The sequence below is a fragment of the Photobacterium kasasachensis genome, from assembly GCF_050336885.1.
Classification (GTDB): domain Bacteria; phylum Pseudomonadota; class Gammaproteobacteria; order Enterobacterales; family Vibrionaceae; genus Photobacterium; species Photobacterium kasasachensis.
The window spans coordinates 1-57,671 of record NZ_JAKJSH010000023.1; the positions used below are offsets into that span (position 1 = coordinate 1).

At 49.0% G+C, this 57,671-nt stretch carries 50 protein-coding genes and 1 tRNA gene (1 of these 51 running past the window's edge); 26 read left to right on the plus strand and 25 right to left on the minus strand.

Features of this window, described 5'->3' with window-relative positions:
• Positions 1-139 precede the first annotated feature (139 nt).
• Positions 140-802: a DUF2982 domain-containing protein gene (locus L4D19_RS24865; RefSeq protein WP_428454679.1), complete on the minus strand. Its 663-nt coding sequence runs from the start codon at positions 800-802 to the stop codon at positions 140-142.
• A 387-nt stretch (positions 803-1,189) separates the two neighbouring features.
• Here L4D19_RS24865 and L4D19_RS24870 point away from each other — a divergent pair, with 387 nt between their 5' ends.
• Complete coding sequence (locus L4D19_RS24870; protein WP_075766451.1) at positions 1,190-1,600, plus strand: MarR family transcriptional regulator; 411 nt, start codon at positions 1,190-1,192, stop codon at positions 1,598-1,600.
• A gap of 273 nt (positions 1,601-1,873) precedes the next feature.
• Complete coding sequence (locus L4D19_RS24875; protein ID WP_075766450.1) at positions 1,874-2,179, plus strand: hypothetical protein; 306 nt, start codon at positions 1,874-1,876, stop codon at positions 2,177-2,179.
• Between the two features lie 207 nt (positions 2,180-2,386).
• Here L4D19_RS24875 and L4D19_RS24880 read toward each other — a convergent pair whose 3' ends face one another.
• Complete coding sequence (locus tag L4D19_RS24880; protein ID WP_160648244.1) at positions 2,387-3,577, minus strand: amino acid aminotransferase; 1,191 nt, start codon at positions 3,575-3,577, stop codon at positions 2,387-2,389.
• Positions 3,578-4,125: 548 nt separating this feature from the next.
• On the opposite strand from L4D19_RS24880, the gene L4D19_RS24885 reads away from it, so the two are divergent.
• Positions 4,126-5,469 carry an MFS transporter gene (locus L4D19_RS24885; RefSeq protein ID WP_428454680.1) on the plus strand — a complete coding sequence of 448 codons (1,344 nt, stop codon included), beginning with the start codon at positions 4,126-4,128 and terminating at the stop codon, positions 5,467-5,469.
• Positions 5,470-5,582: 113 nt separating this feature from the next.
• Here L4D19_RS24885 and L4D19_RS24890 read toward each other — a convergent pair whose 3' ends face one another.
• Positions 5,583-5,801 (minus strand): VF530 family protein, encoded by a 219-nt coding sequence (locus L4D19_RS24890; protein WP_428454681.1) that lies wholly within the window; start codon positions 5,799-5,801, stop codon positions 5,583-5,585.
• A gap of 150 nt (positions 5,802-5,951) precedes the next feature.
• Between L4D19_RS24890 and L4D19_RS24895 the strand changes: the two genes are divergently transcribed.
• Positions 5,952-6,422, plus strand: a complete 471-nt coding sequence (locus L4D19_RS24895) for a YehS family protein (RefSeq protein WP_428454682.1) — start codon at positions 5,952-5,954, stop codon at positions 6,420-6,422.
• Positions 6,423-6,505: 83 nt separating this feature from the next.
• Here L4D19_RS24895 and L4D19_RS24900 read toward each other — a convergent pair whose 3' ends face one another.
• The 5 genes from L4D19_RS24900 to queE form a co-directional block, all read right to left on the minus strand.
• Positions 6,506-7,084, minus strand: a complete 579-nt coding sequence (locus L4D19_RS24900; RefSeq protein WP_428454683.1) for a hypothetical protein — start codon at positions 7,082-7,084, stop codon at positions 6,506-6,508.
• A 271-nt stretch (positions 7,085-7,355) separates the two neighbouring features.
• Positions 7,356-8,756, minus strand: coding sequence for an asparagine--tRNA ligase (asnS, locus tag L4D19_RS24905; RefSeq protein ID WP_160648248.1), 1,401 nt, complete (start codon positions 8,754-8,756; stop codon positions 7,356-7,358).
• 89 nt (positions 8,757-8,845) lie between these two features.
• Positions 8,846-10,465 carry a methyl-accepting chemotaxis protein gene (locus tag L4D19_RS24910; RefSeq protein ID WP_428454684.1) on the minus strand — a complete coding sequence of 540 codons (1,620 nt, stop codon included), beginning with the start codon at positions 10,463-10,465 and terminating at the stop codon, positions 8,846-8,848.
• 374 nt (positions 10,466-10,839) lie between these two features.
• Positions 10,840-13,650, minus strand: coding sequence for a hydrogenase expression protein HypA (locus L4D19_RS24915; RefSeq protein ID WP_428454685.1), 2,811 nt, complete (start codon positions 13,648-13,650; stop codon positions 10,840-10,842).
• Positions 13,651-13,914: 264 nt separating this feature from the next.
• Entirely contained in the window at positions 13,915-14,583 is a 669-nt protein-coding gene (gene queE / locus L4D19_RS24920; RefSeq protein WP_428454686.1) for a 7-carboxy-7-deazaguanine synthase QueE, read from the minus strand.
• 395 nt (positions 14,584-14,978) lie between these two features.
• On the opposite strand from queE, the gene mlc reads away from it, so the two are divergent.
• Positions 14,979-16,193, plus strand: coding sequence for a sugar metabolism global transcriptional regulator Mlc (gene mlc / locus L4D19_RS24925; protein ID WP_160648252.1), 1,215 nt, complete (start codon positions 14,979-14,981; stop codon positions 16,191-16,193).
• A gap of 73 nt (positions 16,194-16,266) precedes the next feature.
• Here the strand turns inward: mlc and L4D19_RS24930 are convergent, their stop codons facing one another.
• Entirely contained in the window at positions 16,267-18,270 is a 2,004-nt protein-coding gene (locus L4D19_RS24930) for a methyl-accepting chemotaxis protein (RefSeq protein ID WP_428454687.1), read from the minus strand.
• 587 nt (positions 18,271-18,857) lie between these two features.
• Here L4D19_RS24930 and L4D19_RS24935 point away from each other — a divergent pair.
• The 3 genes from L4D19_RS24935 to L4D19_RS24945 all read left to right on the plus strand — a co-directional run bounded on the left by L4D19_RS24935 (position 18,858) and on the right by L4D19_RS24945 (position 23,239).
• Entirely contained in the window at positions 18,858-19,145 is a 288-nt protein-coding gene (locus tag L4D19_RS24935) for a hypothetical protein (RefSeq protein ID WP_428454688.1), read from the plus strand.
• Positions 19,146-19,336: 191 nt separating this feature from the next.
• Positions 19,337-20,791, plus strand: coding sequence for an AGE family epimerase/isomerase (locus L4D19_RS24940; RefSeq protein WP_428454746.1), 1,455 nt, complete (start codon positions 19,337-19,339; stop codon positions 20,789-20,791).
• Positions 20,792-21,325: 534 nt separating this feature from the next.
• Complete coding sequence (locus tag L4D19_RS24945; protein ID WP_428454689.1) at positions 21,326-23,239, plus strand: pyridoxal phosphate-dependent decarboxylase family protein; 1,914 nt, start codon at positions 21,326-21,328, stop codon at positions 23,237-23,239.
• Positions 23,240-23,361: 122 nt separating this feature from the next.
• On the opposite strand, the gene L4D19_RS24950 is transcribed toward L4D19_RS24945, so the two are convergent.
• From L4D19_RS24950 to L4D19_RS24970, 5 genes are all read right to left on the minus strand, one after another.
• Entirely contained in the window at positions 23,362-24,264 is a 903-nt protein-coding gene (locus L4D19_RS24950; RefSeq protein WP_428454690.1) for a LysR family transcriptional regulator, read from the minus strand.
• Positions 24,265-24,628: 364 nt separating this feature from the next.
• Positions 24,629-25,411: a LutC/YkgG family protein gene (locus L4D19_RS24955; RefSeq protein WP_428454691.1), complete on the minus strand. Its 783-nt coding sequence runs from the start codon at positions 25,409-25,411 to the stop codon at positions 24,629-24,631.
• 11 nt (positions 25,412-25,422) lie between these two features.
• Positions 25,423-26,835 carry a LutB/LldF family L-lactate oxidation iron-sulfur protein gene (locus L4D19_RS24960; protein ID WP_428454692.1) on the minus strand — a complete coding sequence of 471 codons (1,413 nt, stop codon included), beginning with the start codon at positions 26,833-26,835 and terminating at the stop codon, positions 25,423-25,425.
• 12 nt (positions 26,836-26,847) lie between these two features.
• The gene (locus tag L4D19_RS24965) at positions 26,848-27,567 is read right to left on the minus strand and encodes a (Fe-S)-binding protein (protein WP_428454693.1); all 720 of its coding nucleotides are present in this window, start codon (positions 27,565-27,567) and stop codon (positions 26,848-26,850) included.
• 107 nt (positions 27,568-27,674) lie between these two features.
• Complete coding sequence (locus L4D19_RS24970) at positions 27,675-29,255, minus strand: L-lactate permease (RefSeq protein WP_428454694.1); 1,581 nt, start codon at positions 29,253-29,255, stop codon at positions 27,675-27,677.
• A 496-nt stretch (positions 29,256-29,751) separates the two neighbouring features.
• On the opposite strand from L4D19_RS24970, the gene L4D19_RS24975 reads away from it, so the two are divergent.
• Positions 29,752-30,117, plus strand: coding sequence for a DCC1-like thiol-disulfide oxidoreductase family protein (locus L4D19_RS24975; protein ID WP_428454695.1), 366 nt, complete (start codon positions 29,752-29,754; stop codon positions 30,115-30,117).
• A gap of 149 nt (positions 30,118-30,266) precedes the next feature.
• Here the strand turns inward: L4D19_RS24975 and L4D19_RS24980 are convergent, their stop codons facing one another.
• Both L4D19_RS24980 and bioA read right to left on the minus strand, forming a co-directional pair.
• Positions 30,267-30,830 carry an LON peptidase substrate-binding domain-containing protein gene (locus tag L4D19_RS24980; RefSeq protein ID WP_428454696.1) on the minus strand — a complete coding sequence of 188 codons (564 nt, stop codon included), beginning with the start codon at positions 30,828-30,830 and terminating at the stop codon, positions 30,267-30,269.
• Between the two features lie 90 nt (positions 30,831-30,920).
• On the minus strand, positions 30,921-32,180 hold the full coding sequence (bioA, locus tag L4D19_RS24985; RefSeq protein WP_428454747.1) for an adenosylmethionine--8-amino-7-oxononanoate transaminase: 1,260 nt from the start codon (positions 32,178-32,180) through the stop codon (positions 30,921-30,923).
• Positions 32,181-32,396: 216 nt separating this feature from the next.
• Here bioA and bioB point away from each other — a divergent pair, with 216 nt between their 5' ends.
• The 4 genes from bioB to bioD are packed head-to-tail and all read left to right on the plus strand — an operon-like array spanning position 32,397 to position 36,089.
• Complete coding sequence (gene bioB, locus L4D19_RS24990; protein ID WP_160648263.1) at positions 32,397-33,449, plus strand: biotin synthase BioB; 1,053 nt, start codon at positions 32,397-32,399, stop codon at positions 33,447-33,449.
• Positions 33,436-34,599, plus strand: a complete 1,164-nt coding sequence (gene bioF, locus L4D19_RS24995; RefSeq protein WP_428454697.1) for an 8-amino-7-oxononanoate synthase — start codon at positions 33,436-33,438, stop codon at positions 34,597-34,599. The genes bioB and bioF overlap by 14 nt, the downstream gene beginning before the upstream one ends.
• Positions 34,592-35,416, plus strand: coding sequence for a malonyl-ACP O-methyltransferase BioC (bioC, locus tag L4D19_RS25000; RefSeq protein WP_428454698.1), 825 nt, complete (start codon positions 34,592-34,594; stop codon positions 35,414-35,416). Before bioF ends, bioC begins: the two co-directional genes overlap by 8 nt.
• The gene (gene bioD, locus L4D19_RS25005) at positions 35,409-36,089 is read left to right on the plus strand and encodes a dethiobiotin synthase (protein WP_428454699.1); all 681 of its coding nucleotides are present in this window, start codon (positions 35,409-35,411) and stop codon (positions 36,087-36,089) included. The genes bioC and bioD overlap by 8 nt, the downstream gene beginning before the upstream one ends.
• A 106-nt stretch (positions 36,090-36,195) precedes the next feature.
• On the opposite strand, the gene L4D19_RS25010 is transcribed toward bioD, so the two are convergent.
• Together L4D19_RS25010 and L4D19_RS25015 are read right to left on the minus strand one after the other, a co-directional pair.
• Positions 36,196-36,852, minus strand: coding sequence for a hypothetical protein (locus L4D19_RS25010; RefSeq protein WP_428454700.1), 657 nt, complete (start codon positions 36,850-36,852; stop codon positions 36,196-36,198).
• Positions 36,853-37,063: 211 nt separating this feature from the next.
• On the minus strand, positions 37,064-37,225 hold the full coding sequence (locus L4D19_RS25015; protein WP_428454701.1) for a hypothetical protein: 162 nt from the start codon (positions 37,223-37,225) through the stop codon (positions 37,064-37,066).
• Between the two features lie 401 nt (positions 37,226-37,626).
• Here L4D19_RS25015 and htpX point away from each other — a divergent pair, with 401 nt between their 5' ends.
• The gene (htpX, locus tag L4D19_RS25020) at positions 37,627-38,511 is read left to right on the plus strand and encodes a protease HtpX (protein WP_428454702.1); all 885 of its coding nucleotides are present in this window, start codon (positions 37,627-37,629) and stop codon (positions 38,509-38,511) included.
• 138 nt (positions 38,512-38,649) lie between these two features.
• On the opposite strand, the gene L4D19_RS25025 is transcribed toward htpX, so the two are convergent.
• The 3 genes from L4D19_RS25025 to L4D19_RS25035 form a co-directional block, all read right to left on the minus strand.
• Positions 38,650-39,291 carry an N-acyl amino acid synthase FeeM domain-containing protein gene (locus L4D19_RS25025; protein ID WP_428454703.1) on the minus strand — a complete coding sequence of 214 codons (642 nt, stop codon included), beginning with the start codon at positions 39,289-39,291 and terminating at the stop codon, positions 38,650-38,652.
• A gap of 232 nt (positions 39,292-39,523) precedes the next feature.
• Positions 39,524-40,672 (minus strand): PQQ-dependent sugar dehydrogenase, encoded by a 1,149-nt coding sequence (locus L4D19_RS25030; protein ID WP_428454704.1) that lies wholly within the window; start codon positions 40,670-40,672, stop codon positions 39,524-39,526.
• Positions 40,673-40,756: 84 nt separating this feature from the next.
• Positions 40,757-42,169, minus strand: coding sequence for an aminotransferase-like domain-containing protein (locus tag L4D19_RS25035; RefSeq protein WP_428454705.1), 1,413 nt, complete (start codon positions 42,167-42,169; stop codon positions 40,757-40,759).
• A gap of 116 nt (positions 42,170-42,285) precedes the next feature.
• Between L4D19_RS25035 and L4D19_RS25040 the strand changes: the two genes are divergently transcribed.
• On the plus strand, positions 42,286-43,191 hold the full coding sequence (locus L4D19_RS25040) for a DMT family transporter (protein ID WP_428454706.1): 906 nt from the start codon (positions 42,286-42,288) through the stop codon (positions 43,189-43,191).
• Positions 43,192-43,219: 28 nt separating this feature from the next.
• Here the strand turns inward: L4D19_RS25040 and L4D19_RS25045 are convergent, their stop codons facing one another.
• Positions 43,220-43,534 (minus strand): hypothetical protein, encoded by a 315-nt coding sequence (locus L4D19_RS25045; protein WP_428454707.1) that lies wholly within the window; start codon positions 43,532-43,534, stop codon positions 43,220-43,222.
• A 184-nt stretch (positions 43,535-43,718) separates the two neighbouring features.
• Between L4D19_RS25045 and L4D19_RS25050 the strand changes: the two genes are divergently transcribed.
• The 5 genes from L4D19_RS25050 to L4D19_RS25070 all read left to right on the plus strand — a co-directional run bounded on the left by L4D19_RS25050 (position 43,719) and on the right by L4D19_RS25070 (position 48,342).
• Positions 43,719-43,809 (plus strand) — tRNA-Ser (locus L4D19_RS25050).
• A gap of 522 nt (positions 43,810-44,331) precedes the next feature.
• A complete protein-coding gene (locus L4D19_RS25055; protein WP_160648281.1) occupies positions 44,332-45,228 on the plus strand; it encodes a sugar ABC transporter substrate-binding protein in 897 nt (298 codons plus the stop codon).
• Positions 45,228-45,983: an ATP-binding cassette domain-containing protein gene (locus tag L4D19_RS25060; RefSeq protein ID WP_428454708.1), complete on the plus strand. Its 756-nt coding sequence runs from the start codon at positions 45,228-45,230 to the stop codon at positions 45,981-45,983. Before L4D19_RS25055 ends, L4D19_RS25060 begins: the two co-directional genes overlap by 1 nt.
• Complete coding sequence (locus L4D19_RS25065) at positions 45,980-46,972, plus strand: ABC transporter permease (RefSeq protein ID WP_428454709.1); 993 nt, start codon at positions 45,980-45,982, stop codon at positions 46,970-46,972. Before L4D19_RS25060 ends, L4D19_RS25065 begins: the two co-directional genes overlap by 4 nt.
• Positions 46,973-46,974: 2 nt before the next feature.
• Entirely contained in the window at positions 46,975-48,342 is a 1,368-nt protein-coding gene (locus L4D19_RS25070) for an alpha-glucosidase/alpha-galactosidase (protein WP_428454710.1), read from the plus strand.
• Between the two features lie 138 nt (positions 48,343-48,480).
• Here L4D19_RS25070 and L4D19_RS25075 read toward each other — a convergent pair whose 3' ends face one another.
• Positions 48,481-49,191, minus strand: a complete 711-nt coding sequence (locus L4D19_RS25075) for an HAD family hydrolase (protein ID WP_428454711.1) — start codon at positions 49,189-49,191, stop codon at positions 48,481-48,483.
• A gap of 503 nt (positions 49,192-49,694) precedes the next feature.
• Between L4D19_RS25075 and L4D19_RS25080 the strand changes: the two genes are divergently transcribed.
• From L4D19_RS25080 to L4D19_RS25100, 5 genes are read left to right on the plus strand one after another with little or no spacing between them, the layout of a single operon-like run.
• Positions 49,695-51,452 (plus strand): ABC transporter substrate-binding protein, encoded by a 1,758-nt coding sequence (locus L4D19_RS25080; RefSeq protein WP_428454712.1) that lies wholly within the window; start codon positions 49,695-49,697, stop codon positions 51,450-51,452.
• 16 nt (positions 51,453-51,468) lie between these two features.
• Positions 51,469-52,422, plus strand: a complete 954-nt coding sequence (locus tag L4D19_RS25085; RefSeq protein ID WP_083651949.1) for an ABC transporter permease — start codon at positions 51,469-51,471, stop codon at positions 52,420-52,422.
• A gap of 12 nt (positions 52,423-52,434) precedes the next feature.
• The gene (locus L4D19_RS25090) at positions 52,435-53,328 is read left to right on the plus strand and encodes an ABC transporter permease (protein ID WP_428454713.1); all 894 of its coding nucleotides are present in this window, start codon (positions 52,435-52,437) and stop codon (positions 53,326-53,328) included.
• A 1-nt stretch (position 53,329) separates the two neighbouring features.
• Positions 53,330-54,316, plus strand: a complete 987-nt coding sequence (locus L4D19_RS25095) for an ABC transporter ATP-binding protein (RefSeq protein ID WP_160648290.1) — start codon at positions 53,330-53,332, stop codon at positions 54,314-54,316.
• Complete coding sequence (locus tag L4D19_RS25100) at positions 54,313-55,287, plus strand: ABC transporter ATP-binding protein (RefSeq protein ID WP_428454714.1); 975 nt, start codon at positions 54,313-54,315, stop codon at positions 55,285-55,287. The genes L4D19_RS25095 and L4D19_RS25100 overlap by 4 nt, the downstream gene beginning before the upstream one ends.
• Positions 55,288-55,382: 95 nt before the next feature.
• On the opposite strand, the gene L4D19_RS25105 is transcribed toward L4D19_RS25100, so the two are convergent.
• Positions 55,383-56,318: a histone deacetylase family protein gene (locus L4D19_RS25105; RefSeq protein WP_428454715.1), complete on the minus strand. Its 936-nt coding sequence runs from the start codon at positions 56,316-56,318 to the stop codon at positions 55,383-55,385.
• Between the two features lie 266 nt (positions 56,319-56,584).
• Here L4D19_RS25105 and L4D19_RS25110 point away from each other — a divergent pair, with 266 nt between their 5' ends.
• Positions 56,585-56,926 carry a histidine triad nucleotide-binding protein gene (locus tag L4D19_RS25110; RefSeq protein ID WP_428454716.1) on the plus strand — a complete coding sequence of 114 codons (342 nt, stop codon included), beginning with the start codon at positions 56,585-56,587 and terminating at the stop codon, positions 56,924-56,926.
• Positions 56,927-56,956: 30 nt separating this feature from the next.
• On the opposite strand, the gene L4D19_RS25115 is transcribed toward L4D19_RS25110, so the two are convergent.
• On the minus strand, positions 56,957-57,671 hold the 3' portion of the coding sequence (locus L4D19_RS25115) for a DMT family transporter (RefSeq protein ID WP_428454717.1). It continues 209 nt past the right edge of the window; the window shows 715 of its 924 coding nt (coding positions 210-924); its start codon lies beyond the right edge, outside the window; it ends in the stop codon at positions 56,957-56,959.

Sequence of the window (57,671 nt, forward strand, 5' to 3'; positions counted from 1 at the left end):
GTATTACCACTGGTCGGGCTTTTTTGTATTACCACTGGTCGGGCTTTTTTACTGTTATCTCGGCGGCAGCGGCTGTGGTGGGTTTGCTATTGTTGCCATTCTTAAAAGCGCAGGAAACCGAGGAAAAGGAAACAGCCAGTTATGAGGCCGCCAGATAACGGCGGGTAAGGCCGACAAAATCCTCTGTTGAGCGGTCGAGCAGATCTTCCGAGATGAAGAAGTCATAGCCGAGCAGCTCGCGGTTGTAATGCATTCGGTTGGCCAGCATAGCCAGCAACCCTTTGAAGGTCTTTCCGCTTTTGCCTATGTAGTGCGTATCGTCAAACAGCATGTCTTCTATTTCGTGGGGCGGATTATCCATCCGCTTGTAGGCAAGAAACAGCAGCGCCCGTTGCTCGAGCAGGATCTTGCTGGCAATACGGGGACAGATGGCGTCAAGGAACTCTTCGTAATCTTTCAGCCGGATCCCGACCCAGGGTATCGGCTGGTGCCAGCCTTGGTTGGCAATCGTGGCAGGGCCGATCTCGGCAATATTCTTCCATCGCGCCAGCCAGCCGCCACTCGGGCTATGAAACTGAATATGCATAAAGGTAAGAGTAAAGGACAGCTCGGGCTCTTGCGCCTGTTTTATCGCGATGATCAGTAAGGTGACAATCGCCAGCAATAAGATGGCGACAGCGGCAGATTTAATCGCCGGAACGAGGAACACCGTCAGGCCAAGGGCAATAAATGCTGCCAGGCTGATAATCAGCAGAAGTCCCCGGGGCTTCGATATCGGTGGCTTTATATAGCGTGTCTCCAAGCTGTTCTCCTTACTGATCGCTTCTCTTAATTATGGTTGATCCCGTGGCATAATATTTTTGTGCCCACTAATGCATATTAGTCAATGAGATTTTAATGAAGTAGCCATAATTGGACCTATTTGCTGAAAATACCCGCTTAGTTATAGGTTATCGTTTGATATTAGATACATTTTTAGGCAGCTATTAATTGTTGGAAATGAGAACCCAGCGCTTATTTTTGAGTAAAATCATGTTTTGTTGCGGGTTAAATGACCGTTTGCTGGCATTTCTCTAACATACTTGGTATAACACGCGCTTACTTTTTCCCGCTGGAAATACCAAGCTCATTCATTCCTTGACTGGTATATGGTGGTGACTGAAAGTAGTGCAACGGAGTAGGAAATTTAATGAGAATCTCTCACAAACGTAAAGTTCAGCTTAAGCTGCAAAAACGCGTAAAAGCAACGGTAGCAGCAGTAGCCAAACCGGCAGCCGTGAAAGCTGCTGTAAAAAAAGCACCAACTGCAGAAACAGTAAAAGCTGCTCCAGCGGCAAAACCTGTTGAAGAGCAAAAGCCAGTTGAAGCGGTAGCTCCGGCTGCGGCTCAAGTGTCTTTAACTCCAAAACAGCAGGCAGTGCTGGATATTGTGGTTAAGAACATTGAAGGTATCAATCCTAAGGGTATTGGTCTTCAAGCTGGCCAGGAAGATGCGAAAGCAGCTTCATGGGCAACAGGTGCGCTTAAGAAACTGGCCGAAGAAGGTCTGGTTGAGCGTATCCAATTGGCAGGTAACAAAGTACTTTATAAAGCACTTTAATCCTTGCCGAGCCCGCTCCTGCCAAAGCAGGAGCGGGTGTCCTTCTTAATTCTTATCCAAGCTGTTCTTTTTCTGATACATCTCTGCCTACCTTTCTTTAAGATATTCATCCTGCAATCCACGACATTGAATCGATCAAATCAGTCATTTCTATTGGCACTTGATTTTATTGACAAATTTACTTTGCCGCTGTCGATATTCCGCAGCTCTGCTATAACTTAACTATAACGGAGTGAACTTTTCAGGGAAATTGATACTCGGAGGCTATATTTTATGACAATGATAAGTGCTAGAGAGTTTTCTGACTGGCTCCGCAATCGCTTTGCTGATGAAGATCAAGGGGTATGTTTGACGCGCGAAGATATCAATCAGCTAACGGGCAGGCAGAGTTTTTCTCTGGGATTTGTCCATGATATTCACTACGAGCTGATGCAGCATGGAATGGCCTTTGTTACTGATACTTCAAGAGAAACCTTTTATTTGGTCCCAGTTTCTAACAAGCCCTGGCGAGAGCAGTTAGAACACCAATATGAGAGGGAGCTTTTTTGCAATGTCTTGCCCCTCGATAAATCTGGCTGAAGAAGCAGAGCGGCTCAGGAAGAAAGATAAAGGTAAAGGTGATTCAGACTCAAAGTAACAGATTTTCTTTGCATCGTTAAATTTGAGACAGATGAGTTTGAAAGGCTATACAGGTAAAGAAAAGGGCGCGAAGAGCGCCCTTTTTGTTGTTTCAATGCTTTAACGTGGAAGCCCTATATTACAGAGCTTCGGCTTGAAAAGCCCAAGTTAAAGTACAGCTGCGATACCCTTGCACAGTGGCGGCATGTTGGATTTTGTCATGCCCGCGACGCTGATCCGGCCCGAGCCAACAATGTAGATACCGAACTCTTCTTTCAGGCGGTTAACCTGGTCTTTGTTCAGGCCTGAGAAAGAGAACATACCGTTCTGGCGTTCGATGAAGCTGAAGTCTGCCTCGACGCCCAGATCTTTCAGAGTTTGCACAAACAGCGTACGCATTTCCTGAATACGGTCACGCATGTCGGCAACCTCTTGTTCCCACTCGGCGCGCAAGGCTGCATCGTTTAGGATTTCGGTAACAATTGCAGCACCGTGAGCTGGTGGGTTAGAGTAAATAACACGGGCAATGCTCTTCACCTGGCTAAAGGCAGTCACTGCCAGCTCGTTGCTTTCGGCAACAAGGGTAAAGGCGCCGACACGTTCGTTGTACAGGCCGAAGTTCTTGGAGAAGGAGCTAGCAACCAGCAGCTCTTTACACTGAGCCGCGAAAATACGCAGGCCTTGTGCATCTTCTTCTACGCCCTTGGCGAAGCCCTGGTAGGCAAAGTCAAACATTGGCAGCAGTTGCTTCTCAACACAAAGCTCAGCCAGTTTCTGCCATTGTGCGGCGTCCGGATCGATACCTGTTGGGTTGTGGCAGCAGCCGTGAAGCAGAACAATGTCGCCAGGTGCAGCGTTAGCCAGATCAGCCAGGGCAGAATCGAAGTCCATGTCTTTGGTTTCTGCATCGTAGTAGGCATATTGTGCCGTTTCCAAACCGGCAGCCTTGAATACACCCATGTGGTTGGCCCAGGTCGGGTTGCTGATCCACACTTTTACATCGCCTAGCTGGCGCTTGATAAATTCGGCAGCAACACGCAGTGCACCGGTACCACCTGGTGCCTGAGCGGTTTGCGCGCGTTTGTCCGAAATAATGGATGCATCAGCACCGAAAAGTAACTGCTGAACAGCTAAACCGTATTCAGCAGTACCAGGAATGCTGAGATAGGATTTAGTTGTTTCTTTTTCCAATAAAATAGCTTCTGCTTTTTTTACTGTTGCCAGAACAGGAGTATTGCCAGACTCGTCCTTGTAGATACCAACGCCCAGGTTAATCTTTTCCGGGCGGGTGTCTTTTTTGAACTCTTCGGTCAGGCCTAAAATTGGGTCGGCAGGTGCAGCAGTAATTTTCTCAAACATCGTGGTCATCCATGCTGGTAAAAACAAACGGTCATAACCTTATTTATACCCTTTGTAGGTAAGTATTGACAACAAAATGCAACAATTTCATGAAAGATTTTTCCAAAGTCGCTCATAGTTATAGTTTTTGGTTAATCTTCACCACTCTTTGACAATCGTCACCAATTTCATTTGCAATAAAATTACGACATTTAGCCACGTCAGAAGGTGCAAAAATACACTTTCTGATCGTTTTTTCGTTACTTAAATATAAAAGCGTGTAATTTTACAACATTCGGTAATGTTTGACATTGTTGGTGTGAAATTGATCACAGATGGTAGGGGGTGGCTTCCAATAGGATTGCTCTCCGATGGAAACGGTCAAATATGATGAATACGGTCTGTTTATTGTACTAAAGGATATAAAAAGCCCTGCTTTAATAACATACAGGCGATAAACATACCAAATCACAACTCTTACATTGTTCGTCATATTCAGCCTGGAGTTGGAAGTTACCGCAGTCGCAATAAAATTTCAGACTGCGGTGGTATATATCGGGGATATATTAATGGAAAAGCCACGCCTTTCGTTTTGGCAAATATGGAACATGAGCTTCGGTTTCATGGGAATTCAATTTGGCTTTGGTTTGCAAAATGCCAATGTCAGTCGAATCTTTGAAACACTGGGAGCAAGCATTGATCAAATCCCTATCTTATGGATTGCTGCGCCGCTTACGGGGTTACTCGTACAACCTATCATTGGATACTTCAGTGACCGTACCTGGACAGGGTTAGGCCGACGCCGCCCGTACTTTTTGTTCGGGGCGGTAGCTTCTTCGGTGGCGCTGATTGTAATGCCATATTCCCCGTATTTATGGGTGGCCGCAGGTATGCTGTGGATTCTTGACGCATCGATAAATATCTCAATGGAGCCTTTCCGTGCGCTGGTGGCCGACAACTTGCCTTCTGAGCAGCGAACGCAGGGCTTTGCGGTTCAAACATTCTTTATCGGCGTGGGGTCGGTTGTCGCCTCTGCCATGCCTTATCTGCTAACAAACGTGTTCGATGTGTCAAATACAGCGCCAGCCGGTGAGGTACCGCCGTCGGTCAAAATCACCTTTATTTGTGGAGCCGTGGTGTTTATTGGCTCCATCTTATGGACGGTAATTCGTACTAAGGAGTATTCACCGCAAGAGCTGGCAAAGTTTAACAATGAACAGTTTGAGCCAGAAGAAAAAGCCAACCTGAAAGAGATCATCACTGATATCAAGGCGATGCCAAAGACAATGGTTCAGCTCGCTGTGGTGCAGTTCTTTTCTTGGTTCGCGTTGTTTGCAATGTGGATCTATACCACCTCGGCGGTGACATCTCACATCTTCGGTACCACTGACACCAGCTCAGTGGTGTATAACGAAGGGGCGGACTGGGTTGGCTTGTGTTTCGCAACCTACAATGGTATTTCGGCATTGGCTGCATTTGCCTTACCCTGGCTTGCCCAACGCACCAGCCGTAAGTTTGTGCATAGCCTGAGTCTGATCATCGGTGGCCTGAGCCTTGCCTCAATTTCTCTGATCGAAACACCATCGATGTTGATGCTCAATATGGTGGGAATAGGCTTGGCATGGGCCAGCATCCTGTGTATGCCTTATGCGATTTTGGCCGGCGCGCTGCCTGCAAAGAAAATGGGATTCTATATGGGGGTCTTCAACTTTTTCATCGTGCTGCCGCAGATCCTTGCTGCTGGTGTACTTGGGTTTTTCACTCGCTGGGCTTTTGGTGGCAATACAATGATGGCGATTGTGCTCGGTGGTGCTTCGATGATCTTTGCCGGCCTGATGGTCTCAGTAGTTAAGGATGAAGATGAGCCGAACTCCGCTTCGGAGCAAGTAAAGCTGAAGCCTGAAACGATCTAATTCAGCACTTTCTTTCTAGCGTCTTCTGTTCAGAAAGGCCAGCCCGGTTACGCGGCTGGCCTTTTGGTATTTAATGACAACAGCATTTGTGACTTGTCAGGGCTTGTACGTTCCTAGATAAAGAAGGTATCAAGGTATAGCTGTTCGACTTCTTTTCTTGCCCATTCAGTACGGCGGAGAAATTTCAGGCTCGACTTCATGCTCGGGTCATTGTTGAAGCAGCGGACGTTAACCAGCCTGCCCAGTTCTTCCCATCCATAGTGATCAACCAGCTCGCCGAGTAGGGTTTGCAGGGTAATACCGTGCAGCGGGTTATTGGGTTGCATGTTCATGTGCTTTGTTTCTTTGCTTGATCTGAGTGGCGGCCACTATAGCAGCTTTAAATCAGCGTTTGTAACTCATGGGGGCTAATATCTGGTAAAGTAGCGGGCAATTTCGCAGTACGCCATTTCGGCAATGCTGCACTAATACTAGGATTTACTGTGCTTAACAACGACATCTTGCGACGTATTCGCTATACCTTTGATTATAACGATGCGGCAATGATCAGCATTTTTGCTGCCGCGGACCATGAGGTAACCCGAGAGCAAGTTAGCGACTGGTTGAAGAAAGATGATGATGCTGCATTTAAGAAGTGTACTGACCGTGAACTGGCTATTTTCCTCAATGGCCTGATAAATACAAAACGCGGCAAGAAGGAGGGCGTCCAGCCTGAGCCTGAGTCACGTCTTACCAATAACATGATTTTCATGAAGCTACGTATTGCATTGAATTACAAGGCTGAAGATATACTTGAAATTATGGAGTCGGTTGATTTCACTATGAGCAAGCATGAGCTAAGCGCTTTTTTCCGAAAACCAGACAACAAGCATTACCGTGAATGTAAAGATCAGATTTTGCGTAACTTCCTGCTTGGTGTTCAGCAGAAGTTCCGTCCGGGTTCTGCAGAGTAATACTGAGATCAAACACATCGATTCAGTGTGATAAACAAAGGCTACCCAAGGGAAGGGTGGCCTTTGTTATAGTTGGAACCGCTTTAGCTGAGCTGTTCATCCAGCGAGATTTCTCCCTCATGCTGAGTCAGCAGCATTTTTTGGATATTGAAACCGCAAAGCATGAGAATAAGACACCAATTTAAGAAAGGAAGTGTACTTTTTTCCAGGCTTTCAGAGAGTTGAGCTGGTTTCCACTGAAAAGTATCACAAAGGTTTTCTACCGTTATGCCAGTGAAGGTGTTGTCACCGATAATGCGCTTAAATTCTTTTTCGCTAGGCATTTCAAAAATGCTTCTATTTTTAAACGCTGTTGGTTTGAATGCGCGCATTACTTTCCTTGCATCGACATCAATAGGCTGACCGTTATTTTGAATATTCGGTCGGCCTGCGAGGGCTGCGAGAAAACACCAGCAAGGGTAGGGAATATTAGAAATATTCTCAGGTTCACGCTTGTAGCGTGACATCCAATCAGAGATTTTTTTCTCTTGTAGGCCAGTTAAACGGGCGAGGGTTGCTGAATCATACCCATACTCTTTTAGCAGGTTGATAATTTCAGCGACTTCTGAAACGAAGGGTTTGGCCCACAGGCTTGCTGGCGCGAGGGTAGTTTCTCTGATCATAATAGGCTCATCGGGTTTAGTGCTGGTGCTCAGGGCACACAAGCGGATAGGCATAAGCTTATTCGATGCGAATCAGTAAGTCTATTCGTCTGACTCTGTTCGCTATCTATGATATTCCACCTGTCGATATTGCGGTCAGTTATGTAGGGGCTGGACGGAACCAGGCTTGAAAGAAATAGCAAGGCTGAAAACAAACAGGACGAGCATAAAGCTCGTCCTGTGGAGTCGGTGACCTACTTCGAGATAGGTTCCTGTGCACTTCTAACTGAGATTAGAAGTTTGCAGAGCGTGGCGCACGTGGGAATGGAATTACGTCACGGATGTTAGCCATACCTGTTACGTAAGTTACCAGACGCTCGAAGCCCAGACCGAAGCCTGAGTGAGGTACAGAGCCGTAGCGACGCAAGTCACGGTACCAGCCCATGTGCTCAGGGTCGATGCCCATTTCAACCATACGCTTGTCAAGAAGCTCCAGGCGCTCTTCACGCTGAGAACCACCGATGATTTCACCGATACCCGGCGCCAGTACGTCCATTGCGGCTACTGTCTTGCCATCGTCGTTCATACGCATGTAGAACGCTTTGATGTCTTTCGGGTAGTTCTTCACAACAACAGGTGCTTTGAAGTGTTCTTCGGCAAGGTAACGCTCGTGTTCGGAAGACATATCGATGCCCCACTCAACATCGAACTCGAACTCACGACCAGAATCTTTCAGGATCTGGATAGCGTCAGTGTAGTCAACCTGTGCAAAATCTGAAGTTACAAACTGCTCTAGACGAGTAATTGCATCCTTGTTGATACGCTGCGCGAAGAACTCAAGATCATCGCGACGCTCTTCAAGAACGGCCTTGAATACATACTTCAGCATGTCTTCAGCCAGTTCTGCTACGTCATCAAGCTCTGCGAATGCAACTTCTGGCTCAACCATCCAGAATTCAGCCAGGTGACGGCTGGTGTTCGAGTTTTCAGCACGGAACGTCGGGCCGAACGTGTACACCTTGCTCAGAGCACAAGCGTAAGCTTCTGCGTTTAGCTGGCCAGATACAGTCAGAAAGGTTTCTTTACCAAAGAAGTCTTTGTCAAAGTCAACTTCACCCGCGTCAGTCATCGGTGTGTTCACCATGTCCAGGGTAGAAACACGGAACATTTCACCGGCACCTTCACAGTCAGAGGCTGTGATCAGTGGCGCAGACATCCAGAAGAAACCTTGCTCGTGGTAGAAGCGGTGGATCGCTTGAGACAGGCAGTTACGAACACGTGCAACCGCACCGATCACGTTAGTACGAGGGCGCAGGTGAGCCACTTCACGAAGGTACTCGATAGAGTGACGTGTTTTTGCCATTGGGTAAGTATCTGGGTCTTCAACCAGGCCAACGATTTTTACTTCAGTTGCCGCAAGCTCGAAATCCTGACCTTTAGCCGGTGATTCAACAATCTTGCCAGTCACCTCAACAGAGCAACCAGTTGTCAGTTTAAGTACTTCTTCCTGGTAATTATTTAACTCATTAGGGACCACGGCCTGAATCGGGTCGAAACAAGAGCCGTCATAAATGGCAAGGAAAGAGATTCCAGCTTTGGAATCACGACGTGAGCGGATCCAACCGCGAACAGTGACTTCAGTGTCTACTGCTAGCTTTCCGCTTAATACGTCTGTTACAGGCGCGTAAGTCATGTTTAAATTATTCTCCGTTAAGGCACTTTATAGATCTGTACTTAAAGATACAGTCCGAAAGAGCAATATTACCTGTCTTACGTCAAGCATCAAGCATTGTTATCACTTGAAAGGGTAAATTGATGAAGTAATCGCTCTAGTTGTTCGGCCAACTGCTCAAGATTTACACTAATCTCACGAGATTGTAGTGCATGAGCGGAGGTATCGTCTGCATGACTGGTGATGGTTTCGACTTTTGTTCTGATGGAATCGGCCATATTGGCTTGAGCAGAACTTTGCTGCTGAATATCGTTGGCGTGGTTATTGACTACCTGAATGCCGCTACCGATTTCTGACAAAGCATGGGACAACTGCTCGATGGTCGCCATTTTGCTATGGGCGGTCTGACAGGTTGCTTCGACGGCACTGGCTGACGCTTCGCAATCACTGTGCAGCGCTTCGATAATTGACTGGATATCCCCGGTTGCCTGATGGGTACGGTTGGCCAGGTTGCGAACTTCTTCGGCGACAACGGCGAAACCGCGGCCCTGCTCGCCAGCACGGGCAGCCTCAATCGCGGCATTCAGAGCCAGCAGGTTAGTTTGTTCGGCAATGGAGCGGATTACGTCTAAAATACTGGCAACCTGCTGGCTTTGCTCATTCAGATTATCAATACGACTTTTGACGTTTTCTATGTCGGAGACCAGAACTTTGATGTCATTGCCGGCATCGTTGGCCAGCTGAGTACCCAGAATGGCTGATTGAGAGGCATTCTGGCTTAAGTTTGCAGCTTCCGTGGTGCGTTGCTCAATGTCATGTTGCTGGTGCTGCATATCATCGATGGCAACAAACATTTCAGAGGTTTCATTGCGCTGACTGTCAGCAGCATTGGTGGTATCTGCCGATACATTGATCAACTGATTGGCCTGCAGGGTAAGTGATTCCGAGGTATTTTGTACCTGTTGCAGGCTGGCAGAGAAGTTATCCAGCATCTGATCATAGCTATGGCACAGCTCGCCGATCTCATCGGTCCGGGTTTCATTGAGGCGGCCGCTCAAATCTTTGTTGACACTAGTTTGCTTCATGTACTCCGACACTCGGCGTAACGGCCTGACAATCATTCTGCGGATCAGGGTTAACGAGAACAGGAAGCCGGTTGCTGCAATCGCTGCCATGATCCCGCCGGCAATCAGTAGTTGCTCATTGACGCGCTGATAGAGAGGGCCGAGATTATATTCCAGGCGAACCACGCCAAGCACTTCGCCTTCGGGCACGATGTGGCACTGGAGGCAGTTGGTGCCGCGATAGTTGGAGCTGGCTTTCATTGGCAGGGCAACAAGCAGGCTTTGGCTGTTATTGGTGGTGATAGTCTCGGTAATTTGCTCACCTTTAAGTGCGCGTTGGTCAAATTCGTCGACTGGCGCCTGATCCTCGAGACCCGGACCGAATATATTTGTTACTGCCGGGCTTCGGATGACACGGACATTTTCGATCCCGCTATGGGAAAGTACCTTGTCCCGCAAGGTTTCTCGCTGGGCCATGGTTCCTGTCAGCATCATCATGTTCAGGCTATCAAAGTAGTTGCCGGCCTTATCCAGGGTTTGCTCGCTAATAACCGACTCTAGTAGTACTTTTTGCTGGCGCGATTCATAGGCCAATGATGTGATCAGCACGACGGTGAACACGATGAATAGTGTTAAGAGGAGCTTGTGAGCTATTGTTAAGCGCATCTTCCATGATCTCTTTGTAGGGCTTTCACGTAATCTGAATCAGTACCGCCTGTGCCCCTTCTTTTTCCACGGCAGCGGCCAAAGCAACGAGAAGATAATTGCCTAGCTTTTTGACATGTTGAAGAGCGACTTCAGTTGGTTCAGATAACAGTTCTGTCTGTTATTCTTATATTTTTTATATGGGTATATTGTACTTGTTGCGGTTGTTAAAAAATAGTTTTGCGCTGGTTATTGTGAAGTTGGACGTGACAAGTGGGTCACAAATAAAACAGATTTTGAAAAATCTCGCCATTCTTCGCTTTGACAAAAAAAAGCTCGGCAGTGCGAGCTTTTTTTTGTCTATATTACTGGATATTAATCCAGGTATAGGCAATTTATGGTGCAGGCTGCGGTGGCGGTGCAGGAGGTGCACATTCGAGTCCATCGTTAAGAACAGTGCCTGCAACCGGGCCTTCTTCAGGGATTTCGGGGTTATCTAACAGCTCCTGGTGGGTAACATTCGGCACGCTTGATGCGCTTATTAATGAAACAATATCACTCCACATCTCGCCGTCATCGGCTGCGAATTGCAAGTTTGCATCTTCCTGCCAGCGTGTCTGGTGGTTAAACCCCTTGATAGCGAAACGGAAACCGTCTGTATCGGTCATTGCTATTCGCTCGTTTAACGAACCGTCAACAGCCTCGTAATATAACGTACCGTCATCTTCGAGCTTCCACCTGATCGGGATATTAAATTTGCAGCCATCCTCGTGAATGTAATTCCCGGTGAAAAAGTCGCCTTCAAAATTATCGCTGAGCTTCAGGAAGCGCGAGCTATCACCAGCAAAGCGCAACGCCTTATCGTCACTGGTGTTGCCGGTTTGTCCGATGAGCAGTGATTCGGTGAAGCGCGGGTTTCGCTGCTCCCAGATGACTTTGCACTGCGCAACTTGATCCTGATATTGCGCAAGAGTTCTCTTGGTTAAAGGGGTGGCTGCAGGTTGAGCCCAACCCGAATTCTGGGTTGTACAGGCAGCCAGCTGATCAGGCGCATACTGCTTGGTTAAGAGGGTTGAGATCTGATTGCCGGTTTCGCTGTTAGCCGAGTAGACCTTGAGAGCCAGAATCCCTCTGTTGCGATCCAGGCTGGTCAATGACCAGTAGTCAAATCTATCAGCATTGGAGCTATTCGGGGTGAGCTGTAGGTAGCCTTCTTCGGTCAGCGCCCATTGGCGGTTAGCGGGGATCAGGGCGGTATTACTATACTGCTCCCAGCTGTTGTTACCGCGTAGGATCATCGCTGAGATTTCTCCTTGCTCGGAAATTTGGACCAGATGTTGATCGACAAGGGCGTTTGCGCTCTGAGAGGTAAAGCGCTCGTCACCACCACACTCTGTGACGGCATTGAGGAATTTGCTCAGATTGGTCCCGAAGCCGTTGCCGAAGTTACAGATCCCGAATGGAGGCAGGTTGTCCCGGCTGGCTGCCGCAAAAATCTGCTCCTTGGCGACATTATCGAAGCCGGAAAAGTGGAAGGCTTCATTATCAAGCAGGCTCTCGCCAATATGGACAAAACCGCGATCCTCGACCAGGAACAGGCTTTGTTGCTCAAATGGGTAGTTGTCAGACAGCTGCTTGATAACAGCTGGCACCTCAAAACGGAACATGGCTTTGCCTGAGACATTGATAGGGGCCCAGGTACTGACTTCCTGCACGCTCCAGTTGTCGGCCGCAATGTTCACCCAGTACCTGGCGGTAAAGAAATTATCGGAAATAAATTCGACAATAATATTATCGGCAAGTTTGAAGCCGTTTATATCATCAACGCTGTTTGCTGCGTCACTCGGATCTGTCAGGACACTGTCCAGGTCGGTATAGCCGGTATCGGGTAATAACACGGGTGAGATCCGGCAGGCGGTGTTATTGTTGCGGTTGTCACATAGCAGGTAGCGTTCATTTTCAGGACGCCAGGTGAAATAAAAGCCGAATGCGCCGTCTTCAAATGTTGCTTCAGGCTGGATATAGCGGGTAACGTAATGGTTATCTTTGCCAGACAGGTAGTTATGGATCTTCTTACCGCTAAGTGGGTAAACACTGGCATTCATTGTGATCCCTGTTTCATCCTCCTTGTCTAACGCCGCGTCGGTCAGCAACATGGTTTTTGCCGTGGCGATCTCGACCTTGAGGTAGTCGAACAGGCCAACCCAGCCATTTGAGGTGAGCACCTGGTGGGTAATGTCGTCAGAGCCGAAGCTGGTCGAGCCGCTGAGGTAAGTAAAGACCTCTGACAGCGAGATATCTTCAGTCCCGTTTTTGTCCCAGCGATATTCAGTGATTGTTGTTTCCCCGAGCTCGGCACCCTGTCCGCTGTAAACCATTTGCTCGGAAAGAATACCGCTGCCGCTGTTGGAGCTGAAACTCCCCACCTTCCAGTAGCCGTCATTGAGAATTGCCTGAATATTGGCCTCGGCAGCAGCCTGCTCCGTCACGAAGCGCTCCATTCTGCCTGCGGTCATGCTCTGCACGATAGAAAGTGAAAGCAGGTTGCTGAGCCTCATGTTCTCAAGGCCCAGTTTGGGTAGCAGGGTTGCTTCAAGATCATCGGCAATGGCGTTGAGATCCTGCTGGAATAAAAAAACTTTGCTGCGTGCGGGGTTAGCGACAATTTCTTCGAAGATCCCCCAACTTTCGTCAAGCTGGACGCGCTGGGTCAGGGCGTAATAGGCCAGGCTTGATTTCAGGCTGACGGCAATTCTTTCTTCGGTTAATGGCACCATATAGACATGAGACGGGATCGTATCACCAATAGTCACGGTAATATCCGGGGTCGGTGATTGATCAACAAGCAGCACCGCATTGACTCTGATCCGGGTGCCAGCCTCTATCACATAGGTACCGTTACCGAGGTTTTGCCAACTGGTAATATCTATGCGCTCGAGGATCTTTCCTTTGCTGTCGAGCCAGACAGCTGCGAAATTGCTTTCCGTAAGGTTTGCCTGAGCTTCTGCGTAGGCGGAGCTGATAATACCAAAACCTGTTGTTTTGGCGGTGAGTAACTCCGCAGGTGTATCAACAGTAATTGTAAACTTGGTCGAGGCAGGGGCCGCTGCACCTGCTGCTACGGGTTCGTCTTTGCCTCCGCCGCCGCAAGCCGATAGTAACAGGCAGCAGAAAGCGGCAAGGCAATATCCTAGATAAGCGCGCATAACAAAATCCCCAAACATTTATTATGTTTTGCGCTCAGTATAGATTTGGGGCATTTGGACTGTGTTAAAGGGAGGGCACTGTCTTGTAGATTGGTCAGGGATCTAACATGTAAGAATAAAAACGTTAGTGAGATACGCACTACTAACTAATACCCGGCCACGCTAGAGGGCAGAAAAAAAAGGGAGGGCTGAGGTAGATTTTTCCCAAGCCACCGTACGATGGCTTGGGGAGCCAGTCACCGAACTGGAAAGGATTTGTCCGGGTTAGGCAATGGCAAGATATTTATGGGTTTGAATCGACAGCCGCCAGTTGCGTTTCACACAGGTCTCGATACAAAGCTCTGTGGCTCTTGGTTTCTGGCTAATTGGTTGTAGGGCAATGCTGACATCGGGCTTTAGTGCGATGCCGTCGATTAGGCTGTCGAGTTGTTCAATATCTTTTGCTGTACCTACCGGGTGCTTGATCTCGTCTGCTCGCTCTAGTGCAGAAGGTAGAACTGCCAGCTTGGCTTTCATATTGATCTTGGGTGATACGGTTACCCAAGTATTGGCTGTTGCCTTGATTTCCGATGTCCCACTGGTTTCGATTTGACAGCGGAAGCCTGCGTTTTCCAGTGATTGGGTAAGAGGAATCAAGTCATAGATGCAAGGTTCACCACCAGTAATAACGACGTGTTTGGCGGTATAGCCCTGATCTTTTAGCAAGGCAACTACGCCGTCTGCGTCAAGGTTTGTCCAAAGCGGTGAATCGGCAGTCTTTGCCATGATGTCTTCCAGCGGGGCAAAATCTTGTGGTTCGGCCGTCCAGGTTTGTTTGGTGTCACACCAAGCGCAGCCGACAGGGCAAACCTGCAGACGGACAAAGATGGCTGGGACGCCGGTGAATACACCTTCACCTTGAATGGTTTCAAAGACTTCGTTAATTTTGTACACCGCTAACCTCGTGGCGAGTTGAACATCGTATATTGCAAAAACTGTCTGCAAAAATAGCAGCAGAGTATTATGTCAAAACTCGTGGCGGATGTCTTTAGTCAATAGTGGCACCTGCAATTTAAGCCATATTTACTGGTTGGGTGTGCGAAAATAGCATGAGTATATGAGATTGGAATGCAATAATTTGCATTGGGTATATCTTAAATTTTACTTGTAAAAAAACTATCGAAAAAAGATGCCTGATAATGATTTGACAGCACAAAAAATGGGTATAGTTGCGTATTAGTCGTGATGGGTATCACGTCTTAGGAAGATTCGACTTCACAATTAGTTTGCAAAGTAAAAAAATTAATCCACTAACGTTTATTTTCACTTTTAATGTCGGGAGTATTGGCATGTATGTCGCTCAGCCTGGTCATATTGACCATATTAAAAGAAATAATGCCGGCAGCGTCTACAAGCTTATTGACCAGTACGGCCCTATTTCTCGTATCGAACTATCCAAACGCAGTCAGCTTGCGCCTGCCAGTATCACCAAGATCACCCGAGAGTTGATTGAAGCTCACCTGGTCAAGGAGACCCAGTATCAGGAATCGACCAGTCGGGGCCGACCCGCGATAGGGCTGCTTCCGGCAAACGAAGGATGGCAGTTTATGTCGATCCGTCTCGGACGCGGCTATCTGACCATTGCCTTGCACGAGCTTGGCGGTGATATTTTGGTGGAAGAGCGACAGGATATCGAAGTATTGCAGCAAGATGCTGTCCTCAAGAAGCTCCTTGATGAAATAAATACCTTTTTTGCCAACCACGTCGGCGAATTAGACCGGATCACGGCCATTGCCGTATCACTACCGGGACTGGTCAACGCAGAGAAGGGCGTTATTCTGCAGATGCCGCACTACGATGTGCATAACCTTGAACTTGGCCCCGCCATCCATGAGGCAACCGGACTACCGGTATTTATCGGCAATGACACGCGTGCCTGGGCGCTGGCTGAAAAGCTATTCGGTAACTCGCGTGATGTCGCCAATTCCATTCTGATTTCGGTACATCATGGCGTCGGTGCGGGCATAGTGTTGGACAACATCGTGCTTCAGGGGCGTATCGGAAATATCGGTGAACTGGGGCATATTCAAATCAAGCCTTATGGTAAACGTTGTTTTTGCGGCAACCACGGCTGCCTGGAAACAGTTGCGAGCGTAAAAGCCATTATCGAACAGGTCGAGCAAGGTTTGCGTGAAGGACATCCGTCTTCACTTCACGGCAAAGTACTGACCATCGAAAAGATTTGTGATGCGGCCGTTGAAGGCGATACGTTGGCAAGACTGGTGATTGTCGAGCTGGGTCATAACCTTGGGCAGGCTATTGCTATCATGGTGAACCTGTTTAATCCTGAGAAAATTCTGATTGGCGGTGAATTTAACCGCGCCAAGAGTGTACTTTACCCAGCCATCATGGAGTGTGTGCGCACTCAGTCGCTACCCGTCTATAACCAGGATCTGAAGATTGAACAAAGCTGTTTTTATACCCAGGCAACGATGCCGGGTGCCGCCTTGGTAAAGCAGGCGATGTATGACGGTCACTTGCTCATGAAGTTGATAGAGGGTTAGGCGGGACACTCTATCTGTCAGGCCGCCGGTGATGGCCGCCTGACAGTATGAGCTTCAATTTCCCCTAATTGAATCAGTTGAGCTTGAACTGACTGACCAGTACATTTAACTGCTTGTTGGCATCCGATAAAGAATGGGTTGAACGGGTGGTCTGTTGGGCATTGGCCGTCAGCATCTCGATGATGTTTTGGATCTGAGCCATATTCTGATTAATTTCTTCTGTTACCGCGTGCTGCTCTTTTGCCGTCGCGGCAATTTGCGTACTCGAATGACTGATTGTGTTCACGGCGCCAACCATTTCATCTAAGCCGCCATTTACGCGCTGCGTATCATCGACCACGACCGAACAGCGAGCCTTGGTGTTGTCCATTGCCGTAACGACGCTGTTAACTCCTGTTTGCAGGCGGTTCAGCATCTCGTTGATTTCAGATGTGCTGCTTTGGGTACGAGCCGCTAGTGCACGGACCTCGTCAGCGACGACAGCAAAGCCCCGGCCTTGCTCTCCGGCACGCGCCGCTTCGATGGCCGCATTGAGAGCCAGCAGGTTTGTTTGTTCGGCGATGCCTTGAATGACGTTGAGCACCGAGCTGATATTCTGTGTTTCATTGCTCATCTCCGTGACATTGGTTGAGGCCGTCTCAACTTGTTCCATCAGCAAGGAGACACTGTCGCTGGCCTGATTAATGGTCAGCTTTGACTGATCGGCGGCACTGGTTGTTTCGTGTGTGACCGTTTCGGTCTCGATGGCATTACGCGCCATTGTTTCGGCTGTTGCTGCCATTTCATTGATCGCGGTGATGATCTGTACGGTCTCTCCGGCATGTTGGTCGACAATACCTTGGTTGGTGCGACTTTGGTTTTCGACATTATGGATGATGTCCGAGATCTGGTGGCTGGCGTCAGATACCGAGCCCATCATATTGCGCAGATAAAGGATGAAATGGTTAACGGAGAGAGCGATATCACCGACTTCATCGTATTTGTTGATAGTGATCTCGGCGGTTAGATCGGCCTCGCCCGACGACAATGACTCGATATTATTTCGCAGGGCCGCAAGGCGCCGGGTTAGGCGAGAGAAGGCAATAAAGCAAAATACGATAATAGTGGCAGCAATCGGGAGCTGGATAGACGCTAGAGTGGCGAGAATAGAATCGGTGGTTACTTCGAGCAACGCTGTTTCAGTGCTGAAGGCGACTATCCATGGGGTTCCGGCAATTTTGTTCATGAACAGAGTATGTGCGATACCCTTGTCATCGTAGCTAAGCTGTAGCGGGACGCCTTCCCTTACTTCGGCGAGATGTCTGTTTATGTTGGCCGCAAAAGGGGATTGCTGAGTGACCGATGAAAGGTTCTCGAGCACCAGCGAGTGATTGATGTTCCGTGTGTTGTTGAGGATCTTTCCGTCGGCTTCGACAATAAGAATATCCCCGTTTAGGGCTTGTTCGTTCTTGGCGGCCAGTTCATTGAAAAAGCCCAGAGTCAGATCAATGGTTGCCACGCCGTAACGCTGGTTGTCTTTGAAGATTGACATTGCGCAGTTGGTTCTGGCTTCAGGGCTGGCTGAATCTTTGTAGGCCGGTGCCCATGCGCAAAGCCCGGCTGGTGCAGCCAGGCCATTTTTGTACCAAACTTGTTCGTAGTAGTTGAGTGAGTCTTTCGAGTTCCAATAAGTATTGACGATTAATTTGTTGCTGGCGTCGCGGTGGAAGAAGGTACTGAATTTCTCAATTCCTTGTTGCCTTTGATCGGGAAGTGGCCAGATACCACCGCCAAAGACTTTGCTGTTGCCGTATTGATCGACCAGGCCCGGTAAAATCTGATCGATCTGCTCGCTTGAGACTAGCGGGATGGTTTGGGTGATGGCGCGCTGCTGTGACTGAACTTGTTCCAGCTCCATTGATATTTCATCATTTAGCGCCTGAAGTACGCCTTTGATAATCGTCTCTTCGTTTTCGACTAACTTGGGGGATACCCAGTAGGTAATACCCAGTGTGGTCACCAGCCCCACAATAAACATAAAGCCTGTAAAATACAGTGGGTAGCTGTATCTAATCGATTTCATTTTCCCTAATGCCATGTTGCTCCCTCTTTTTATCGCGCTGATCTGTAGTGAATATCTTTGTTGTTATGTAGATGGTTATGAAATTAAGCAGAATGAATGCCAGCCATACTGCTCGGTATTGTTGTTATCGATTACATTTGTGGTTCGAGTTCGAGCTAATTACGATCGAATTCGAACCATGCTAAACAAAAATGCTGTGACTGTATGTGATCTAAGCTTGACTAGTCTGCATGGAATTATGTTGATGCTAACTACCTAGCTAGACAGTATTGGTTGTGACCTATTGAAAAATAAAGGATGAAGGATTGGTGTAGGAAGGTGGTAACTAGAATAAGTAAGATTTACACTGATTGCTCGAACGAAGGTGTTAGGTGTTAGGTGCTAGGTGCTAGAGATGCGCTCAATGAGGGTCTGGAGACGGTACAAAGTCGATTCGATACTGGTTGGGGCGAATACTCAGAAATCGGTGCTATTTGGGATAAACAATGGGCCGCTGGGCTTATTTTTTTGATCATAGCAATGAACACTAAATTCAGGGCTTGTCCGGTCACTCACGATGTGCCGATATAGATATTCATCCAGTTAATATGAATAGGGGATACATGGCCAAATATCAATTTTTTGTTCTGCCAAATACCGACCGTCGTCAGTTTACTTTCCTGGACTCGGCTTCAGAGACTTTTCTTCGGGAGAAGGAGCAGCTAATTGCACAAGGTTTTGAAGTCGAAGATGATCTTATCTATGCCGGCAATGAAAAAGAGGCCGTTGAAAAGTTTAAATCCAATTATATTACAGCGCTCGAAGATTATAACGCCTCCCATCCGGAAACGGCGCTGGCATCGACGGTCATTGAACTGTTCCGCTCAGCAATGAAGAGAATTAAGAAGTAACAGCCACGATGATTTAATCAAAGACCTTATAGCTGTGAGCTTGAAGACAGTTTGTGCAGGCCCTTGTCATTATATTATCTATTGATTTTATTAGATAAATATAAAGGATTATCATGAACGCTTGGGTACAGGCTCCTATCCGGGGGCTATTGTTTATTCTGAGTGCCTTCTGGTTGTTTCAAGTACCGGTGATGGCACAAAGTGTGTCAGAAAAAAGCTTGTCGGGAGTGAGCCCGTCAGAGAGTTTGCCGTTACCGACCGGTGAGCGATGGCTTGAACATGTTGAGAACGGTTTACGTCCGTTTTGGATGATGGATACCGCCAAAGGCACCCCGATCGGAAATTTTCCGACTTTCCGCTGTGATAACGGTGCGTTGCTTAATACAGATGCTCCCTGTAATGAGCTCAATCAGGATTGGATCCGTAGTCATTTTTCTCGCGACTATACCCGGATGAAGTCACGGCAAATCTACGCCTATGGTGTGCTTTACCATTTGACCGGTGACGTTGAAGCCCTGAAGCTGGCCAAGGCAGGCGTTGATTATTTGCTGGAAACGCTCAGGGATCAGCGCAATGGCGGTATGATCAGCTTTCGCGAAAACGGTAAGCCCGGCCTGAACTGGCAGCAGCGGACCTCTCAGGATCAGGCCTATGCTATCGTGGGGCTGGCTTTCTATTATTACCTCACCCGTGACCCTGTGGTCGAGCAGGCCTTGATCGAGCAACAGCAGTTTATATTTAGTCAGTATCGCGATAAGGCGACCAACCAGTTGTTCTGGGTTATCGAAGACGGAGACGATCAATACCGCAAGCAGCAGGAGCTCGTAGCCCAGCTGGATCAAATCAATGCTTACCTACTACTGGTCACACCGTTGTTGCCGGAGCCTGCCCGCCAGAAATGGCGTCAGGATTTGTATTGGCTAACCGAGCAGATGCTGGCGCAATACCATTCCGAAGATGAGCTGCGCTTTTATGGTGCTATTCACCATAAGGCGGTGAAAATGGTGACTGCCCGACACAATGATTACGGCCACACCATCAAGGCGTATTGGATGACTTACCTGGTTGGCCGCTATCTGCAGCAACCTGACTGGGAGCTGTTGGGGCGCAAAGGGATGGCACTGACGTTACAGCGTGCGGCATATGGGATGACTCCGCCTCAGATGAAGCCATATTTGTCTGAAAAACTATATAGCCAGTGGCAGACGTTGCCGGAAATTCTGACCTGGCGAAGCGGCCAGTATAACTGGTATATCTCTTCCTGGCAGTGGGCAGAGTTGGATCAGGCCGCGGTGACACTCAACATGCTCGAGCCGGGCAGCACCAGCCAGCAGCTCAACTTTACCCTCAACACCTATTTTGATGCTTGGGTTGACCACCAATATGGCGGAGTAGGGGCACCTAAGCAATTCCACTGGGGCAATGGTTATCATCAGTTTGAGCATGCCTTGGTTGGCTATCTTGGCGCCCAGGCAGCTTATGAAAAGCCAGCTCGGTTGTATTATGCCTTGTCGCCTAAATATGAAGGGGCACTGCAGCCTTACTACTATAAAGCTGATATTGTTCAGGTTAGCCAGGGTAAGACGTTAGCTGGCTTCGAGGGCTTACAAAAAGTGACAGTAGACTTTGAGCATATTCGTCCTTAGTGCTATCAGACATTAATCAGGCGCTGACAAGCCAGAAGATGACAAAGCCAGACGAAGAAATTGCTTTAAGATGTGTCAGTAAGATGTCTTAATAGTAAAAAATCCGGCCTATAAGCCCAAAGGCCGGATTTAATATTTGAGTTTTGAGTTGTTTTTAGTGATAAAGCCCACAACTTGGTCACCCAGATTTACAAAATGCCTATTTACCTTTCTTGTTGCATATATAAGTCTCGATCATTGCGGTAGAATCGCTGCCAATTCCGAGTTAAGAAGTCTTCGAATTAGTAACGCCTTAGATTAGTTATGCTACCTGCTATTTCGAGGTGGCAGATTTGGCGTTGAGTCATGGTCGTGGTGATGAACTGCTGTTGATTGCTATTACATTAATCTTCGAAAAACGATCAGACCTTGTGATTTGGCGGAGGGAATAAGTCTCTGCCTGAATTTGGATTGTAGTGTGGAAACGAGGACCAACAGATGCATGGTCACGGACCATTTCATTGGTTTTCCAAACGATTACAGTATGGGTTTATTATGAACAAAGATGTAAATGTCGATGCCCTTTTCCTGGGGCCTAAATCTGAGAACCGGGTTTTCTATAAAGAGATGATGGAATATGCCATAACAGAGCATATGCATTGGCGCTCTGGCTTCCACCCGGAAGATTCGGCTCTGGTGACTCCGCATTGCCAGTATCAACCAGATTTCCGCGATACCTTATACCGTACAGAGGATATCTTACGCGACTTGTCTTCCCGCCTTAAAACAAAGTCCGTTCCATGGTTTTCACCACGCTACCTAGGTCACATGAATGCCGATACGCTCATGGTGTCGCATCTGGCCTACGTGATGACGATGATGTACAACCAAAATAACTGTGCGGTTGAAGCCTCGCCTGTAACGACGGATCTGGAGCTTGAGGCTGGTCGTGACCTTTGCCAGATGTTTGGTTATGACGTCGGCAAGTCGTGGGGGCATATTACCTCGGGTGGCACGGTGGCCAACTACGAGGGGATATGGGTTGCCAGAAACCTGAAATCAATGCCGCTGGCGATGGCTCATCATGATGGCGCAAAAGATTTGGTCGCAGGTGTAACAGAACAGCAATTGCTGAACATGAAGACTTCAGATGTGCTGGATTTGACTGATGAGCTGAAGAAACGTGGCATCTTCGAGCAGGTTAGAGAGCTGTCCGCACGAGGTGTCGGCGTTGAGCCGGGCAAGCTGGGCAAGTTCCTGGTGCCGCGATCGAAGCATTACTCTTGGATGAAGGCCATGGATATTCTGGGTCTGGGCCAGGAGCATATTGTCCCGCTGGATGTGGATAGCAACTACCGTACTGACGTGAAGAAAATGCGTGAAATAACCTTCCGTCTCATGGAAGAAGGTACGCCAATTCTGGGTATGGTATCGGTGGTGGGGACAACCGAAGAAGGTTCCGTGGATGCCGTTCATGAAGTTGTGAAACTGCGCCAGGAATGCGAGGAGAGATACGGCAGCTCGTTCTATATTCATGTCGATGCTGCCTACGGTGGCTATGTCCGCTCTATGTTCCTGGATGAAGAGTCTCAGTTCATGGACTATGACGCTCTGGTTGATAGCTATCGCAGTAAGGAAATCATCCCTGAGGGCGTTGTCTGGCCTAAGCGTGATGTGTATGAGGCGTTTCAGGCGATGTCAGAAGCCGACTCTATCACTGTCGATCCGCACAAGGTGGGGTATATCCCATACTCTGCCGGGGCGATTGCGATGAAAGATAGCCGCATTGTTGATCTTATCTCCTATCATGCAGCCTATGTATTTGAAGAGTCCGATGAGCAGGATGCCGGTGACAAGCCGGTGATGCTGGGCTCTTCGATTATGGAAGGCTCCAAAGCCGGCTCAACAGCTGCGGCAGTATGGGCTGCCCACCGCCTGGTGCCGTTAAATATCAGTGGCTACGGTCATGTGATTGGTCGCGGTATTGTAACGGCAGACTGGTTTACCAATAAGCTGGCTACAGCTGAGCCGTTTGTTGTTCAGGGGCGCAGTTTTGAAGTCCGACCGCTGATGCATCCGGATTTTCATATGGTCAACTTTACGTTTAAAGAGTTGGGCAATGACAGTCTGGCTGATCACAATAGCCTGAACCAGCGTGTTTATGAGCGCTGCTCTTATGCGTCGGGTCGTGCCTACAGTAAAGATTTCCTCACCTCATCAACATCCCTGACGGTGGATGAGTATGGCGATACGCCGAGCATCTATGTGCGAGAGCGTGGATTTGATGTGCAAGAGTGGGAGACCGAAGGTTCGGTGTATATTCTGCGTTCTGCGGTAATGACAACCTTCCTGCGTGACGAAGTCCGCTTCAGTCAGTACTGGAATAACCTGCGTGACATCTTTACCCAGATCCTGACGGAAATTGTTGATGAGGAGAATAAAAAATCCTTGTCGCATTCAGCAGCGTAACTCTCGGTTCATAATCCCGAGAGATAACATCTGCTGAGGTTAGAGACTTGAAATGGCGAGCTTTATAGGCTCGCCTTTTTTTGCTTAAGGTTTTGTTGAATCGCTCATTGAGAAGGACCTGATTAGAAACGGTCCTTGATTTCCAGATAGCGCTCGCGGATATGTTCGATCAGTGCCTGAATACGTTTAGCCGGTTTGCGGGTGTACGGATAGACCGCATAGATCCCGACGACCTTCCCGGCATGCTCCGGCAACACTTCAACTAAGGTACCCTGCTGAAGGTCGTCATAAATTAGACAGGTAGGCAGGTAGGACAGGCCGTTGCCGGCAAGGGTTGATTTACGCAGTGCTGCGGCATTGTCTGATGAGAAGTTGCCGGCGACTTTTAGCGTATAGAGTTCGCCGTTACGGATAAACTGCCAGTCGAACGGGCCGGTGCTCTGCTGGTTGTAGCCTAGGCAGTTGTGGTGCTGGAGGGCCTTGGGTGTCATTGGCATACCGTATTGCTCGATGTATTTCGGTGAGGCGCAGATGACCCAGCGCGAGTTGAAAATATGGCGGGCGATCAGGCTGGAGTCTTCGAGGTAGCCGGTACGGATCACCAGATCGACGTTCTCGGACAAGAGGTCAACGAAATGGTTGTCCAGCGACATATCGACAGTCATGCCGGGGTGCTTCTGGCAAAAATCCGACACCGCCTCAGCCAGCAATAGTTCGCCGGAAATGGTCGGGACTGACATCCGGATATGGCCGGAAAGTGTTTCGCTAAAACCGGTCACGGCATCGAATGCCGAATGAGCGATCTGGCGGATATCCTTGGAGCGATGATATAAGACTTCACCAGGTTCGGTCAGGGTCAGTTTTCGGGTTGTCCGGTAGATAAGCTGGACACCAAGCTCGGATTCAAGCTTGCTGATCCGCTTGCTGACAACGGACTTTGTGATTGTATTTAGCTCGGCTACTTTGCTGAACGAGCCATGTTCTATCACCTGGGTAAATAAGACGAGATCATCAATTTGGGGCATGGAAACGGTTACTCCTCGAAACTGACAGCATTATACCCAAGCTACCTTAAGATGCTCGTTTCAGCGAGAATTACTTAGCCACTAGGCTAGGCAGCGATTAGAAGATCTAGTGGCTCTAAATTAATAATCGGTAACAACGCATAGTGGCTAAGTAAACTCGCCCTTTGGGAGTGAGCCAGCGAACTCATTTCTGTGTCAAATAACGTTGAAAGGAAATAGCCATTCCTACCGTCATTTTCCTTGAACTGAACACGCTGGCTCACTCTGAATCCTGCATCTTGAGGCAGCTTGGGTATGTACAAAAGATGCGACCATACGGTCGCATCTTTTGCAGGGAGGGCGGTGTCAGGAAACGAAGACCAGGCTACATGTCATCGATGATGATATAGGTGGCGTAGACTGGGCCGTGAACTCCGACTACCTTGATAAGTTCAATGTCGGCGGTTGAACTTGGGCCCGAGATGAAGTTAACACAAGACGGGATCCGCTCGCCGTTCTTGGCTTTTTCATGCAAGGCAGCTGTTGCTTGGGTCAGACGCGGGATCAGCGCGCTCTTCGGTACCACAAAGACCGAGGCTTCCGGTAACAAGCTGACTGCACGGCCTTGTGCCGGATTGCTATAGAGCACCATAGTGCCGGACTCAGCCAGAGCCTGCTCGGCAAATACCACCCCGACCTGCGCACGTTCGGAAATCGTAATATTCGGCTCGTAGCCTGCTGACTGATCCCAGACATGGACGGTGTGCTGCTCGTCGGCCAGATCAGACGGATCAACCAGAGCCAGTAGCCTTTTATCCGCCGACAGTATGGTTTCACTGTCCCGGCGTTCGGTATTCTCTTCTTCGTTGTTGACGTAATGCAGACAGGCTGATTTAAGCGTCGCAGCCAGTTCGGCCTTGGTCGTTTCAATCGCACGGGCACCAAGTGCTGTTTCGGTATAGTGGATCAGCGCCGCTTTGAGCTCGTCCTGACTCTTATCGGCCATCACATCATGATGACAGCGGTATTTTAGTGCAGGGCGCTCGACGGGCGTTATTTTGCGCTCGCGGCCCAGCTTTTCGGCGATATTGTCAAGAAAGCTGTCGCGGTTATAGATGCGCTGTTCGCTCTGGTGAACCGTTGTTTTTTCTGAGTCGTTGTTAGCCATAATTCCCACCTTTATCCCTTGTTACGTTTTTTGAACCAACTGCGGAAGGATTCGCCATCTGGCTCTGGTAAGTCGCGTGATTCGGTCCACGCACTGACACCGACATTGACCGGAAGCTTGCCGTCTCGGATCAGGCCGCTGGCCACTGTTGCCCCCACTTTTACGGTATTGCCCCATAGCAGAGGGCGGGCGTTGATGAAGTTAAAGGCACCGACAGTGGCGCGTTCCAGCAGTGGTGTCTGTTTGCTTTCCGCCATTTTCTGGCGATGCTTGAGCAGCAAATCCGAAAGCGGAATCTTCACCGGGCATACATCGTGACAGGCGCGGCACAAGCTACAGGCGTATGGCAGATCCTTAAAGTCGTCATAGCCGCCAAGCAGTGGCGAGAGCACGGCTCCGATAGGACCCGAGTAGATAGAACCGTACGACTGACCACCGATATGGCGATAGGCCGGACAGGTGTTAACACAGGCAGCACAGCGAACGCAGCGCAGGATGTCCTTGAACTCTGAGCCAAGAATATCGGAGCGGCCGTTATCGATAATCACCAGGTGGAACTCTTCTGGACCGTCGCAGTGCTCGTCCTCGCGTGGGCCCGTCAGGGCCGTCACGTAGCCGGTCAATGGGAGACCAACGGCGCTTCGACATAGCAGGCTGACAACAATATCCAGTTCTTCAAAGGTCGGAACAATGCGCTCCATGCCCATCACGGCAATGTGCGTCTTTGGCAGGCTGGTGGCCAGACGGGCGTTACCTTCGTTGGTAACTAGCGATACCGTGCCGGATTCTGCGACGGCGAAGTTACAGCCGGTAATGCCGATATCTGCTTCCAGGAAATCATGGCGAATATAGTCGCGCACATAGCGGGTCAGCTCTTCCGGATCATCAGAGCCCTGATAGTCAATTTTCTCTTTGAATACATCACGGATCTGCATCCGGTTCTTATGCAGAGCAGGTACTACGATATGAGACGGTGGATCGCAGTCATCGACCTGAAGGATATACTCACCGAGGTCAGTTTCAACGACTTCGCATTCATTGCGTTCGATGATTTTGTTTAGGCCAATCTCTTCCGTCACCATGGATTTTGATTTGACGACTTTCTTGGCATTTTTCTCCTGGACAATGTTTTCGACATAGGCAGTAGCTTCTTCGGCCGTACGGGCGAAGAATACATGGCCGCCGTTTTTCTGCACATTGTCACTGAGCTGCTGGAGATAATAATCTAGGTTTTCCAGAACGTGGTTGCGGATATCCATGCCCATCTCGCGCCACTCTTCCCAGTTGCCGAGCTTCTCGGCGGCAATAGCACGGTTGGTAAACATGCGTTCCTGGGCATTGGCCACAGATTTGCGCATGAAGTCGTCTTGCATCTGGACGTCAATACGGTCTTTAAATTTGATATTGCTGGTTTTCATTGACATAACAACGTCCTCTTAGCGACTCATTAACACATCGACAATGTGCAGTACTTTTACCGGACGCCCTTCGCGGGTCATACGTCCACCAATGTTCATCAGGCAGCTGATATCGGCGCCAATGAGGTACTCAGGTTGGACTTCACTAATGTGGTGGACCTTTTCTTTGACCATTTCACCGGAAATCTCGGACATCTTGACCGAGAAGGTGCCGCCGAAACCACAGCAGGTTTCCTGGTTTTTGATTGGCACCATTTCCAGGCCTTCGACATTGGCCAGCAGGCGAAGCGGTTCCTCGCGAACGCCCAGTTTGCGGATCAGGCTGCATGACGGGTGATAAACGGCACGGCCTTTCAGGCGGGCACCGACATTTTCGACACCCAGCTCGTTGACAATAAACTGAGTCAGTTCGAACAGGCGGTCGGCTACCTTCTGTGCGCGGGCTGCCCACTCTGGTTCGGTGGCAAGGTATTCCGGATAGCGTTTGATCGAGGCTGCGCATGAGCCAGCCGGTGTAACGATTGGATGATCATTTTCTTCAAAAGCGGCAATCATGTTTTTCATTGCTGGCTTGCTGCCTTCAATGTAGCCACTATTCAATGAAGGTTGTCCGCAGCATCCTTGTTTTTCAGGGAAGATGATTTCGCAGCCAAGCTGTTCCAAAAGCACGACAGACTTTTTGGCAACCTCGGCTTTTACCGTGTCGCACAGGCAGGTGGCAAAAAAGTTTACCTTCATGATATTGCTCCAGTGACGGTTTACCCGTGTTTATATTGTGGTAGTTATTCTTTGTGTTCAGCGTGGTATTTCACGCTGAACACTGATTGCGACTTAAGTTTGTCTGATTAGACAAAGGCACTTGCCAGGCCGACAATCACCCCGTATAGCACCATAGGCACCACGGTTCGCTTGATGATGTAGCCCTCTTTGTTGGCGATACCCAGAATGGTCGACACAGCAATGATGTTGTTGATACAAACCATGTTACCCATCGAGGCACCGACGGATTGCAGGGCCAGAATCGTTGTTTCCGGTAGGGCAACATTCATGGCAATTGTCTGCTGGATGCCGCCGAAGGTCAGGTTGGATACAGTGGCCGAGCCTGAGAAGAACGCACCCAGAGCGCCCAGGTAAGACGCTACCCACTGCCAGTTGGCCCCCATTAGGTTGGAGAAGGCCTGCCCGGTCGTCATGATTGGCGACTTGTCTCCGCCTATCATCATGAATTTAACCATGATCAGTGCGCCGACAAGGGCAATAAACGGCATTTTGATACGGCTGGCTGTTTCGGTAAATGCTTGTTTGACAGTGCTGCGCTGCATACCTAGTACCGGTATAGAGATGAGTACCACCAGTAGGAAAGGGATCAATGCCGGTACGTAAAGCGTCTTGTATGCCCAGCTTGTTTCGGTGCCCAGGATACTGCTCAGTTTGATGATTAGCGCCTGGCTGACACTCAAATCACTAAAGCCCAGGCTCAGGTTAAATAGTGGTGTGCTGTCTGTCAGCATTCCCTTGATACCTAATTGCTGGATACGGGTGACAATCAGAATAAGGATCAGTAGCAGGGTCGGGCTCATGGCCTTCAGAATGGTTTTAAAAGGGATCTGCTCTGTCTTAACGCTTGATGTTGACTCTGGTGTTTCAAGCCCGATGTTGTAGCGCGCAAGCAGGATAGATAGCGTGAGGCCAATTGCGCCGCCAATCAGTGACGGGAACTCGTAGTTCCACTGCGCAAATAGCAGATAAGGCACGGTACAAGAAAGTACGCTCAGCTGGATAAACAGCAGGTTGCGGCGAATTTCCTGCCAGCTGACAACAAACTTAAGTGCGATCACCGGGATAATGAAAGCGGCAATGGAATGAAGCAGCGCAGACAGGCGGCCGGTTTCCATCAGTGCATCTTCATTCAGACCAAGGCTGCTAAAGCCGAACCAGGTTGGTGTGCCGACAGCACCGAATGAGACAGGAACAGAGTTCATCACCAGTGCCAGCATTGCGACTTTCAGTGGGTTGAAACCCAGACCGACCAAAATAGGTGCAGCAATCGCGGCTGGCGTACCGAACCCTGACGCACCTTCAATCATGAAGGCGAAGGCCCAGCCAATGATCATCAGCTGCGCTGTTTGGTTACGGCTGATCCCTTCTAGCCATTGGCGGATAACATCTTCGGCACCAGAAAGGGCAATAACACGGTTAAGAAGAATAGCGCCTGCAATAATTGAAATTGGGGTGATTGCGGACAAAGAGCCGGCAATAATATTGGCAGAGATCAGGGTGATGTCAGTGCCAAAGTAAAAGAGTTGTAGCAGGCCAATAATAAGCGCTGTAACAGGCAGCGCGATGTGCGAAGGTAGGGCATCTTTCTTGGTCATCATCCAAATAAGAAGCAAAATCGGTACAACAGATATTGCAAGGTTTATCATTCTATATCCCACTCTATTAGTCGGTGTTCAGATTGTGTTTGTGAAGTTATTTTTCTAATTATTAATTGTCGGTAGAGGTTGTCGTGACCGGCAATCTTGTGGGGGGAGTATTCTAGGCGCGAAAATCAATCTGGCTATCTGTTTTTGTTTTGTTATATGTGTGACAAATAAATTGTTTGTGATTCTGCTCCGAATGTTAAAATTAGCATTGAGCTGATTTTTATTATTATCAATGACTTATATTCAGCACTAAAAGTGTGTGATTATTATTGGATGAGATTTGGAAACAATCATTTTGCTATTGTTTGCCAATCAAAAAGCTCAAAATTTAACGAAATTTTCAGAATGTTCACATAGGTAAGAATGGTTATCATTATAAAAAGCCTGATTTGTTGTAATTTAACTACAAATATTGATATTTACTGCTAAAACTAGACATTTTTTCCTACATTTAAAACAGCACCTGAGTCGTTGTTGGATTGTTAAGGTTGGTACCATGACTAAAGCGCATCTAATTGTTTACTACGATGGGTCCTGTAAGAGCTGCATTGAGGATCGTGCGCGTTATGAAATCTGGCTCGGCAAACACATTGATCAGGTCAGTTGGTTTGATATAACCGATCAGGATGCCTATTTAATGGATCGCGGTATTGATCCCGCCCGTGCCTTGAGGGAGTTGCATGTCGAGGACGCCGAAGGGGTGATTCATCGAGAGCTTGATGCCTATATCCTGCTACTGCAGCAGATTTGGTGGCTGAGGCCTCTGGCCTGCGTTATTGCGTTACCGGTTATCCGGCGAAGGTTGTCGCAGTGGTACCGACGTCAGGTCGATAGTCGGCTGGCGCGTGATGGCCGGGGGTAGGAGTGTAGTTGCTTTGGTTTTGTGCTTTGGTGATAGCTGCAACTTATTTTGATGCTAGCGGAAACTGAGGATCTCAATCTTGTCATTGTGAATAGGCACGTCCGTAGACAGAGATTGAGACATAACAGCAAGAAATCCTCTATCTCGTGTTATTCTTTTTTTAGTTGTTCATCAATAATATTGTGTAGAAAAGACAGCGCAGCCCGGTGGTCACTTCTACTCATAAACCATTGCTTCTGGTTTGTTTCCAGAGGCAATATTTCCAGCCAGCGCTGGCATACCCAGGTCATGTCCTCGTAGTCTGGAATGGGGTAGTTGGTGGCATGTTCCGGATATTCTTCAAACAAGGCCCGGAGACTGTTTGCGATATCCCGGTCGGCAAACTTCATTAATGTGGGAGACCAGTTCTTCATCAGGGTGATATCACCGAACCTGAGTCCATCATCCTCCTGCCAGTGTTCATTGATCACAAACTTTTCGACACCTTTGACGGTGACGCCCAATAAGCCGTCGGGAAGGCGTTCAAAGTCGGTAATAATAGCTCGGGTGCCGAAATGACAAAGTGTTTCACCGTTTTTCATGCACAGGCCGAAGCCATCTCCGGACGCCATTGCAAGTTTTACCAGGCGTGTGTATCTGGGTTCAAAGATCCTGAGTTTGCTGATACCGCCCGGTAACAAATACAGCTGTAACGGAAAAAGGGGTAACTGCATAATTCATAGCCTTACTGACGTTATTTAATGGATGTAACGCTAGTGAAAAGTATAAGCAGACAATTTTAGGAAATTGTCTGCTTTTCGATACTACTGCAGAGTTCGTAACATTGCGGAAGTAAGGCGGCTAAGTTCCTGTGGTTTAATGATAAATGGAGGCATTATGTAGACAAGTGTGCCAAAAGGGCGAATCCAGACACCGTTGTCTACAAAATCCTTCTGTATTTTTGCCATATCAACAGGCTCAAAGAGCTCAACCACCCCGATTGCACCCAGCCAGCGTACGTCTTTCACCTTATTTAGCTTAGCAATTTCCGGCAGCTCTCGAGCAAGCTGTTTTTCTATGTTGATGACTTGTTGCTGCCACTGGCCCTGGAGCAGCAGTTCAAGGCTTGCATTGGCAACGGCACAGGCCAGCGGGTTGCCCATAAATGTCGGACCGTGCATGAAGCAGCCGGCTTCCCCGCCACAGACTGTATCAGCGACATGCTTGGTGGTGAGGGTGGCGGAAAGTGTCATGTAGCCGCCGGTCAGTGCTTTGCCGACACACATAATGTCCGGGCTGATCCCGGCGTGCTCGCAGGCGAACAGCTTGCCAGTTCGGCCAAAGCCGGTGGCAATCTCGTCAGCGATAAGCAGGATGCCTGATTGATCACATAGCTCGCGAACGCGTTTCAGGTACGTCGGGTGGTAGATCCGCATACCACCGGCACCCTGAACAATCGGTTCGATGATCACAGCTGCAATTTTATTCTGGTTTGCTTCGAGCTTGTTTTTGAAGTCCTGGATATCCTCTTCGTTCCATTCTGCGTCATATCGACACTGGGGAGACTGGGCGAAAATATGCTCCGGCAGGAAACCTTTATACAGGCTATGCATGGAATTGTCGGGATCCGTTACCGACATGGCAGCGAAGGTATCACCGTGGTAGCCATGTTTGACGGTCAGAAATTTAGGACGGCGTTCTCCCTTGGCATGCCAGTATTGCAGGGCCATTTTCAATGAGACTTCTACAGCAACGGAGCCGGAATCGGCCAGGAATACGTGCTGTAGGGGGGCCGGGGTCATATCGACCAGCTTCTTGCAGAGGTCGACGGCAGGCTGGTGGGTGATCCCGCCAAACATGACGTGGGACATTTTATCAATCTGTGCCTTGGCGGCCTGATTGAGTGCTGGATGATTATAGCCGTGAATTGTTGACCACCATGAAGACATACCGTCAATTATCTTCCTGCCGTCTTCTAGCTGAAGGTAGACGCCGTCGGCACTCTCTACCGGATAGCAGGGGAGCGGGTTGAGTGTCGAGGTATAGGGATGCCAGACGTGCTGCTGGTCAAATTCTAGATCAATTGGGTTGATTAAATTTTGCACAGATGTAAACCTTTGCCCTTGTTGGTAGTTGACAGTTTACTAACTCGAAGTAGACTAGCCAAGTATTGATACCCGTTTGGATCGATATTTAATGTCTTGATTCAAATGAAAACAGAATGAATAAAGTCGCTGTTTAGCCTGGCCCTACTTGTTTTCCAGTTGCCAAACAGTCACTGACTAAAGAGGTTATTACACGTGGAAGTACGTCACGACTGGAGCGTCAAGGAAGTTCAAGCCTTATTTGACAAGCCCTTTATGGACTTGGTATTTGAAGCTCAGCAGGTTCACCGCCAGCATCATGAGCCGAATAAGGTACAGGTTAGTACTTTGCTTTCAATCAAGACCGGCGCTTGCCCGGAAGACTGTAAGTACTGTCCGCAGAGTGCCCATTACCGTACCGACGTCGAGCGCGAGCGACTGCTGGAAGTCGAGCGCGTGCTGGATGCGGCCAATAAGGCCAAGGCATCAGGTGCGACGCGATTCTGTATGGGGGCGGCGTGGAAAAACCCGAAAGAGCGCGACATGCCATATCTGCTTGATATGGTCCGTGGTGTAAAGGACATGGGGCTGGAAACCTGTATGACCCTGGGCATGATCACTAGCGATCAGGCCGATGAGCTGGCTGGTGCCGGTCTTGACTACTACAACCACAACCTCGATACCTCGCCGGAATATTACGGCAATATTATCACTACCCGTACCTACCAGGATCGCCTGGATACCCTGAGTCATGTCCGTGACGCCGGAATGAAAATTTGTTCGGGCGGCATTATCGGTATGGGCGAAAGCTCGCGTGACCGTGCAAGCCTGCTGGTGGAGCTGGCCAACCTGCCGGTTCACCCGGAAAGTGTGCCAATTAACATGCTGGTTAAGGTGAAAGGTACGCCGTTGGAGTCGGTAGAGGATGTTGACCCGTTTGACTTTGTCCGGATTATCGCCGTGGCACGTATCATTATGCCTAAGTCGGCAGTCCGTTTGTCTGCCGGTCGTGAAGATATGAACGAGCAGATGCAGGCCCTTTGTTTTATGGCGGGTGCCAACTCGGTTTTCTACGGCTGTAAATTGCTGACGACACCGAACCCGGGTGAAGATAAGGATATGCAGCTGTTTGCCAAGCTCGGTATCAACCGTCAGGAGCAAGCGGCAAAACCGGATGAGATACAAGAACAAGAGCTTTTAGGCCAGGTCGCTCAGCGTGTCGCAGCCCGTCCGTCAAAAGACGATTTGTTCTACGATGCCTCGCTTTAAGCACCGTATTACACAAGCCCTGAGTGATCGTAAAGCTCAGGGGTTGTATCGCCAACGTACTCGTCTTGACCGGCGCCAGCAGATGATCGACTGTCAGGGTGAGTCGCTTGTTAACTTCTCCAGCAACGACTACCTTGGTCTGGCTCAGGAACCGGCGCTGATTGCGGCCTGGCAGCAAGGCTTGAGTCTCTACGGTACCGGGAGCGGGGCTTCACCACTGGTGACCGGCTTTCATTCTGCCCATCATGAGCTGGAAGCGCAGCTGGCCGACTGGCTAGGCTACGACAGGGCGTTGCTTTTCAACAGCGGTTTCAGTGCCAATCAGGCACTGTTGTTTACCTTGCTGGAAAAGGAAGATGTGCTGATTCAGGACAAACTGAATCATGCCTCGTTGATGGAGGCGGGCATATTGTCACCGGCTACCATGCGGCGCTTCACTCATAACGACATGACATCCCTCGAACGTACTCTCTTGCGCAGTAATCAACAGTCTCCTGAATCGGCCCGTATGGTGGTAACGGAAGGGGTCTTCAGCATGGATGGTGATTTGTCGCCACTGGCGGATATCAAACGCCTGTGCGTCAATCATCACAGCTGGCTAGTGGTAGATGATGCCCATGGTTGTGGTGTCTTGGGTGAACAAGGCAGCGGTAGTTGCGATCACGCCGGGATCAAGGCCGATGTGTTGATTGTCACCTTTGGCAAGGCATTTGGTTTGCAGGGGGCCGCAGTATTATGCGACGAGGAAACGGCGGAATATCTGGTCCAGTTTGCTCGTCACTTTATTTATTCGACGGCAATGCCGCCGGCACAGGCGTTTGCCCTAAGCAAGGCATGCTCTTTGATCCGAGCGGATCAATGGCGCCGGGACAAGCTGCAAGATCTGGGTGACCGGCTTGCTGAACGTGTTGCTTCGGATGTGGATCTTGTTGCAACCCAAACACCGATCAAACCATTGATCATTGGCGATAGTGATAAAACAATGGCGGCCTCCCAGGCGCTTAAAGAGCGGGGGATCTGGGTGAGTGCTATCCGTCCGCCTACGGTTCCGGCCAATAGTGCGCGTCTACGTATTACATTGACCGCAGCGCACAGCCGAGCAGATATCGACAAGCTCGCAACAGCTATTAATGAGGTGATTCATGACTAACGGAATGAATGCAGTCACTCATGGTCAGCATGAGATTCAGCCGCAGGATAAAAAAGCGATAGCAGAGGCTTTTGGCCGGGCGGCCAAGCACTATGATAAAGCGGCAGCCTTCCAGCGCCAGGTTGGTCATCTTTTATTGGACAAGCTTCCGGCTGTCAGTCAGGTGGGTAGCCGCGCACTTGATCTTGGTTGTGGAACGGGATATTTCAGTGAGCAATTGCTGCAACGTGGCTATCAGGTGTGTGCTGCGGATTTGTCGGTTCAGATGTTGGAGCATGCTAAGAAGCGGTGTGGCGATATGGCGACATATATCGAGGCCGATGCCGAGGATCTGCCGCTTGAGGATAACCAGTTCGGCATTGCCTTTAGCAGCCTGGCTCTGCAGTGGTGTGACGATCTGTCGGTACCGCTTGCAGAATTGAAGCGAGTGGTTAAGCCCGGCGGTTTGATCTTGTTCTCGACACTGGCTGACGGTTCGCTGTATGAGCTTGCTAAATCGTGGCAGCAAGTTGATCAGTATCAACATGTAAATGAGTTTCTTTCGCCAAAAGCGATAAAACTTGCGCTGGCGCAAGCGGGCTGTTCAAGCGATGGCCTAGAATTTACGCCTATCACGATGCAATACAATACGGCAGTTGAACTCATGAAAGACCTGAAAGGGATAGGGGCTACACATCTGCAGCAGGAGCGCAAGGCAGGCTTGGCCGGTCGTAAAACGATTCAGGCGTTAGAGAGCGCTTATGCTGAGTTCCGAGATGAGAATGGCCAACTGCCGGCAACATACCAAGTCTGTTTTGGAGTAATTATTAATGACTAACGCTTTCTTTGTAGCAGGAACAGATACCGAAGTCGGTAAAACTGTTGCCTCTCGCGCAATTTTACACGCAGCTGGCAGCGCGAACATTAAGATGGCGGGTTATAAGCCTGTTGCGTCTGGCAGTGCGCCGACCGATGAGGGGATGCGTAACTCAGACGCATTGTATATTCAGGATGCTTCCGTAGTCGAGCTTGCCTATGATGAAGTGAACCCGTATGCGTTTGAAGCGGCAGTGTCACCGCATCTGGCAGCCGAGCAGGAAGACAGAGTGATTAACTTTGATATCTTGTCTCAGGGTCTGGAGCATCTTAAATCGAAATCTGAAGTGGTACTGGTAGAAGGCGCTGGCGGTTGGCGTGTACCGGTTTCGCGTACTGATTTTCTTTCGAGCTGGGTTAAGCAAGAGAAATTGCCGGTTGTACTGGTTGTTGGTGTTAAGCTGGGTTGTTTAAGCCATGCCATTCTGACTGCTGAAGCAATTAAGAATGACGGCCTGGAGCTGGTTGGCTGGGTAGCAAACCGCATTAATCCGGGTACTGAAAACTATTCGGAGATTATCCGAATGCTGGAAGAGAACCTGCCGGGGAAAAAGCTGGGTGAGATCCCGTATATGCCTGGCATTAAGAAGCGTGACTTGTCACAGTACATTGACCTTTCACCTCTGGGACTGTAGCTGAAAGCAGTTACTAGCAAACAGTTTCGCGTCTAGTTTTAATATAAAGAACCCTGCACATTGGCAGGGTTTTTTATTGGCTGGATTTGTCATCAATGATGAGATGTTATTTGTTCTTTCTGAATAGCTCAGGCAGGCAATACCATGCAGCTGCGAATACGATCAGGCTGTATGCAAGCAGCTCCACCCCTTCTTCTGCCAGGTTTTTTACTGAACGTAGGTAGTTTTCCTGCATGGCGCCCTGCCATAAGTCACTCATGCCGTAGATGCGGGCAAAAACGAACAGGGTTGCAATTCCGGCTAACATCAATCCATAGCTTTTATGCCTGATGTAGTTGGTTAGTGGTTTTATTGATGTTTCCTTATGAGATAGCGCATAGCTGATAGCAACAGTTGCCAGTATCCACGCAGGGTATTTCCAGAAGCCGTGCTGAATCTGGTCAAACAGGCTGTCGAGCTCCCGGATCAAGATGACAGAGAAAAATGCACTGACCAGCAGGGCAAAGCCCCGTTGCTCACGGTGTTTGATTGCAACTGCGGCAAAAAGGCTTGCTGTAACGAATAGGTAGCCTTCCTGCAGGTATTCGATTAGTGAGTTTTCACCGATATTGCCGTTGTACTTAATAACCTCGAAGTGGATAGCAAACGCTGAAGCCGCAAGTAGCAGGGCCACTCCGAAAAAGTATGCAGATGAAATAATCAATGGGTGTAATGGTTGAACATTAGCTGAGGTGCTTTCTGTTTTGATTAGAGTCGATTGCATAATAGAACCCTTACCCGCTGTAGTCAGGTTGACCGCGATAAGCGCAACCGAAAGCTACAGGCAGATTTATCATTAATTGTTGTATGATGTGATTATGCGGCAGGGACGCTGAATGCAGGCTGTATTTGGTGACGAGAGTCACACTTTTTTCGTGTTAGAAACAAAAACCTCCTCAAAAGAGGAGGCTTAAGGAATTCGGTGAACGTCAAGCTTAGCTCTCGCCGGTAAGTCCCATTAGTGCTTCTTGTGTATCAGATAGTTTTTTTCCAGCAGTAGGTTCAATACCAAGTTCTTTGTGCGCTTCGTCTGCTGACATACCCAGATGGCAGCGTAGGATATCAATAGCAACCTGGTAGTTTTCGTGATCAGCCATCATTCCTCCTTGAAAATTCGACGACGGTATACTGCATCGTTGATGCTATACCTTCGACAATAGTGGAATGCTCTCATACTTTCAATAAGACTAAAGTCTAAAGCTGCCATTTATGACTAACATCACCGATTGTCGAGCATGTTATCAGCGGGGGTTGGATTCTTGGATAGCGTACGATGATAGGGTACAGTTATGTTCTTATATCAATATATAACAGTGGCGTATCCTCGGATCAATACTAACGAAACGTAACAATTTACCCCTTTTACTTGTAATTAGATTGATCGACCATACTATAAATAACAAATCGAATTGGTGGCACCGTATGCAATTTGCTTGTGGTAAACCATCGTTTGTACAGAACTAGAAAGCTTGATTGCTAATTGGAGAATATTAAAAGTATGAAGCGAATCGCATTATTCTTGGCAACTAACCTTGCTGTGATGCTGGTCTTCAGTGTTGTCTTGAACCTTATCTATGCTTTTACCAGTTTACAGCCCGGTAGCTTGAACGGTCTGCTGGTAATGGCGGCACTGTTTGGTTTTGGTGGCTCGCTAATCTCATTGTTTATGTCAAAGTCGATGGCATTGCGCTCTGTCGGCGGCATGGTGATTGAGCACCCGCGAAATGAAACCGAGCATTGGTTAATGGAAACTGTATCGCGTCAGGCTCAGCAGTCTGGTATAGGCATGCCGACTGTTGCCATTTATGACTCGGCAGATATTAACGCGTTTGCGACGGGAGCCAAGCGGGATGATTCTCTGGTTGCGGTATCGACAGGATTGCTTCATAGCATGACCCGTGATGAGGCCGAAGCCGTATTGGCGCATGAAGTTAGCCATATTTCTAATGGCGACATGGTCACTATGACGCTGATGCAAGGTGTCGTGAATACCTTTGTTATCTTTGTTTCCCGTTTGGTTGCCGGTGCGGTAAGCGGGTTTAACAATGGTGACGAAGACGGTGAAGGTGAAGGCGGCAGCTTCATGATGTACTTCGTCGTCTCGACAGTGATGGAAATCCTATTTGGTTTCCTGGCGAGCATTCTGACGATGTGGTACAGCCGCCATCGTGAATTCAAAGCGGATGCAGGCTCGGCACACCTAGTTGGGCGAGAGAAAATGATAGCGGCTCTTGAGCGTTTGAAAGTCAGTCATGAGTCTCAGCTTGAAGGTTCAATGATGGCATTCGGTATTAACGGCAAGAAGTCACTGTCTGAGCTGTTCATGACACACCCGCCGCTAGACAAGCGTATTGATGCGCTTCGCCGCGGTGAGCACCTGTAAACAGATCTGTAGTATTAGTGAAAAATCCCCTTAGCCAATGGCAAGGGGATTTTTTTATCTCTTCGCTATGAAAATGAAACCGGCACCTGCATTCTCACCGAAGAAAGCTTTGTCGCTGGCTGTTACAGTTTCGGGTTGTTAGCAGAACATCTGTGCTAGTTCGGTATCTGATAACACAGGTTTTAGTTGGGAGTAATGGGCTTTTAGCGGATATTGTCCCAAACGATCCTTATCAGGATCCCACTCGCTGACAAACATGGCGGTATCGAATTTCAGGGTTGGATACCGCTTGTAATCGGTGATTTTCCTAAAGCCAAGGCGCTCGTAGAATCGCTTGTGATTTTTTCTCGCGGCACAGATAACCAGTGTTTTGCCAGAGAGTTCGGTCAGATGCATTGGGTTGGCGAACAGCGCAAGCGGCACAGTCGCTGAAAAGTCGGTGATTTCAGGCAAGACAGTGAGCCTGTTTAGCTCCATAAGCGTGTCATACTTATTTTCTAATTCGGTAAAGACTTCGGGAAACAGTCTTTTGACCGGAATATCAAGCCAGCCGGGCTGCTGCTTAATCACCGATACTCGCAAGGAGGCAATTGATCGCTGATTGCATTTCAGAACAAAAGTATGGTTGTTCGGCATGCTGTCAAATTCGTCCGCTAGTCTTTGCTGTGTGTTGGCTTCTATATACCCTTGCTCCAAATATGCTTGATAACGGATGGCATACGCATCATCGAGAAGTTCCGGGGTTGAACAGTAATAATTATTGAGTGACTGTAGATCCATAGAGGTGCTTCATTCCTTGAGCTTGGGGTCATGCCTTTTTAGAAAAGGCAATAATCATCCATGAGACCGTTATTTTATCTAGTAGCACTAGTTAACGTTGCGAGGCAGTTACCATATGTAGATTGTTGCGTATTATTTCTGGTGATACTGAGGGTTGTGCAGTAATAAGGAAGACAATAATTGCACAACCTTGACCACGGGGTACGGATCAGATACAGCTGTAAGTAACTGACTAAAGCTTAGGTGAAATCAGGTATAAGTTGCCAGAATCGGTAGTGAAGTAAATCCAGCCTTCGGGGCTTTGAATCAGTGCCCGAATACGCTCTTTCAGCGGTGAAACTAAACGTTCCTCCGAGATAATATCTCCGTCTTTGCCTATAGAAAGGCGGTTGATATGCTCAAGTTTTAGCGCGCCGGTAAACAGATTTCCCTGCCATCCGGGAAAGGCTTCGCCTGTATAATGCAGCAAGCTACCTGGGGCAATCGAGGGAATATAAACTTTTCGTGGTGAAACGATGCCTGCTTTTTCTGTGGCTTCGCCCACTGACAAAGGTCCCCAGTACTCCTTGCCATGGGAGGTGACAGGCCAGCCGTAGTTGCTGCCTTTTTCGATCAGGTTGATTTCGTCACCGCCTCGCGGTCCGTGTTCAATTGCCCATAGGCGGTTATTGCGGAGATCAAAGGCCAGGCCTTGCGGATTACGGTGGCCATAGCTCCAGATCTCCGGGAGCGCGTTTGGGTTGGAGACAAACGGGTTGTCGGTTGGAACCGTCCCGTCCATGTTGAGGCGAAGAATGCTCCCGGCATGGGTAGTAAGATCTTGCCCGTTAGGGCGATCACCGCGATCGCCGACAGAGAAGAACAGGTGCCCCTGCTGATCAAAAGCGATCCGGCTGCCAAAGTGGCGATAGCTTGTTGTGGCTGAATTAGTAACAAGCAGTTCCTGCCACTGGGTTAGCGTATCTTGTTCGAGCTTGCTGCGAGCCAGAACGGTGACGGCTTGCTCACCAAGCATTTTGCTATAGGTAAAGTACAGCCAGCCATTTGACTGTTGATAGCCCGGCTCGGTTACAACATCAAGCAGACCTCCTTGTCCTGCAGCTGCAACATCTGGCAAGCCTTTAACCTGAGTTCGATTGTTCCCGGCAGTATCAAGGATGACAGCTTCCCCATGGCGTTGGGTGATCAGCAGTTGATTTGGGCTAATGAAAGCCATTCCCCAGGGAACAGACAAGTTTTGGGCCACAAGAGAGACTTGATAGTCCATGTTGTTGCTTGAGCCTGTTATTACCACTGTGGCTCTAGCCATACCGGCAAGCATGAATGCACCAGAAATGGATAGTAAAACAAGAGAAAGGGTGCGAATAACAGACGTCATCATGAGCTAAAGTTCTTGGTTAGTAAGGCTTATTCTGTAATTTAGACTAAGCCTTCCTTATTTGCTGTGGTTTTTATTGAAACTGCCTTACTGGGTATGGTCGGCAATGATCTGCGCGAGTTTCTTCAGACCAGCTTCCCACTGGTTGTTATCATCAAAATTGGCGAAGCTCAGGCGGATACAGTGGTTATGCTGGCTTTGGGTACTGAACATTTTGCCGGGCAGGATGCTGATATTTTGCCGTAGTGCTTCCTGGTAGATGTCGCTGCAATCTGCGTGCTCAGGCAAAGTGAGCCAGCAAAGGAAACTACCTTCAGGCTGGGAGAGGTGATACTGGCCTTGCAGGCAAGGGAAGCGATCAAGCTCTGTTGTGAATAGCTTAAAAAACTGGCGTTGCCTTCTGGCGTAACTTTTACGAATTTTGCTAAGGTGCTGACGGTATTTACCTGTTGCCAGAAACTGGCCGACGGCAGATTGCATTAAGTTCAAACTGCCCATATTGTCTGTCATCAGACGCTTCTCTATTTGATGCTGATACTTACCGGCAATGACCCAGCCGATACGCAGGCGGGAATCCAAAGTTTTGGACAGCGAGCTGCAGTAGATCACCCGGTTTTCCTTATCCAGCGTCTTGAGCGGCAACGGTCTGCGACCATAGGCCAATCCGCCGAACACATCATCTTCTATGATAGGGATCTTTTTGGTGATATCTAAAAACGACAGTCTGTCCGGTTCGGACATGACATAGCCGGCCGGGTTATTGAAGCTGGGATTGATGATAATGGCCGAGACAGTCCAGCGTTCAAGGGTTTGTTCTAGTGCGTTTAAATCCATTCCGCTCGTAACACTGGCTGGGATTTCGACCACTTTTAACCCCAGCGACTCAAGCAGGAGCAGGTTGCCGAAGTAACTTGGAGATTCAACAAGCACAATGTCACCGGGGCGGGTGATGGCCTGCAGGCTGAGGCTGATGGCCTGCTGAGCACCATGGGTGATCAGGATGTCGTTCGCCGAGGTTGTTACACCAAGTTCCTGGTTGATAAAGACGAGCTGGCGAAGTAGCACCTCATTACCCGGCGGAAGCTGATAGTGACTGGGAATATTGGTCTGATAGCGGCTATGGCGTCCGATTTCGGCATAGAGAGAACGGATGGCAGGAAAACGAGTATCGGGGTGTGCGGAGCCTGCCGGTAATACCTGATGTGACAATGACAGGCTCATGATCTCCTTGCTCAGAGACATCAAATCGACATAGCCGGGTTCACTGACGGTTGCCGTGGTCGGATTTTTTAGCTGGGTGACCACGTACCCCGAACGAGGATGGGCTTCAATTCGTTGACTGGCCTCTAGTTGTTGGTAGGCGCGGATAACGGTATTTTTGCTGATTGCCAACTGAGCACTCAAGTCTCGGATTGAGGGTAATTTGTCACCGGATTGATAGCTTTGTTTGTTAATTCGCTCAGTGATGAGCTCAACAACTTGCTGGTATTTTTTCGACACACCACATCTCCGCTATGGATAATCTGTACCCTAAAAAGTATCTGAATCTGTCTCTATTAACTTTCCTGTACCTCATTAAAGTAATGTCTAACAAATAAAAAGGAAAGGAAATTGTGATGGCTGTGCGCATGATATCGTTTATTTTTGTCATTCTCTGGAGCTCTGGTTTTATTGGTGCCCGGTTTGGGCTCCCGTATGCTGAACCGGCCACGTTTCTGTTGATCCGCATGGTAGCCAATATCGTTCTTTTCCTATTGCTGATGTTTATACTGCGTGCTCATTTGCCACGTGGTAAGGCACTATTCCATTCAATGATGTCTGGTTTATTAATTCATGGGTTTTATCTTGGTGGTACCTATGAGGCGATTTCGCTCGGGATGCCTGCCGGGCTTTGTTCGTTGCTAGTCGGGCTTCAGCCAATACTTACCGCGGTGATTATAGCGATGGCATGGAATGAGAAGATGCGCCTGTCACAATGGATCGGTTTGCTTATTGGTTTTATCGGGATTGGACTGGTGCTGCAAGGAAATATGGAGTGGCAACAAGAAGGGAGCCGGAAAGCCGCCTATATATTTACCGCATTTGCATTGCTGGGGATCACCTTAGGTACCCTTTACCAGAAGAAGTTCTGTCAGGGAGTGGATATGGTCGGCGGTGCGGTGTGGCAGTATATCGCGGCAGCGATGCTGTTTCTGCCTGTTGCCCTGACAACAGAAACGATGGTAGTGGACTGGACTCCTGAATTTATCTTTGCCATGGTGTGGGCGGTTGTGGTGCTGTCAGGAATTGCAATCTTATTGCTTCTCTACATGGTCAAGAATGGGGAAGCATCTAAAGTTGCTTCGACTTTTTATCTGGTGCCTCCGATGACAGCTTTTCAGGCCTGGTTGGTCTTTGATGAGTCTTTTGATGGTTTTGGTGTTATCGGTTTTGTACTGGCTGCAATGGCTGTTTATCTGGTTACCCGTAAGCCGAAGCTTCCTGCCGGAGATGCACAAGTCGCTGTCAGGACTCAAAGCTAATGATAGGTATTGAGATAGATGCTTGGAGTTAATTGAGGCGTTCAGAGTCGAAACTCTGGCTTATTTCGGCACGGCGAGAGCGTTTGTCATAAATGCAGATCATGGACGAGTCTGGTGCGCGCAAACCAGAATTGCGGCGTAGCTTCCCTTTGGCAAACGCAATGCCATATGACTCTGCGCCATAGGGATCGATATGTAGTCGATAGCGGGAAAACTCGCGATCAAGCAAAATACTGCATTCTTGCTTGATCGTATTTTCAAAAGCCTGTAATTCTTCGGAAGCCGAAGCCACATTGGCTGATAAAAAGGTTATCAATACAGAGATAGTTAACCCGAACTTCATTTAGGCTCCCTTCCTAACTTTTTATTCGTCATTTTAGTATCTCACGGTTTTCTTAGGCTGCAAGGTCTGTTTCCTCAGAGCTTTGAAAATGGTAAAAACTAGCGGATTTGGTCGATAACTAAGCAGTCGGTGCTTGCGGGTATTTACACCTACAAAACGGGTGTGTATTATTCGCCGCACTTACGGAGAGATGGCTGAGTGGTTGAAAGCACCGGTCTTGAAAACCGGCATACGTTTGTAGCGTATCTAGGGTTCAAATCCCTATCTCTCCGCCACATTAGAAAGCCCAGCAGCAATGCTGGGCTTTTGTCGTTTCAGAAGCCGTTCGTAGGCTGGGGTTTGAAAATCCCCCTATACCCAGAACGCTCCACCACATTCAAGAAAACCGCTGATAGCTCAGCGGTTTTTTTTCGCCTAAATATTGTGATTAGAGATAAGTGCCGAAGGCGCGAATAGGCAATAGCCCGAAGGGCGCGAGCTTGCGAGCCAGTAAATCCCTACCTCTCCGCCACATTCTCTGTAGACAAATTTTCGTTCAGTACTCTTTGTCTTTCTTACCCTTGCCGATATTTTTACTTACTGAGATAGAACTCATAAAAAGAATATTCTTTTGAGACCAGATAATACTTTGGGGGTATCATGCGCAACAAGTGCATATACCAATGTGGAGTATTATTGTTGTGAGTATTTGTGGCGCTTTATCCTGTAAATCGAAAAAAGTGGCATTGTCTGCTCTATTTTCGGCTGTAGTTTTGTTATCCGCTTCAACGGCAGTGGCCGCTCCTTCCGGGAAGGATATGTCGATTTGGTTTGATGTCGGCGGTCCGGTAGGAGGCCCGTACGCAACGGTTGTTCAAAATGGTGCGACACAGGCGGCGGGTGATCTGGGTGTTGACCTGCGTGTGATGTACTCAGACTGGCAACCACAAAAGATGATCGAGAACTTCAAGCTGGCTTTGGCGGCTAAACCGACGGGTATTGTGGTAATGGGACATCCGGGTGACAGTGCCTACGAAGGTTTGGTTGACGAAGCGTTTAGCAAAGGGGTTCAGGTAACATCTGTTGATACAGCACTTCCTGGCACGATGTCGGCTGAGCAAAGTAAAGGGTTCGGCTATGTCGGCGTGAGTAACGCAGCGCGTGGTGTCCACTTGGCTAAGGAGGCATTGCGCCGTGGCCAATTCAAGGCCGGAGACCAGGCACTGGTTTGGGGGATTAAAGATATCGCCGAGCGCAGTGATTCTACCCGTGGGTTGATAAGTACGCTTGAAGACGCCGGGCTTGCTGTCGACTTTCTTCAGATCTCACCGGAAACAGATAAAGATCCTTCCCTTGGAACCAATGTGATCACGGCGTATCTGGCGCGTAACCCTAAAGTAAAACTGATTATGGTGGATCATGGCGCACTGACTTCGCAAATGGGGAATTTCTTGCGCAATGCCGGAGTTCGTCCGCAAGAGCTGTATGTCGCCGGGTTTAGCCTGTCGCCAGCTACAGCGGATGCGATTAAAACCGGTTATGTCCAGCTGGTGGCCGATAGTCAGCCGTACTTGATGGGGTACCTGTCGGTGGTGCAGGTTGTGCTGAGTAAGCGCTATGGTTTCTCGGGCCTTGATATCAACACCGGAGCGGGTTTTGTCAACCAGAGCAATATTGATTTTATCGCTCCCTTGGCGGCAAAAGGCATTCGTTAATGACGGAGCAAGTGCTTGAGTTGACCGGGTTGAACAAATGGTTTGGCCCGGTTCATGCGTTGAAAGATATTCACTTTTCGCTCAATCGTGGTGAAGTGTGTGCGCTGCTCGGTGATAACGGTGCAGGAAAATCGACCCTTATTAAGTTGATCGCCGGTGCCGAGCAAATTGAGGACGGCCAGTTGCTGATTGGCGCAGAGAAAGTACCAACTCACCGTTACTCGGTTCAGCAGGCCCGCCTGTTAGGTATTGAAACCGTGTACCAATCTGGCTCCCTAGGCGAGCAGCAACCCGTTTGGCGAAATCTGTTTCTTGGCCGGCATTTTCGTAACAAGTTGGGGTTTATTGATCACAAAGAAGAGCGCAGACAAGCTGCTCAACTTCTCAAGACTCTGGATTTTCGTGGCGTCGGAGCTAATATCGATGCGCCGGTGAGTTCACTCTCTGGCGGTGAACGCCAGGGTTTGGCTATCGGTCGTGCCATGTTATTTGATGCCCGGGTAGTGATCCTGGATGAACCGACAACAGCGCTGTCAGTCGGCGAGGTCGAAAAAGTGTTGTGTTTTATCGAGGCCTTAAAATCGCAGGGCAGAGCGTGTTTATTGATCACTCATAACATGAACGATGCCTACCGGGTTGCTGACCGGTTTGTCGTGATGGATCGCGGCAGTATCGTGGCGGAGTACCGAAAATCACAGATGACCCAGTCTTCGCTTCAAATGGCGCTGCTGGATGCAGTCGGAAGAGGGGCATGATGAATTTGTTTATGCTCCGTCACCGGGTTCCGGTGCTAACTGCGTTTATCCTTGTTGCTCTTTGGGGACTCTTTACGGTAACGAGCCCTGATACCTTCCTCCATGGCCGTATTTACATCTCTTTCATGTCGACGATTCCGTTTACGGCGATGCTGGCTTTTGCTTTGACCTTGCTGATCATTGCACGTGAAATCGACATGAGTTTCCCGGCTGTTGTTGCGCTGGGTGGTTTTGTTTTCTCCCAGATATTCCAGCTTACCCAGTCGCCCATACTGGCATTTGGTTCGGCGATTACTGCGGGCATCGCGTGCGGTATCCTGAACGGGATACTGGTCGTGTATTTTCGTATTCCATCGATAATTGCCACAATAGGTACGCAGTTCTTCCTTGGTGGTCTGACAACTGTGCTGGCTGACGGCCTTGCGCTGAGTATCCCGCAAGTTCGTGATAGCTGGATTCACACCCTGATGGTCGGCCGTATCGCCGAGTTCATTCCGGCCCAAGTACTGTGGGCACTTCTGATGGTTTTCTTACTCTGGCTAATTCTGTCTCGCCATGTTTTCGGTGATAACGTCAATTTTATTGGCGATAACCCAAAAGCGGCACGTGTGATGGGAGTACCGGTTGAGCGTACTCGCCTGATGCTATTTATGTTGATGGGGGCGGTGTCGGCTTTGGTCGGGGTGTTTGTCAGCCTTGAGATGAGCAGTTGGTGGCCCAATCAGGGGCAGGGCTACATGCTATTGGTTTTTGCCTCGGTATTCATTGGCGGCACGTCTGTCCTTGGTGGCCGCGGCACTTTGATTGGCACCTTATTTGGTGCCTGCATTATCGGTATTTTGGAAGCCGGGATCATCAGTGCTGGATTGGCTGGCTTTTGGACTCGCCTGATCTACGGTGTCACCATTCTTGTTTCGTTGATGGTCCATAGCATGATGCTGAAACAGCACATGGGATCATGGCGGCGGTTACTTTTTAATAAGGGATAGATATGACTCAGATAACCATTATCGGTGCGGGTAGCGTGATGTTCACCCGCCAGATTACTTCGGCCTTATTCTCTTATCCTGCCCTGAATGGCATTGATTTGGTGCTGATGGATATTGATCCCGAAGTGCTTAACAGAAGCTATCAGCTTATCGGAAAAATGGCAGAGCAGGCTAATAGCCAGGTTCGGATCAGGATGACCACTAACAGGCGCCAGGCGCTGAGTGGTGCCGATTTTGTTATTAATGCCATTCAGGTAGGAGGCTTGGAGCCATGGCGGCTGGATATGCAAATCCCGGCCAAATATGGGGTGATACAGGAAGTTGGCGACACGATGGGGCCGGGTGGTATCTTCCGCGCGCTACGCCATATTCCGCCAATGCTGGCCATATTGCGAGATATGGAAGAGGTTTGTCCCGAGGCACTGTTTATTAACTATGCTAACCCTCTTGCGCCGTTAACCTGGGCGGCAAAAGATTACAGCACGATCCAGTCTGTTGGCTTGTGTTATGGGGTGCGTTACACCACGGCTCAGCTGGCGGGGTATTTGGGGGAGGGTGACTGGGTTGATCATCCGTCGACTCCAGATCGCTGGCAGCGGTTAATGTATCAGGATGTTCCTCCGCACATTGATTATGAGTTTGCGGGTATCAATCACATGACATGGATCACCAAGATGGTGGCTAATGGTAAAGACTTACAGCCCAAGATCCGTGAAATGGTTAATAATCCGAAGGTCTATGCTGCTGATGGCGTGCGTTGTGAAGTGCTGAAGTTCTTCGGATTATGGTGCACCGAAAACCATTGGCATTGCAGTGATTACCTGCCTTATTTCCGTAAAAATGAGGAGATGATTAACCACTTCCTTCCTCAACGATGGGATTTGCTGGCACTGGAAGAAAAAGTACATGCTGCTGGCGAGGCTGAAATTGATGCTCAGTTAGCGGGTATACAGAAATTTGTTATCGAGCCGAATATGCTCAATGCGCCAAAGCTGATCAACGCGGCGGTCAGCGGTGAGCGAACACGAATAAATGGTAATGTACCGAACCGCCAGGCTGAAGGGTTGTTGATCGATAACCTGCCTGAAAACTGTGTTGTTGAGGTACCAATTTGGGTTGATAGTAAAGGCCTTCACCCACAGCAAATGGGTCGTTTGCCTATGCAGTGTGCCAGCTTGATCAAAACCAACACTGCCGTGCAAGAGTTGATTGTCGAGGCGGCACTGACTAATGATCTTGATGCTGCGCGCTATGCTCTGGCTCTGGACCCTGTTACAGCAACCGTGTGTACCCTTGAGCAGATCGATGCGATGTTTAAAGAGATGTTTGCGGCCCAGCGTCAATGGTTGCCTCAGTTTGCCAATGTGTAATAGCTAAAGCCTCGTTTTATTTTAAGCTGGGGAGTGCGTGATCTACCCAGCTTATGTTTAAGTTGAGCACCAATAAGTCGAGAATCAGCGTACTTCAGATTTGGAGCCGCCTATGTTAGGTGTCTGTTAGATACTAATTCAATTATTGAGATTACAAAGCGAGATTAGTTCCCGTGGAGACCGAATAATAAAGTCGGGCTGAGTTGACCACTTTTCAGGAGTGGCGCCACTGTATGCTACCGCTATCGAAATCACCTTGGAGCTAGAAGGTAATACAGTCTGCAGGTTGCGGGCAAACTGCACATCGGCTTCATGATCACCGATATACATCAGTGTTTTATCCTCCAGCTTGTCAAACATTTTACTCAGGCAGATTAGCCCGCCTTCCGGTGAAGGTTTTTGATTGTGCTGAGCGATATCATCATAGCCGATAACGGCCTTGAAGCAGGCGTTGACCCGCGCCTCCGTTAAAACATTAATGATATTGCTAGAAGCGTTTTGCGAGCAGATACCGTGTGGCAAGGCGGATAACTCGTGTATTGCTGAATCAATACCGGAAAATAGTTTGACCGGGGTAGTATTGCTAAGCTGGTGCTTTCCCCAGAGTGAGCCGGCCGCCAGCATTTCTGATTCGCTCATGCCATAGAACTTCACATACAGTTCCTGCCAGTTTTTGGCGGCATGGTTGGCCTCATGATACGCCGCTTCGCTTTGTAGCCATTGAGGCAGGTTCTCGCCCGTCAAATGAGGTGTCACCTCAGACAAGATGCATTTGGTAATATCAATGTTTTTGGGAACAGAATTAACAAGGGTTCCGTCGTAATCCCAGAGAATCGCGTCTAACTTCATTTTTCTGTTGCTCATGCTGTGGCTTATACATGAATATATCTCATTTATTTACCGAAATCAGAGGGTTCGTGTTTACCCAAGGAAATAGAGAATTGATGCTGGATAGAGCCATGCTGCAGTGATGATAAATATTCTTATAGCGCTTAACTTACGGGTTACTGGCTCGTTGAAATGGGGTTAGGCGATATTGTTTATCAGGATTGGTATATGAGGCTGATATAACTGTATCAAATGTTTAGAAATATTTGCATTACATCCCACTTATGCTGCAAGATGCTGTTGTCCATGTTGCAGTTGGTTTAATATTCTTTTTATAAATTGGGGTTTTTGACCCTCTGGCAGCTTCGAGTTGCCGAGGTTGTAGCGGGCGAGACTTGGATGTTAAGCCGGTTTGCAGCTCGTTAGTCGATACCTCCGGTTTTAGAGCAGAAAATGAAACTTTTGCTCAATAAGTAACGCTCATGGATGTAACAAAAGCATGAGATTAATTAACAGGAAGTTATATGAAAAAATTTACTTTGTTACCGTTGGCGGCGCTGGTGGCTTCCAGCATGGCAATGGCGGACGACATCAAAGTCTTGAAGTTCTCCGAAGACGGCACCCCAACGACTTTTGATCCGGTGCAAGCCGGTACGACATATGCAAACACAGTTACAACAGCAGTATACGACACACTCTACGAATACAAATACCTAAAATCTCCCTTCGAGCTCAAGCCGAACCTGGCAGTGGACATGCCGCAGGTATCGGAAGACGGGCTAACCTATACTATCAAGCTTAAGAAAGGCGTGAAGTTCATTGATGACCCGGCGTTTGCCGATGGTAAAGGGCGTGAAGTTACCGCGGAAGACTTCGTCTATTCGATTAAGCGTCACTTCGATCCGAAAAACCGCTCTCAGGGTTCTTGGCTATGGACGGGCAAGATAGTCGGTGTCGATGATTGGAAAGCAAACGGTTCTGACTACTCAAAAACCATTGAGGGTGTAAAGGCACTGGACTCTCACACGGTACAGATTAAGCTTATTAAACCCTTCCCGCAGCTGACTTATACCCTGGCAATGGGCTATTCGAGTGTTGTTCCTGTCGAAGCGGTTGAAAAGTACGGTCGTGAGCTATCCGTTCACCCGGTAGGTTCTGGTCCGTTTAAGTTGGTGTCTCACAACAGCACCAAGACGGTACTGGAAAAAAATACCGATTATCGTCAGGAGACTTTTGATCTGGCCGGTTCTGGCTACGACGCGAAAGTACATGGCTTTACTGGTATCGCAAGTTTGGACGGTAAGACACTGCCTATCGTTGACCGTGTCGAGCTGAACTGGGTGAAACAAGCCTCTGCACGTTGGAACTCATTCAGCAAGGGAACTGAAATTGTCAATACGACGTTGCAGAACGAGCAGATGAACGAAGTGCTGGCAAATAAGCACCCTGTTCAGCTAAAACCTGAGTATGCCGAGCGGTTTAACTTCCGCGTTAACCCTGAAGCTGGCCTTGTTTATAACTTCTTCAACTTTGATGATGAATATTTCGGGTATTCGAAAGATCCTGAGATCAACGAAGCCAACAAAGCACTGCGTTGTGCGATTGTGAAATCATTTAACTGGCCGCAGCGTGTGAACCGTTTCTATCTGGGCATTGGTGAAGCGTATCCTGGCTTTATCGTTCCGGGAACAGATGGCTTTGATCCAAATATGGATCAGTCCTCCATTCAGCAAGATCTTGATGGTGCGAAGAAATTACTTAAGGAACATGGCTGGACCAAGAAAAATCTACCTGTCCTGAACTACCCGGGTGTATCTAGTACCCGTAATAAGCAGTTCTTTGAGCAGTTCCGCGGAAACCTGACCAAAATTGGTTATCCGAAGAAGAAAGTTAGACAGAAAACCTATGCGACCTTCGGCGACTTCAACAAAGACGTGAAGATGAGCAAAACCCAGCTAATTCCTATGGGGTGGGGACTAGACTACCCGGATGCAGAGAACACCCTACAGTTGTTCTACGGTCCGAACCGCTCACCAGGTTCCAATGGCTCGAACTATAACAATCCCGAGTTCAACAAGCTTTACGAGCAAGCCTCAGTAATGCAGCCAAGCCCAGAACGTACCGAAATCTACAAGAAGATGAACCAGATGGTTGTCGACGATTGTGTCGGTATCGGCGGTTACTCGCGTACGCGTATTCGCATGTGGCACAAAAACGCCATCATGTGGCCACAGCGTGACGTAATGGGTAACTATCTGAAATACGTTGATATCAAATCATAACTAAAGCTGGGTCATTATGGAGATTTTAAAACACTGTTTCAGGAAGCTGATGTACAGCATCCCGTTGCTTTTTGGGGTGACACTTATCAGCTTTGTGTTGATGGTTTATTTCGGACCGGACAAGACTTACGACTTGCTGGGCCGGAACCCTACCATCGAAGAGATCAATGAAATCCGACATCAGCTCGGTTACGACCAGCCTTTCTTTGTACGCTACTTTGAGTACATCAAGGAAGTTGTCTTGTTTGATTTCGGGTATTCCGATTCAACCGGTGAAAAGGTGACGTCGATTCTGGCGAAGACCATTCCGGTATCGATCGCCTTGCAGTTGCCCGGCTTTATTCTGGGTAACGTGCTGGGGGTCATGCTGGCGTTGTTTGCTGCCATGCACCGCTCCAGTTGGTTGGATAAGTTGATCATGTCGTCTTCTGTAGTGGGGATGAGTATTTCGTATCTCATTGTAATCATAACGACGCAGCTGATTTTCTGCTCCAGTTATGGCCTGAATCTCTTCCCAGTCTATGGCTGGGAAGTGAATTCTCTCTCGGATTACCTCTACTACATCACTGTACCGACCATATCATCGGTGTTTGTGGCCCTGGGCTATAACACTCGATTCTATCGAGCGGTGATTGTTGAAGAGACGACCCGGGATCATGTTCGTACGGCCAAGGCGTTTGGTCACAGTGCGAGCACGATTTTATTCAAGCATGTCCTGAGAAACTCCCTGATCCCGATAGTAACCCGGATTGTGTTCTCCATTCCTTTCGTAGTAGTGGGTGGTGCGCTTTTACTGGAAAGTTACTTCGGTATTCCGGGTGTTGGATTGACAGCCTATGACGCGATTACCACCGGTGACCTGCCTGTTTTGAAGGCGATTATCGTATTGACCACATTGATGTTTATCCTGGTGGTTAGCCTGGTAGATATCTTGTATCGCGTTGTTGATCCGCGTATTTCTCTTAAATAAGGACAATAAGCAATGTCGGACGCAATAATGGACCAGGGAAGTAGCGCGGTGGCACCGGAAAAGCGTGAATCCCTATGGACCAAAGCTTTTCACAAATTCACGCGGGACAAAGTGGGAATGATCAGCCTTTCTGTGGTTGGCTTGTATCTGCTTACCGCGGTTCTGGTATGGCTTGGCGTAATTGCCCAGGGGTGGGATGAACTGCTCGCCGACGGGCAAATGGGCCCAACGGCCGAGTATTGGTTCGGTACCAATATTAACGGCCAGGATATTTTCCAACGGGCAATCTACAGCACCAAAACGGCTTTTGAAGTCGGCCTAACCGTTGCGGTTGTCGCAACGATTACCGGGGCATTGGTGGGTTCAACAACAGGTTACTTCTCTGGTACCTGGATTGATGAGCTATTTCTATGGCTGATGAACTGCCTGGATTGTATTCCTTACTATCTGATGGTGGCAGCGTTTGCTGTTGCCCTGGCAGATAACCCTTATGCCATGCACATCGCCATGATGTCTTGTTTCTGGATGGGAACGGCGCGACTGGTGCGCGGAGAGGTCATCAAGCTGAAGAATATGGAATTTACCGAGGCTGCCCGCTCGCTGGGTGTGCCGGTTTACCGGGTGATCTTCAAACACCTGCTCCCTAATACCTCGCATATTCTGCTGGTGGAAATGACCCTATTGTTTATCACCGCTATCAAGAGTGAAGTTATCTTGAGCTTCCTTGGGCTGGGTGTAAAAGACAGCATTAGCTGGGGACTGATGATCGCTGAAGCCAGCGGCGAGGTAACGGCCGGCCATTTCTGTAACTTCTTTGCCTCTTCGGGCATGCTGTTTGTATTGGTATTGGCCTTCAATATGTTCTCTGATTCGCTGCAAGACGCGTTGGACCCAAGGAAGATTTAATATGTCTGAGCAAACCCCGCTGCTATCAGTGGAGAATCTTACGGTTGAATTTAAGACCGATAAAGGCACGGTTCGCGCGATTAACGGAGTGAACTTTAAGGTAATGCCGGGTGAAACGGTCGCTATTGTTGGTGAGTCCGGCTGCGGCAAGTCCGTGAGCTCGCTATCGATTATGGGACTGGTGCCGTCACCGCCCGGAAAGATTGTTGATGGCAGCATTCGCTTTAAAGGACGTGAGCTGGTAGGCCTGAGTGAGAAGGAGTATCGGAAAGTTCGCGGTAACGAAATTTCGATGATCTTCCAGGAGCCGATGACGGCACTGAATCCGGTGTTGAAGATCTCGACCCAGATGATCGATGTGATCCGGCTTCATAACAGTGTCAGCAAAAAGCAGGCTCGTGCCCGGGCTATCGATATGCTGGATACTGTCGGGATCCCTTCTCCCGAGAAAAGGATTGATCAGTATCCTCATGAGTTATCCGGTGGTATGCGCCAGCGGGTAATGATTGCGATGGCGCTGTCATGTGGTCCGGATCTGCTGCTGGCGGACGAGCCGACGACGGCGCTGGATGTGACCATTCAGGCCCAGGTGATGGATGAAATGGTCCGGTTGCAAAAAGAGCTGAACATGGCGGTGATCCTGGTTACCCACGATTTGGGTGTGGTGGCTGAGTCATGCCAGCGTGTGGTGGTGATGTACTGCGGTCAAATTATCGAGGAAGGACCGGTAGAAGAGATCTTCGCTAATCCGAAACACCCTTATACCAAAGGTTTGCTGGAGTCGATCCCGGTTGTACGTGATAAGAAGATCCCGCGTCTGCCAACGATTAAGGGGGTGGTTCCTGACTTGCTGCACCTGCCGAACGGCTGCCGTTTTGCAGACCGTTGTGACAAGGTTCATACTCAGTGCCATCAAGCCGTTCCTCAGCTTAGTGGATGTGAAAATCATAAGGTTGCTTGTTACAGCCCGAATGGAGATGCCCAATGAGCGAAGTATTGTTAGAGGTTAACGGCCTGAAGAAGCACTTTACGGCGGGCAGTCGCTTCTTTGGAACTCAAGCGGTTTGTAAAGCGGTTGATGATGTCAGCTTTTCCATCGAGCGGGGGAAAACACTTGGTCTGGTGGGCGAGTCCGGTTGCGGTAAGTCGACACTGGGACGTTGTGTCTTGCGTCTGCACGAGCCAACCTCTGGTGAAGTGAAGCTGGAAGGCGTGGATATCTCTTCGCTAAGTAATCGTGAGCTTAAAGCTATGCGGCGGGATATCCAGATCATTTTTCAGGACCCGTATGCTTCGCTCAACCCGCGAATGACAATCCACGAGATCCTGCGCGAGCCTTTGGATACCCACAAGATCGGAACTGAAGATGAGCGAGAAGCTAAAATTGCCGAGGTGATGGCGATCGTTGGTCTTCGCCCTCAAGTGCTGAATCGTTATCCCCACGAGTTCTCGGGTGGTCAGCGCCAGCGGATTGGTATTGCGCGGGCACTGGTATTGGAACCTAAGTTCATTGTTGCCGATGAACCGGTATCAGCACTTGATGTGTCGGTGCAGGCTCAGGTACTTAACTTGATCGCGGAGCTACAAGAGAAAAAGGGTATCTCTTTCTTGTTTATTGCCCATGATCTGGGTGTGGTTCAGCATATTTGTGATGAAGTTGGTGTGATGTACTTGGGAAGGATTGTCGAGAAAGCGCCGGCTGAAGTGCTATATCGCAACCCTAAACACCCTTACACCCAGGCGTTGCTGTCAGCCATACCTATCCCGGATCCGACAGCCAGCAAAGAGTCAATGAAGCTGCAGGGTGATGTCCCTTCTCCGTTGGCACCGCCAAGCGGCTGTACTTTCCGAACGCGTTGCCCTCATGCTTCAAGTCGGTGTAAAGAAGAGCGGCCAGCTACTCACAATACCGGAGAACAGGGTGGAGAGCACCTCGTTGCTTGTCACTTGTTCAACTAGTTTCGCGCAATAGTTGAGCCAGTACCCAAGGCCAGCAGTATGAGTATGACTCATCTTGCTGGCCTTTCTTGTTCTCTCTCAGCCTGCTGTATAGATCAGGTATCGCTTGTCTTACCTGCAAGTACATCGATATGAGCGTGGACACTGTGTGCCAGTGCCAGCAGGTTGTAGCCTCCCTCCAGCGTGGACACGATTCTGTTTTCGGCATAGCAGGCAGCAGCGTCGGTGATGATATTCGATACCCAGCGGTAGTCACTCTCATCGAGCAAAAGTTGTCCCAGCGGATCGTCTTTGTGGGCGTCAAATCCGGCTGAGATAAATATCATTTGCGGCTGGTGCCTGTGCAGAGCGGGTAACCAGTCACGCTTAATCGCAAGGCGAAATTCACTGCCTTTGGTACCGGCACGCAGTGGAGAGTTGATTATGTTCGGGCGCTGAATGTCGTAATACCTAAGCGGATAGAAAGGGTGCTGAAAGGTCGAGCAAACCAATACTTCCGGGCGATTTTTGAAGCTGTCGATAGTGCCGTTGCAGTGGTGGACGTCAAAGTCGAGAATGGCGACCCGTTTTATCTCTTCCCGGGTAAGGGCATGTTCGACGCCAACAGCGATATTGTTAAAGAAGCAAAACCCCATTGCCGTGCTGGTTTCGGCATGATGCCCGGGCGGCCGAACCGCGCAAAAAGCATTGGTAACCTGATGGTCGAGTACCATATCGGTAGCCATAGTCACGGCGCCTGCTGCCAGGCGGGCGGCGTGCATCGTATGCGGATTCAGGGCGGTATCAGCATCGGCATAAGCCAACCCTCTTTCAGGTTGCAGGCTGTCAAGCCAGCAGATGTATTCGGCCGGGTGGACTCGCTCTATTTGCTCGTCTGAGGCGGTTTGTGCTGCCATCCATTTAATGCGATCACCCAGCTCTGTGGATGCCAGGTATTGTGTGATGGCTCCCAGGCGTTCCGGGCATTCGGGATGATCCGCTCCCATCACATGCTTTAAATAGTCGCCATGGGTGATAAAAGCGGTGGTCATTGGTGGCTCCTTCAAACAAACGGACCTCCCTTTGATGACAGATCCGTCAAGCGTGACACTACTCATCTCAGCATAAGTGATGACGCTTTTTCCTGCGTAGTGCTCAGAGCCTTATTTATTGGACAGAGGAGGACTTATCCCGGCGGGTAGAAGGTAAAAAGAAAATATCCAGTTATGCTTATACTGATCTTTCGACACAACAAGTTTCCAGCCAGGCTGTCAGGCTAGTTAATGGCTAAAACTAATAATGCTGAGGAAGGGAGCTAATGGACTGTATATTCTGCAAAATTGCGAACAAAGAGATACCTTCGACCTTGCTTTATGAAGATGAGCAAATAGTCGCGTTTAACGACAATGCCCCTCAGGCTCCGACGCATGTTCTGATCGTACCGCATCAGCATATCGCGACGATTAACGATTTCGGAAAGCAACACTCAGCACTGATTGGCCATATGATCCTGACGGCAACACAACTGGCCAAGGACTTGTCTCTGGCGGAGGACGGTTACCGCTTGGTCTGGAACTGTAATCGTCAGGGCGGACAAGCGGTATATCATATTCATTTGCACTTGCTTGGCGGACGCAATATGCACTGGCCCCCGGGCTGATAGCGGCTCAGCTTGTTCACGGTTAATTGATTAGGGGGTGATTTTGTGACGGCGTAACGATGCGATAATCGAGGTACCTCCAATCATCACCATCATTGAGATCATCACTATTACCACTCCGTAACCGACATGTGACCAAGGCTCGACATGTCCCAGTGCGCGATCGACGATTAACACCATCACCGGGATCAGGTAGGTATACGCCGATACCTGCTCGGGTGCCAGCGACACGCTTCCCTGCTGGAATAAAAAGAAACTCAGTGCCGTTGCAAAGACGGCCAGATAACCAATACCAAGCCAAATGTCGGATGAAATGACAGACCAGTCTGTGGTGGCGAGTTTCGGTGCTGCCCCCAGTGTCAGCAGCCCTGTAGCGCAGATTAATGTCCAGCAGGTCATATGGGTAATGGATTCGCCGCGATAGTATTTCTTGACCACGATTGGGTTCAGGGCCATTGCCAAACAGCCGAGCAGATAGATCTTGTTCGAACTGGTCAATGCGATAGAACCTGCCGCAGACAGATCGCCTCGGAAAATAATCAAACCGGCACCCAGCATTCCGCCCAGAAGGGCAATAATGACCGTCAGTGGCGTACGACGTCGGAAGATCACCGCGGCCAGCACGGCGCTCATCAGCGGAACCGTGGTATATAGCGCGCTGGTATCGAGCGCACTGGTATCCTGAAGTGCAATAAACATGGTGACAAAATAGGTCAGTGCGGGCAGACAGATCACCGTGTAGCGG

Coding starts and splice junctions, on each gene's coding strand:
- L4D19_RS24935 (WP_428454688.1), top strand. CDS start 18,858: ATGGCCAAATATCAATTTTTTGTTCTGCCAAATACCGACCGTCGTCAG.
- L4D19_RS25070 (WP_428454710.1), top strand. CDS start 46,975: ATGACTCAGATAACCATTATCGGTGCGGGTAGCGTGATGTTCACCCGC.
- L4D19_RS25040 (WP_428454706.1), top strand. CDS start 42,286: ATGGCTGTGCGCATGATATCGTTTATTTTTGTCATTCTCTGGAGCTCT.
- L4D19_RS24930 (WP_428454687.1), bottom strand. CDS start 18,270: ATGGCATTAGGGAAAATGAAATCGATTAGATACAGCTACCCACTGTAT.
- L4D19_RS24970 (WP_428454694.1), bottom strand. CDS start 29,255: ATGATAAACCTTGCAATATCTGTTGTACCGATTTTGCTTCTTATTTGG.
- L4D19_RS25055 (WP_160648281.1), top strand. CDS start 44,332: ATGTCGATTTGGTTTGATGTCGGCGGTCCGGTAGGAGGCCCGTACGCA.
- L4D19_RS24955 (WP_428454691.1), bottom strand. CDS start 25,411: ATGGCTAACAACGACTCAGAAAAAACAACGGTTCACCAGAGCGAACAG.
- L4D19_RS25065 (WP_428454709.1), top strand. CDS start 45,980: ATGATGAATTTGTTTATGCTCCGTCACCGGGTTCCGGTGCTAACTGCG.
- L4D19_RS24980 (WP_428454696.1), bottom strand. CDS start 30,830: ATGCAGTTACCCCTTTTTCCGTTACAGCTGTATTTGTTACCGGGCGGT.
- L4D19_RS24960 (WP_428454692.1), bottom strand. CDS start 26,835: ATGTCAATGAAAACCAGCAATATCAAATTTAAAGACCGTATTGACGTC.
- mlc (WP_160648252.1), top strand. CDS start 14,979: ATGTATGTCGCTCAGCCTGGTCATATTGACCATATTAAAAGAAATAAT.
- L4D19_RS25060 (WP_428454708.1), top strand. CDS start 45,228: ATGACGGAGCAAGTGCTTGAGTTGACCGGGTTGAACAAATGGTTTGGC.
- L4D19_RS24975 (WP_428454695.1), top strand. CDS start 29,752: ATGACTAAAGCGCATCTAATTGTTTACTACGATGGGTCCTGTAAGAGC.
- L4D19_RS25100 (WP_428454714.1), top strand. CDS start 54,313: ATGAGCGAAGTATTGTTAGAGGTTAACGGCCTGAAGAAGCACTTTACG.
- L4D19_RS25015 (WP_428454701.1), bottom strand. CDS start 37,225: ATGGCTGATCACGAAAACTACCAGGTTGCTATTGATATCCTACGCTGC.
- asnS (WP_160648248.1), bottom strand. CDS start 8,756: ATGACTTACGCGCCTGTAACAGACGTATTAAGCGGAAAGCTAGCAGTA.
- bioC (WP_428454698.1), top strand. CDS start 34,592: ATGACTAACGGAATGAATGCAGTCACTCATGGTCAGCATGAGATTCAG.
- L4D19_RS24945 (WP_428454689.1), top strand. CDS start 21,326: ATGAACAAAGATGTAAATGTCGATGCCCTTTTCCTGGGGCCTAAATCT.
- L4D19_RS24910 (WP_428454684.1), bottom strand. CDS start 10,465: ATGCGCTTAACAATAGCTCACAAGCTCCTCTTAACACTATTCATCGTG.
- bioF (WP_428454697.1), top strand. CDS start 33,436: ATGCCTCGCTTTAAGCACCGTATTACACAAGCCCTGAGTGATCGTAAA.
- L4D19_RS25045 (WP_428454707.1), bottom strand. CDS start 43,534: ATGAAGTTCGGGTTAACTATCTCTGTATTGATAACCTTTTTATCAGCC.
- L4D19_RS24875 (WP_075766450.1), top strand. CDS start 1,874: ATGACAATGATAAGTGCTAGAGAGTTTTCTGACTGGCTCCGCAATCGC.
- bioD (WP_428454699.1), top strand. CDS start 35,409: ATGACTAACGCTTTCTTTGTAGCAGGAACAGATACCGAAGTCGGTAAA.
- htpX (WP_428454702.1), top strand. CDS start 37,627: ATGAAGCGAATCGCATTATTCTTGGCAACTAACCTTGCTGTGATGCTG.
- L4D19_RS25030 (WP_428454704.1), bottom strand. CDS start 40,672: ATGATGACGTCTGTTATTCGCACCCTTTCTCTTGTTTTACTATCCATT.
- L4D19_RS25105 (WP_428454715.1), bottom strand. CDS start 56,318: ATGACCACCGCTTTTATCACCCATGGCGACTATTTAAAGCATGTGATG.
- L4D19_RS24885 (WP_428454680.1), top strand. CDS start 4,126: ATGGAAAAGCCACGCCTTTCGTTTTGGCAAATATGGAACATGAGCTTC.
- L4D19_RS24915 (WP_428454685.1), bottom strand. CDS start 13,650: ATGCGCGCTTATCTAGGATATTGCCTTGCCGCTTTCTGCTGCCTGTTA.
- L4D19_RS25075 (WP_428454711.1), bottom strand. CDS start 49,191: ATGAAGTTAGACGCGATTCTCTGGGATTACGACGGAACCCTTGTTAAT.
- L4D19_RS24900 (WP_428454683.1), bottom strand. CDS start 7,084: ATGATCAGAGAAACTACCCTCGCGCCAGCAAGCCTGTGGGCCAAACCC.
- L4D19_RS25010 (WP_428454700.1), bottom strand. CDS start 36,852: ATGCAATCGACTCTAATCAAAACAGAAAGCACCTCAGCTAATGTTCAA.
- L4D19_RS25085 (WP_083651949.1), top strand. CDS start 51,469: ATGGAGATTTTAAAACACTGTTTCAGGAAGCTGATGTACAGCATCCCG.
- L4D19_RS24870 (WP_075766451.1), top strand. CDS start 1,190: ATGAGAATCTCTCACAAACGTAAAGTTCAGCTTAAGCTGCAAAAACGC.
- L4D19_RS25095 (WP_160648290.1), top strand. CDS start 53,330: ATGTCTGAGCAAACCCCGCTGCTATCAGTGGAGAATCTTACGGTTGAA.
- L4D19_RS24880 (WP_160648244.1), bottom strand. CDS start 3,577: ATGTTTGAGAAAATTACTGCTGCACCTGCCGACCCAATTTTAGGCCTG.
- L4D19_RS24965 (WP_428454693.1), bottom strand. CDS start 27,567: ATGAAGGTAAACTTTTTTGCCACCTGCCTGTGCGACACGGTAAAAGCC.
- L4D19_RS25025 (WP_428454703.1), bottom strand. CDS start 39,291: ATGGATCTACAGTCACTCAATAATTATTACTGTTCAACCCCGGAACTT.
- L4D19_RS25090 (WP_428454713.1), top strand. CDS start 52,435: ATGTCGGACGCAATAATGGACCAGGGAAGTAGCGCGGTGGCACCGGAA.
- L4D19_RS25080 (WP_428454712.1), top strand. CDS start 49,695: ATGAAAAAATTTACTTTGTTACCGTTGGCGGCGCTGGTGGCTTCCAGC.
- L4D19_RS24940 (WP_428454746.1), top strand. CDS start 19,337: ATGGCACAAAGTGTGTCAGAAAAAAGCTTGTCGGGAGTGAGCCCGTCA.
- L4D19_RS24950 (WP_428454690.1), bottom strand. CDS start 24,264: ATGCCCCAAATTGATGATCTCGTCTTATTTACCCAGGTGATAGAACAT.
- L4D19_RS25110 (WP_428454716.1), top strand. CDS start 56,585: ATGGACTGTATATTCTGCAAAATTGCGAACAAAGAGATACCTTCGACC.
- L4D19_RS24890 (WP_428454681.1), bottom strand. CDS start 5,801: ATGAACATGCAACCCAATAACCCGCTGCACGGTATTACCCTGCAAACC.